This window comes from Streptomyces incarnatus (assembly GCF_001027185.1).
Classification (GTDB): Bacteria; Actinomycetota; Actinomycetes; order Streptomycetales; family Streptomycetaceae; genus Streptomyces; species Streptomyces puniciscabiei.
In genome coordinates this window covers 4906247-4963624 of sequence record NZ_CP011497.1, presented here as the reverse complement: position 1 = coordinate 4963624, position 57378 = coordinate 4906247, and the positions used below count along the sequence as shown (strand labels likewise).

The window sequence follows — 57378 nt, the reverse complement described above, 5'->3', positions numbered from 1 at the left end:
GATCCACACGGCCGCCACCCGCTTCCTCACCGCGTGGCAGCAGGGCAGGGCCGCCGAGGCGGCCGCCGCCACCGACGACGCCTCCGCCGCCGCCCAGTTGCTGACCGGATACACCAAGGACGCCCGCCTGAAGGACGTCACGCTCACCGCCGGCCCGCCCACGGGCGCCAAGGTGCCGTTCTCCGTCAAGGCGACGGTCGCCTACCAGAACCTCAGCAAGCCGCTGACGTACGCCAGTTCGCTGACCGTGGTGCGGCGGGCGAGCGACGGCAAGCCGCTGGTCGACTGGCACGCCTCGGTCGTCCACCCGGACCTGAAGGACGGCGACACCCTCGTCACCGGCGAGTCCGGCACCCCGCCGATCAAGGCGCTGGACCGCCACGGCGGCGAGCTGACGACCGCCAAGTACCCGTCGCTCGGCCCGGTGCTGGACGGGCTGCGGGAGAAGTACGGCAAGACGGCGGGCGGCAAGGCGGGCGTGGAGCTGCGCGTGGCGCGCGGCAAGGCCTCGCTGAAGGCCGGGCTGTCCGACAAGACGCTGGTGGAGCTGAGCAAGGGCACCCCCGGCACGGTGCGGACGACCCTGAGCCCCACCTTCCAGGCGGCGGCCGAGCAGCAGGTCGGCAAGCGGGCGAAGGCCTCCGTGGTCGTCGTACGGCCCTCGACCGGCGAGATCCTCGCGGTGGCCAACAGCGAGCACGGCTTCAACGTCGGCTTCCAGGGCTCCCTCGCGCCCGGCTCCACGATGAAGATCGTGACGTCGACCATGCTGTTCGAGAAGAAGCTCATCACCCCGGACGCCTCGCACCCCTGCCCCAAGACGTACAAGCTGGCCGGGTGGACGTTCCACAACGACGGCGACTCCGAGATCAAGAAGGGCACGTTCAAGCAGAGCTTCGGCGCCTCCTGCAACAACGCCTTCATCGACTTCGCGCCGAAGCTGTCCGACAGCGACCTGACGAAGGAGGCCCAGGAGGTCTACGGCCTCGCCATGGACAACTGGGCCATCGGCGTCCCGTCCTTCGACGGCTCCGTCCCGGTGCAGAGCGGCGCGCAGATGGGCGCCTCGCTGATCGGGCAGGGCGGGGTGCGCATGAACCCGCTGAACATGGCGTCGGTGGCGGCCACGGTGGAGTCGGGCGTCTTCCACCAGCCGTACCTGGTGTCCCCCGACGTGGACCACCGGACGCTGGCGAAGGCCGCGCGCACCATGTCCGCGACGACGCGGTCCCAGCTGAAGGACGTCATGCGGTTCACGGCGGACTACGGCACGGCGGCCAAGGCGATGGCGGGGATGAGCGGCGACTACGGTGCCAAGACGGGCTCCGCGGAGGTCGACGGGCAGAAGAAGCCGAACGGCTGGTTCACCGCCTTCAAGGGCGATCTCGCCGCCGCGGGCGTGGTCCAGGCGGGCGGTCACGGCGGCGACACGGCCGGGCCGATCGTGGCGGCGCTGCTGAAGATGGGCGGCTGATCAGGCTCCTACCGGCTCCGCCGTGTAGGTCCGGCGCAGAAATCTCAGCAGCGTCTTCGACTCGAACTGGACCACCTCGACACCGTTGTCGGAGTGGAACTCGACAACGGCCTGGACGCGCCCGCACGGCCACACCCGGACCGCGCCGCTCTCGGCCGGAGCCCGCAGGCCCCGTTCGAGCAGCGTGCGCGAGAACGTCCACTCGTGCGGTCCGGGCAGGCCCACCCGGACCGACCGTGGATCGGAGTCGGGGTCGTAGCTCAGCACTACGGGTACGGCCCCCGGATCCTCCTCGTCCGTGACGATATGGGCGCGTGCGTACTGTTCGACTACAGACATCGGACCGCCCTTTCACGCCGGGTGACCTAGGAGAAAGCTGTGCGTCCGCCTCATCCCTAATGTCCCATATTTTCCGATTCACGCATTCTCGCGGACGTCGGTGAGCGGGGAGACCGGGCACCGCGCAGCGATCTTCGCCGTACAGATGCTCCACTTCCCCGTCACGGCCGGAACCAACATGGCGATCACCACGACGGTCGTGTCGTACGCCGTGTACGGCGCGCGCGGCCTGCGGCAGCGGCTCACGTTGCGGGTGAACGGCGCACTGGTGGACACTCCGGCGCCCACGGGAGCGCCCACGGCGCCCGTGGCGGCGCACACCTCCCGGCCCGCGCTGTGCGTGACGGGTCTGGTCAGTCGCTGGGCGTGTGGTGGGTGGGCCCGGCGCGTGGTGCGGCGCGTCCGTGACAATGGGCGCGTGACGAACGAGGACCGAGCCGCCGAAGGGTCGCTGCTGCTGGACGACCAGCTGTGCTTCGCGCTGTACGCGGCACAGCGGGCCGTGACGGCCGCATACCGTCCACTTCTGGACGACCTCGGGCTCACCTACCCGCAGTACCTGGTGCTGCTGGTGCTGTGGGAGCGGGGCGAGACCAGCGTGAAGGAACTGGCAGGCGCCCTGCGTCTGGACTACGGCACCGTCTCGCCGTTGCTGAAGCGGCTGGAGGGGGCGGGTCTGGTGCGCAGGGAGCGCGCGGCCGGCGACGAGCGCTCGGTACTCGTCGCGTGCACGGGGCGCGGAGAGGAACTCAGGGAGCGCGCGGCGCGCGTACCAGGCGCGCTGCTCACCACGACGGGTCTCGGCACGCAGGAGGTCGCGGCGTTGCGCGAGGCGCTGTGGCATCTCACCGAGCGCGCCGACACGGCGGCCGACCGGCACTGATCCGGTTCGGCTCCCGCAGGATCGCGCCCTGATCCTCGCGCCGATCTCGCGCCGATCTCGCGCTGAAGTCGCACTGATCTCGCGCTGATCCCGGGTTACCCACGGTTGTCACCCCCTGGTGCCGTCTGCTGACGTACCGGCCAGTACCTTGTGCACGATGTACTTGTGCGCCACTTTTTCCGGGGGAGGCCGGCCATGACCGAGGACACCGCTGTCGACACCCGTCCGACGAAGATCATGTACGTCGCCGAGGCCACCGCCCACGGCGGCCGCGACGGCTTTGTCACCAGCCAGGACGGCCAGATCCAGCTGCGGGTCGCGATGCCTCCGGAGCTGGGCGGTGACGGCAACGGCACCAACCCGGAACAGCTCTTCGCGGCCGGCTACAGCTCCTGCTTCCACAACGCGCTGATCCTCGTCGGCAACCGCGCGGGCTACGACCTGACCGGTTCCACGGTGGCCGCCAAGGTCGGCATCGGCCCGAACCGGCACCGCGGCTACGGCCTCGCGGTCGCCCTCAGCGTCTCCCTGCCGGTGCTGGACCCGGAGGTGGCGGCCCGGCTGGTGGACGCGGCGCACGAGGTCTGCCCGTACTCCAACGCCACGCGCGGCAACATCGATGTAACGATTCTCCTCGGGTAGCGCCACCAAGGAATCCCAGGCGGACAGTGGCGGTTGGACCCACTGTCGAAGGCGAGCCGAAGGGAACGAGCGGGCGTGGACGTGAACGGCACAGTGGCCGAGGGCTTCGAGCCGGTCAGGGAGGCGTTCGCAACGAACTTCGCGCTGCTCGGCGAGCGCGGCGCGGCCGTGGCCGTGTACCGCGACGGGCACAGGGTCGTCGACCTGTGGGCCGGCACCAGGGACGTGGACGGTACGGCCCCGTGGGAGCCCGGCACCGCGCAGATCGTGCGTTCCGCCACCAAGGGCGTCGCCGCCGCCGCGCTCCTGCTGCTGCACCAGCGCGGCGAGCTGGACCTGGACGCCCCGGTCGGCGCGTACTGGCCCGAGTACAAGGCGGCCGGCAAGGAGCACACCCTGGTCCGGCACGTGCTGGCGCACCGCGCGGGCGTGCCCGTGCTGGACCGCCCGCTGACCCCCGCCGAGGCCGCCGACCCCGACCTGGGCGCCGCGGCCGTCGCCGCGCAGGCACCGGTGTGGGAGCCCGGCACGGACCACGGCTACCACGCCCAGACCTACAGCTGGCTCACCGGCGAACTGATCCGGCGGATCACCGGCCGCCCGGCCGGCGCGTGGATCGCGCAGGAGATCGCGCGTCCCGTCGGCGCGGACCTGTGGCTCGGCCTGCCGGAGTCGGAGCACGCGCGCGTGGGCCGCGTCGGCCCGCTCGAGGCGCCCGAGGCCGTGGGCGGCCTGAAGGCCCGCCCCAAGCGCGCGGTGGCCGAGGCCTACGCCGACCCGGACTCGCTGACCCGGCGCGCCTTCGCCGCGATCACCCCGCTGCCCGACGAGAACGCCCCCGCCTACCGCGCGGCCGCCCTGCCCGCCTCCAACGGCATCGCCACCGCCGACGGACTGGCCCGCTTCTACGCCTCGCTCATCGGCGCGGTGGACGGCGGCAGCCGGCTGTTCAGCCCTGAGACGAGGGAGCTGGCCCGCGCCGAGCAGTCCGCCGGACCGGACCGGGTCCTGGTGGTGGGCACCCGGTTCGGCCTCGGCTACATGCTGCACGGCGCGGCGTCCCCGCTGCTCTCCCCCGCTTCCTTCGGCCACCCGGGCCGGGGCGGCGCCCTCGCCTTCGCCGACCCGGAGACCGGTATCGCCTTCGGCTATGTCACCAACGGCTTCAGGAAGAGCGTGACGGCGGACCCGAGGGCGCAGGCGCTGGTACGGGCGGTACGCACGGCGCTCGCGTAGGCGCTCCCGTCGCCGCGCGCCGTCACACGTTGATCGTGTGCGAGGTCCGTCCGGACGCCGCGTCGATCTCGTCGTGTGCCTTGCTCAGCAGTTCCATGGCCAGTTCGTTGAGGGCACGTGCGCCGGCTATCTCCTCGCCGACCCTGGGCTGGTTGGCGTCGACGCGGTGCCTGGTCGCGTGGCCGTGCGCCCGTACCTCGGTTCCGTCGGGCAAGCGCACCAGGGCCGCCGCCTTCGTGTGCTGATCATCCTCCTTGAACTCGAGCTCCACGTGCCATCCCACAGCGGTGTGCATCATGATGATCACCTCCGAAAACCCTTGCTTCCAGGGTGCGCCCCGGCACCCCGGCCCGTCATGTCGACGCCTGGTCCCCGAAGCTGGCGAAGTACGCGGCGGCCATGTCCTCGTCGGCGTGCCCCTGCGCGGCGGCGCGGGCGAACCGCTCGGCGGCCGCGGCGGCGACGTCCAGCCGTACGCCGCCCCGCTGCCCCGCCTGGACGATGAGCCGGGCGTCCTTCTCTGCGGTGGCCACCGCGAACGACGGCGGGGTCAGCCTGCCGTCGAGCACCAGCGCGGACTTCGCCCGCAGGTAACCCATGTCGAGCGGGCCGCCCTCGATGAGGTCGAAGAACCCCTGCGGATCCACGCCGAGGGCGCGGGAGAGGGCGAGGACCTCACCGGCCGCCGCGGTGGCCGCGAGCACCCAGCTGTTGGCGACCAGCTTCAGCCGGCTGGCGCTGCCCGCGCCGCCGTCGGACCCGGTCCACAGGGTCTTCGCGCCGACCGCGTCGAAGACGGGCGCGACCGTCTCCCGGCCCTCCTCCGGCCCGGCCGCCAGCACGGTCAGCTGACCGGCCTCGGCGGGCTGTTTGGTACCGAGGACGGGTGCGTCGTAGAAGACGAGTCCGTGCTCGCCGGCGAAGGCCGCCAGGTCGGTGACCAGCTCGATCCCGGCGGTGGTGCACTGCGCCCACACCGTGCCGGGCCGCAGCGCCGGCGCGGCCTCGCGCATGACGTCCAGGACGGTGTTGCCGTCGTACAGCATCGTCAGGACGACGTCGGCGCCCTCGACGGCCTCCGCGGGTGTGCCGGCGATCCGCGCGCCGTCGGCGGCGAGCGGCTCGGCCTTCTCCCGCGTACGGTTCCACGCGCGGACCTCCAGCCCGGCGCGGCACAGGTTCCGGGCCATCGCGGCCCCCATGATGCCGGTGCCCAGAACGCTGACGGTCGGCTTGTCGGTCATTGAGGCTCCCTGTCGTTCCGATTGCTGCCCGGTGCTTCTCACCGACGGTCTCACTGACGGACTACCCGGCTACCCGGCGTGCACCATCAACCCGATGCCCACCACCAGCAGCCCGGCCGCCGCGACCCTGGGGGCACCGAAGCGCTCCTTGAAGAAGACCGCGCCGATCGCGGCGCCGACGATGATCGAGGACTCGCGCAGGGCGGCGATCGGGGCGAGTTCGGCGCGGGTCTGGGCCCACAGGACCAGGGCGTAGGCGGTGACGGACAGGGCGGCGCCGAGGAGGCCGACGGCGGCGTGGGGCCGGAGCAGCCGTACGGTGCCGGCACGCGCGCGTACGTACATGTAGCTCGGGATCACGACTCCCTGGACGGCCATGAGCCAGGCGATGTACCCGAGGGGTGAGTGCGCGGCGCGTACGCCCAGGCCGTCGATGACCGTGTACGCGGCGATCGTCAGGCCGGTCGCGAGGGCCGCGCCGATCGCCGCCCAGGCCGGCCGGCTGCCGCGCAGGCCCCACACGCTGACGCCGATGAGTCCCACGCAGGACACGGCGATCCCGGCCAGCGCCCGGCCGCCGGGCACCTCGTGCGCGAACACGGCGGCCAGCACGGTGACCACGAGCGGGGCGCTGCCGCGCGCGATGGGGTACGCCTGACCGAAGTCGCCGAGCCGGAAGGAGGTCATCAGCAGGGCGTAGTAGGCGATGTGGACGACCGCCGAGGTCAGCAGGTACGGCCAGGCGGGCCCCGCCGGGAAGGCCACGAACGGCGCGATCGCGAGCCCGATCAGCACCCCGCCGCCGGAGATCAGGCTGAAGCCGACCAGTTTGTCGGTGATCCGGTGCGCGATGGCGTTCCAGCTGGCGTGGGTCACGGCGGCGAGCAGGACGGCGGCCGCGACGAGCGGGGTCACGCGGTCTGCTCGCGCACGTCCGCCAGGTCGGCACCCGCGTGGGCCACCAGCGCCCTCGGTTCGATCGGGAAGACGGTGTGCGGCGTCCCGGCGGCCGCCCAGACCACGTCGTGGGCGAGCAGCGAGCGGTCGGCGAGGACCCGCGTGCGGGTGCGGTGCCCGAAGGGCGGCACGCCGCCGATGGCGTACCCGGTGGTCTCGCGCACGACACCGGCGTCGGCCCGGGTGACCGCGCGGGCGCCCAGTTCCTCCCGCACCCGCTCCACGTCCACGCGCGAGGCCCCGTCCATGAGGACCAGCACGGGTACCCCGTCGGCGGCGAAGATCAGCGACTTGCAGATCTGGCTGAGCTCGCACCCGATGGCCGCGGCGGCCTCGGCCGCGGTCCGGGTGGCCTCCGGGAACCTCCGGGTCCGGGCGAGCACGTCGTCGAGGCCGAGCGCGCGGAGGGCTTCGGCGAAGCGGGGGTGGGCTCCGGATGCGTCGGCGTCAGTGGCGGCTGTCGTCGTCATGGCAGGCACGCTACGCCATGATCCGAACACCGCTCAGGGCGTTTTCCCGGGCACGGCAGGAGGTCGGGCAGGCAGGAGGCCCGGACGCGGCAAAGGCCCGGACACAGCAGCAGGCCCGGCACGGCAGCGGGCCCGGCACGGCAGCAGGCCAGGCACGGCAGCAGGCCCGGCACGGCAGGAGGCCGGTGAGGGTGCGGCCCCGTCCCCACGGGCACCCTCACCGGCCGGTCCGCCGTCAGGAGCGGTACGTCAGGCCCGTACCAGCTCCTTCTCCTCGTCGGGGTCGGCGTCCCTGCCGCCCGCCGGGGACTGCGTGCGCAGGCCCTCGCCCTCGACGTCGACGTTGGGCAGCGCCCGGTCGAGCCACTTCGGCAGCCACCAGGCCCGCCTGCCGAGCAGCGCGAGGACCGCCGGGACGACGGCCATGCGGACGATGAACGCGTCGAAGAAGACGGCGACCGCGAGGCCGAAGCCGATCATCTTGACCATCGCCTCGCTGGAGCCGATGAAGCCGGAGAAGACGGCGATCATGATGACGGCCGCGGCGGTCACGACCCGCGCCCCGTGCCTGAAGCCGGTCACCACGGCCTGGCTCGGCTTCTCGCCGTGGACGAACGCCTCCCGCATCCGGGTCACGAGGAACACCTCGTAGTCCATCGCGAGGCCGAAGACGACACCCACCATGAAGATCGGCATCATCGACATCACCGGGCCAGTCTGCTCGACGTTCATCAGGCCGGACAGCCAACCCCACTGGAAGACCGCGACGACCGCGCCGAGGGCCGCGAGCACGCTGAGCAGGAAGCCGAGGGCCGCCTTCAGCGGGACGAGGACCGAGCGGAAGACCACGATCAGCAGCAGGAAGGCCAGGCCGACCACCAGCGCGAGGTAGGGCAGGAGCGCGTCGTTCAGCTTCTGCGAGACGTCGATGTTCATCGCCGTCGTACCGGTGACCAGCACCTTGGAGCCGGTCTTCGCGGTGATGTCCGCGCCCTTGTCGCGGATGGCGTGCACCAGGTCCTCGGTCGTCTTCGAGGACGGCTTGGACTTGGGGACGACGGTGATCGTCGCGGTGTCGCCGGCCTTGTTGGGCACGGCCGGGGTGACCGTGACGACGTCCTTCAGGCCCTTGATCTCGTCGCCGACCTCGGTGAACGCCTTCTTGGGGTGGGCGCTGTTTTTGGCGTCGACCACGACCATGAGGGGGCCGTTGAAGCCGGGCCCGAAGCCCTCGGAGAGCAGGTCGTAGGCGCGGCGCTGGGTGGTGGAGGTGGGCTGGGAGCCGTCGTCGGGCAGGCCCAGTTCCAGGGAGGCGGCCGGGATCGCCGCCGCGCCGAGGCCGAGGACGCCGAGGAGGAGGACGGCGACCGGGCGGCGTACGACGAAGCTCGCCCAGCGGGTGCCCATGTTGGGGCGGCCGGGCTTCCTGGGCGTACGGCCGCCGCCCAGCAGCTTGCTCTTCTCACCGGCCGGCTTGATCCTGCGGCCCGCGTAGCCGAGCAGCGCCGGGATCATCGTCAGCGCGATCAGGACGGCGACGGCGACGGTGCCCGCCGCGGCGACGCCCATCTTGGTGAGCATCGGGATGTCGACGACCGACAGGCCGACCAGGGCGATGACGACGGTGAGGCCGGCGAAGACCACCGCCGAGCCCGCCGTGCCGACGGCGCGTCCGGCCGCGTCCTCGCGCTCGCGGCCCTCGGCCAGTTCGGCGCGGTAGCGGGAGACGATGAACAGGGCGTAGTCGATGCCGACGGCCAGGCCGATCATCGAGGCCAGGGTGGAGGTGGTGGAGCCGAGGTCCAGGGCGCTGGCGAGCGCGGTGATGGTGGAGACGCCGATGCCGACGCCGATGAGGGCGGTGAGCAGCGGGAATCCGGCCGCGAGCAGCGAGCCGAAGGTGATGACGAGGACGACGGCGGCGATCCCGATGCCGATGACCTCGCTGGAGCCCGTCTCCGGGGTCGCGGTGAGCGCGTCACCGCCGACCTCGACGGTCAGCCCGGCGTCGCGTGCGTGCTGGGCGGCCTCCTTCAGGGCGTCCTTCGAGGAGTCCTTCAGCTCCATGCCGGAGACCTTGTACTTCACCGAGGCGTAGGCGACCGTGCCGTTCCGGCTGACGGCGTGCCCGGCGTAGGGGTCGGCGACGGAGACGACCTCGGAGCCGCTCTTCAGCTCCTTGACGGTCTTCTCGACGGCCGCCTTGTTGCCGGCGTCCGTCATCTTCTCGCCGCCGGGCGCCTTGAAGACCACGCGCGCGGTGGCGCCGTCGGCACTCATCCCGGGGAAGCGCTGTTCCAGCAGGTCGAAGGCCTTCTGGGCCTCGGTGCCGGGGATGGAGAAGGACGTGCTGCCGGCGGGCGGCGCGGAGGCGGCGCCCACCCCGGCCAGGGTGAGCAGCGCGATCCATATGAGGGCGACGAAGTGCCGTCGCCGGAAGGCGAGCCGGCCGAGTCTGTAGAGCAACGTGGCCACGAGGGCGTACTCCCGGTCAGTCGTTGGGTTTTCAGGGCAGGGGTGATCAGCCCGACGACGTGAGCGGTTACGTCAGGTGGTGGGCTTGCTCGGGGAGAGGGTTCAGCTGATGGGGGCGCCGAGGGCGGGGAGGACCACGGCGTCGATGTACGACAGCAGGAAGGCCTGGTTCGGCGGCTGCTCGTCGATGAGCGAGCGGGCGGCGAACCCGCCGATCATCATGTGCATCACGTAGTCGATCGCGGGGTTGTCCGCACGGATCTCACCCCGGTCGATCGCCCGCTGCAGTACGCGGCGGAACTCCGCCAGCTCCGGCTCGATGAGATGGTCCTTGAACGCCCGCAGAAGGTCGGGATTGCCGTGCACGGCCATCGCCAGACCTCGCATCAGCGCGGAGTTCTGCTCCATCTCGCAGTCGTCCGAGCGCAGGGTGAGGGCGTGCAGATCACCTCTGAGCGACCCGGTGTCGACGTCGTCGACCGAGCCGCCCGGCCTGTTGTGCCGCACCGCCTTCGCCACCAGCTCGGCCTTGCCGCCCCACTGGCGGTAGAGCGTGGCCTTGCTGGACCTGGTGCGGGTGGCGACGGCGTCCATGGTGAGGGCGTCGTAGCCGACCTCCCGGAGCAGGTCGAGCACGGCCTCGTACAACTCGGCCTCGCGCTCGGGCGTGATCCGGCTGCGACGTGCCGCCGCGACGGCCTCGGCCATGCCACTCACCTTCCCGCTCCGTGCTTCCGTCCTCGTATCCATGAAGATACCCTGAGACGGATCGAAACGAAACAGTTTCGTACGTGTCCTGGCTCACGAAGGTGAAGGCCCCATAAGTTGCTGGGGCCCTGCACCCGGAAAAGCATGGGGAGGTGAGCTATCTGCGCTTTCCCCACCTCAGCGGCGACCTGCTGTGCTTCGTGGCCGAGGACGACCTGTGGCTGGCCCCGCTCGACGCCCCGGGCCGGGCCTGGCGGCTCACGGCGGACCGCACCAAGGACGGGCACCCGCGGTTCTCGCCCGACGGCCGCCACATCGCGTACACGAGCTGGCGCAGCCTGGAGCCCGAGATCCACCTCGTGAGCGTCGACGGCGGTCCCACGCGGCAGCTGACGTACTGGGGCAGCACCGACACCCAGGTCTGCGGCTGGACGCCCCCCGACGCGGAGGGCAACGCCGACATCCTGGCCGTCGCCTCCCACGGCGAGCCCTTCTCCCACTTCACCTGGGCCTACAAGGTGTCCACCGACGGCCACCCCGGCCGCAAACTGCCCTGGGGCCCGGTCGCCGACATCCAGGTCGCCGACGTCGAGGGCGAGCACCGGACGCTGCTGCTCACGGGCACCCCGCCGCACGAACCGGCCTCCTGGAAGCGCTACCGCGGTGGTGCCATGGGCCGCCTGTGGCTGCACGGGCGGCGGCTCGTGCCCGACATCGGCGGCCATCTGGCCTCCCCCGTGTTCGTCGCCGGCCGGATCGCCTTCCTCTCCGACCACGAGGGCGTGGGCAACCTCTACTCCTGCGCCTACGACGGCACCGACCTGCGCCGCCACACCGACCACGACGCCTTCTACGCCCGGCACGCCGCGAGCGACGGCACCCGCGTGGTCTACCAGTGCGCGGGCGACCTGTGGCTGGTGGACGACTTTTCCCCGCGGGCCGTACCGCGCAAGCTGGACATCCGCCTCGCCGGGCCCGCCACCGGGCGCCGCCGCTACCCGGTGCCGGCCGCGCAGAACGTCGACGGCATCTCCGTGGACGAGACCGGCCGGGCCAGCGCCGTCGTCGTACGCGGCAGCCTGTACTGGCTCACCCACCGCGACGGCCCCGCCCGTACCATCACCGACCCGCCCGGGGTGCGGGTACGGCTGCCGGAGATGCTCGGCACGACCGGCCAGGTGGCGTACCTGACGGACGCCGAGGGCGAGGACGCCGTGGAGATCGCCCAGCTGCCCCGCGCGAGCGGCGACCGCGCTCCGCGCCGGCTCGCCTCCGGCAGGCTGGGCCGCGTCCTGGAGCTGGCCTCCGATCCCCTGGGCGAACGACTGGCGGTCGCCTCGCACGACGGGCGGCTGCTGCTGATCGACGTGACGGAGGAGGGAGAGGGGCAGGGAGAGGGGCAGGGGCAGGGGGAGTCGGAGGACGAATCGGGGGCTGAGTCGGGGCCTGGGTCGGGGCCTGGGTCGGGGGCTGCGTCGGGGAGTGCGGACGATCAGGTCACGGAGGAAGCGGCAGACGCCGGGGACGGTTCCGGTGGATCCGGTGATGCCGATGGATCCGGTGATGCCGGCGTCGCCGATGTCGGGGAGCGCGTCACCGAGCTGATCCGGTCCGTCAACGGTCCCGTGCGCGACCTCGCCTTCTCCCCGGACGGCGCCTGGCTCACCTGGTCCCACCCGGGCATCGGCCGCTCCCTGCGCCAGATCAAGCTGGCCCGCATCAAGGACCGGCTGATCGTGGACGTGACCAACGGCCGCTTCGAGGACGAGAACCCCGTCTTCACCCGCGACGGCCGCTATCTCGCCTTCCTCTCCTGGCGCGGCTTCGACCCGGTGTACGACGTCCACACCGGCGACCTGTCCTTCCCGCTCGGCTGCCGCCCCTACCTCGTGCCGCTGAACTCGGCGACCCCCTCCCCCTTCGCGCTGAACCCCGAGGGCCGTCCGGCGGCCGGCGGGCTCGACCCGGTCGAGGAGGAGGAGACGGGCGAGGCCGGCACGGTGACCGTGGAGATGGAGGGCCTGGCGATGCGGGTCACGCCGTTCCCGGTGATCGCCTCCAAGTACTCCGCGCTGGCCCCGGTCGCCGGCGGCGGCCTGGTCTGGCTGCGCTGGCCGATCTCCGGCGCGCTCGGCGAGACCTTCGCCAACCCGGCCGACATCAGCGGCCGTCCGACCCTGGAGTACTTCAACCTCGCCAAGGCGAAGAAGTCCGAACTGGTCGACCACCTGGACTGGTTCGCGGTCAGCGGCGACGGGACGCGGCTGGTGGTCGTGGACGAGGGCGACCTGCGCGCGGTGCCCGCCACGGAGCTGGGCGACAGCGACACGACCGTGTGGATCGACCTGCGCCGCATCCTGCACGTGGTCGACCCGCCCGCCGAATGGCGCCAGGCCTTCGAGGAGGCCGGCCGGCTCATCCGCGCCTACTTCTGGGACCCGGGCATGTGCGGCATCGACTGGGGCGCGGTGCTCGACCAGTACCGTCCCCTCGTCGAACGGGTCGCCTCCCCCGACGAGTTCGCGGACCTCCTGCGCGAGGTCCTGGGCGAACTGGGCACCTCGCACGCCTACGTCACCGCCGCCCGCCGCAACGAGGGCCCGCCCCACTACCAGCGCTGGCAGGGCCTCCTCGGCGCCAACTTCGCGCACCGCGAGGAGGGCTGGGTCGTCAAACGCATCCTGTCCGGTGACTCCTCCGACTCCAAGGCCCGTTCACCGCTGGCCGGCACGGGCATCCGCGAGGGCGCGGTCCTCACCCACGTCGACGGCCGCCCGGTCGATCCGGTGACCGGCCCGTATCCGCTCCTCGCCGGCTCCGGCGGTACGACCGTGGAGCTGACGTTCGCCCAGGCCGACGGCGAGGGGCACGCCCGCCGGGTCGCCGTCGTCCCGCTCATCGACGAGCGGCCGCTGCGCTACCAGGACTGGGTCGCCAAACGCCGTTCGGTCGTACGGGAGTTGAGCGGCGGCAAGTGCGGCTATCTGCACATCCCCGACATGGGCGGCTCCGGCTGGGCCCAGTTCAACCGCGACCTGCGCATGGAGGTGTCCCGGCCCGCCCTGATCGTGGACGTGCGCGGCAACGCGGGCGGGCACATCAGCGAACTCGTCATCGAGAAGCTGACCCGGACCATCCTGGGCTGGGACCTGACCCGGGACGCGCAACCGGTGTCGTACACCTCGAACGCCCCCAGGGGTCCGGTGGTCGCCCTCGCCGACGAGGCGACCTCCTCGGACGGCGACATGATCACAGCCGCCTTCAAGCTCCTGAAGCTCGGCCCGGTGATCGGCACCCGCACCTGGGGCGGCGTGGTCGGCATGACCGGCCGCCACCGGCTGGGCGACGGCACGGTCATCACCGTCCCGATGAACGCGGCCTGGTTCGACGCCTACGGCTGGTCCGTGGAGAACCACGGCGTCACCCCCGACCTCGAGATCCTCCGCACCCCCCTGGACTGGGCCGAGGGCCGCCACGCCCAACTCGCCGACGCCGTCCAACTGGCCCTGGAACTCCTGGAGTCCAACCCGCCGGCCATCCCTCCCGGCTACACCGACCTCCCCGACCGCTCCCGCCCGAAGCTGCCGCCACGCCAGTAGTGTTTGACGAGGGGCGCGTATCGAAGGGGCGCGGGGAACTGCGCGAACAACCCACCACGCACCCGCACCAAAACAACGCACCGAAACCACCCCAGACACAACGCAGGGCACCCTCCAAGAAGAAGGGCGCCCCACGCCAGACGGCCAAAGCCGAGCGCAGCGACTACGCGTCGTAGTCCCGGTCGAAGCGGTCTTCCATCTCCGCCTCCGTGTCCTCGATGTCGCGCAGGTTCTCGCGACCGCGCTGCGGCTGCTGCTGCTGGCCACGCTGGGGCTGCTGGCCGCGCTGGGGCTGCTGGCCGCGCTGGGACTGCTGCTGACCGGCGCGCTCACGGGCGTCACCGATCTTCTGCTTGCCCTGTTCCTGCCACTCGTTGGCCTTGTCCTTCATACCCATGTGGGTTCACTCCCGTGGTGGGTGAGGTGGGGGAAACGGCCCCTCGGTGGGGCCTCACCCAGATTCACACGGCCGACCACGGAACGCATGTGGATCACTTACGGTGCGTAGCGCGCGCCGCGTCATCGGCCGCCCCACCTGCGCCGACGAGCCCGGAGCGCATGCCCTGGAGACGGGGCGCGAACCGCTTCATCTCGCGCTGCCCGACCCGCCCGATGAGCGCCGGCAGATAGCCGCGCACGCCCTGCATGCCGCGCAGCCACCACTGCCCGTACACATGCGCCGAGCGCCGCTCGATCCCGGCGACCAGCCGGTCCACCGTCGGTCCCAGCGGATAGGTCTTGTTGGACGGCCACACCAGCCGCTGTCGCAACTCCCGCATGACGTCGTCCTGGTCGGCGCCGCGCACCATGTCGGTGTCGGTCCAGGACAGGTAGGCGACACCGACGCGCACGCCCTGGTAGCCGACCTCGGCGCGCAGGCTGTGCGCGTACGCCTCCACGCCCGACTTGGACGCGCAGTACGCCGTCATCATCGGCGCCGGGGTGATCGCGGCGAGCGAGGCGATCTGCAGCAGATAGCCGCGGCTCTCCACCAGGACCGGCAGGAAGGCCCGCGCGGTCACCGCCGAACCGATCAGGTTCACCTCGATCACCCGCCGCCAGGCCTGCGGATCGGAGTCGATGAACGGACCGCCGGTCGCCACACCGGCGTTGGCGACCACGATGTCGACCTTCCCGAACCGCGCCTTCACCTCCTGCGCGACCCGGCTCATCGCCTCGTGGTCGGTGACGTCGGCGTACCAGTGGGCGCTGTCGCTGTGCAGCCGCTCGGAGACCTCCTTGAGCGCCTCCTCCTCCAGACCGACCAGCGCCACCTTCGCGCCGCGCGCGGAGAGCTTGCGCGCCAGCTGCTCACCGACGCCGCGCGCCGCTCCGGTGACGACCGCGACCTGGCCTTCGAGGCTGACCCTGCTCATGCGCCCTCCTTGATCTGCTCCGGGGTGGAACCGTGCGCGTCCTCGGGACCGGTGCCCGTGACGGTGTCGGTGTCGGTGCCCGTGACGGTGTCGGTGCCCGTGACGGTGTCGGTGCCCGTGACGGTGTCGGTGTCGGTGCCCGTGACGGTGTCGGTGCCCGTGACGGTGTCGGTGTCGGTGCCCGTGACGGTGTCGGTGCCCGTGACGGTGACATACGTGGTGACGAGTTCCCGGATCCTGCCGGTCACCAGGCCGGGGGCCTCGATCGGGGTCATGTGGCCGATGCCGGGCAGCTCGGTGAGGCCGACACAGTGCGGCAGCGCGGCGACCAGCGCGCGGGCGTGCACCGGGGGCGTGAGCCGGTCGGACGCGCCGTGCACGATCGCGGTGGGCGCGTGCAACTCCCGTACGCCGTGGTCGAGATCGAGCGCCTCGAGCACCCGCGCCCAGGCATGGCGCACGGCGCGCGGACAGGCGTGCACGATCCGTGCGCACGCCTCCACCATGTGCGGGGCGGAACCGTCGCCCATGGTGGCGTACTTGAGGATGCTCTTCGCCACCGGCGTGACCGGGCCGAGCGGGGCGCGCGAGCCGAGAACGCGCCCGGTGATCCAGGTGCGCACGCGCCCGGCGCCGAACGGCACCACGCGCGCCTGCGCGACCAGTCGCGAACTGCCCGTGCTGCACAGCAGGACAGCGGCGGCGTGGTCACGGAAGCGGGGGCGCATCGCCGCGGCCATGACGGTCATCCCGCCCATGGAGTGGCCGACGATCAGCGCCTTCTCGCCGGGTGCGAGCGTCTGCGCGAGCACCGCTTCGAGGTCGTCCGCCAGCGCGTGGGTGGTGCACGCGGGGCTCGCGGGGCTGCGCCCATGCCCCCTCTGGTCGTACGCGATCACACGGTGGTCGGCCGCCAGCTCCCGGATCTGCGCCGCCCAGAAGGCGGTCGAGCAGGTCCAGCCGTGGGAGAGGACGACGGGGGGCGCGTTCTCGGGACCGTGCACCTCGACATGCAGCCGCGCGCCGTCGGCGGAGACGACGGTGAGCTCCCGGGAGGGGGTGGGCGGGGCGTACGGTCCGGAGGTCACGGAGGCGATCCTGCTCATGCGGCACCGTCACTCTGCTGGGCGGCGGCCACCGTCTTCTGCACGGCGTTACCGCCCTTCTGTACTGCCGTATCGGCCTTCTGTACTGCCGTACCGGCCGGCTTGCTGTCGGGCTTGCGGATGACCTCGTACTCCCCCAGATCCACCCGCCGGGTCGCGCGCCGGAACTCCGCCGTCGTACCGGGCCAGATGGTGGTGTTGCGGCCGCTCGCGTCCAGGTACCAGCTGGTGCAGCCGCCGGTGTTCCACACGGTGCGCTTCATGCGCTCCTGGACCTCGCGGTTCCAGCCCTCGACGGCCGCGGGCCGGGCATCGAGGGCCGTACGGCCGCCGAGGACGTCCCGTTGCCGCAGATAGTCGGCCATGTAGTTCAGCTGGGACTCGATCATGAGGATCATCGAGGAGTTCCCGAGGCCGGTGTTGGGCCCGATGATCGTCATCCAGTTGGGGAACCCGGCGGCCGCGGCGCCGCGCAGCGCCTGCATGCCGTTCTTCCAGGACTCGGCGAGGGTGATGCCCTCCGCGCCGACCACCCGCTCGGCGATCGGCATGTCCGTGACGTGGAAGCCCGTACCGAAGACGATCGCGTCGACCTCGGCCTCGGTGCCGTCGGCGGCGACTACGGTCGACCCGCGGATCTCGCTGAGCCCGCTGGCGACGACGTCCACGTTCGGCCTGGCCAGCGCCGGGTAGTACGTGCTGGAGAGCAGGATGCGCTTGCAGCCGATGCGGTAACCGGGGGTGAGCTTGGCGCGCAGGGCCGGGTCCTTGATCGCGCGGGCCATGTTGCGCTTGGCGAGCCGCTCGACGAGCCCGAGTTCGTCGGGGTGCTTGGTGAACGCCTGGACCTGCAGCTCCCGGATGCCCCACAGCAGGCCGCGCCTGAGCTGGGTGGTGAAGGGCAGGGCCCGGTGCAGCCGGCGCTCGGCGCCGCTGATGGCGCGGTCGACGCGGGGCATCACCCAGGGCGGGGTGCGCTGGAAGAGGATGAGCCGGCCGACCTGCGGCTGGATCGCGGGCACGATCTGAATGGCGGAGGCGCCGGTACCGACCATCGCGACGCGCTTGCCGCGCAGGTCGTAGTCGTGGTCCCAGCGGGCGGAGTGGAACACCTTGCCGGGGAAGGACGCGAGGCCCGGGATCTCTGGGACCTTCGGGTCGGACAGCGGCCCGGTGGCGGAGACGACGACGTCGGCGGTGAGCGTGCCCCGCGCGGTCTCGATCTCCCACCGCAGGTTCCCGGCGTCCCAGGTCATCAGCTTGACCTCGGAGTCGAAGCGGAGGTGCGGGCGCAGCCCGAAGACGTCGGTGACGTGCTCCAGGTAGGCGCGGATGTGCTCCTGCCCGGAGAAGGTGCGCGGCCAGTCGGGGTTGGGCGCGAAGGAGAAGGAGTAGAGGTGGGAGGGCACGTCACAGGCGCACCCGGGGTAACTGTTGTCCCGCCAGGTGCCGCCGACGCTGTCCGCCCGCTCCAGGACGACGAAGTCGGTGATCCCTTCGCGGCGCAGCCGCACGGCGGCCCCCAGTCCGCCGAACCCGGACCCGATCACCGCCACCCGTACATGCTCGTGCTCGGCCATCGACGAAGCCTCCACGCATCACCTAGGAACCCAGGAACTCTGCCAGTGAACACTGGCGCAATGGGACTGTAGAGCAGCTCCGTACCGAGCGGTAGGGGTGCGGTCGAGGAAAGTTACCGGCGGTACAACATAGGCTGCGGACGTGGCAGAGCACGCAGAACACCCGGAGGTACGACCCCAGGCACCGCGCGAGTACCGCATGGAGGAGCTGGCGCGGCTGGCCGGCATCACCGTGCGCACCCTGCGCTTCTACCGCGAGCGCAAGCTGATCCCCCCGCCCCGCCGCGAGGGCCGTATCGCCTGGTACGACGACCACCACCTGGCCCGTCTGCGCACCATCGCCGCCCTGCTGGAGCGCGGCCACACGCTGAACGGCATCGCCGAACTCGCCGAAGCCCTCGACCAGGGCCGGAACGTCGCCGACCTCCTCGGCGTCGGCACCCCCACCGAGGAGGAGCCGGTCCGCCTCACCCCGGAGGAACTCGCCGCCCGCTTCGAGGGCGAGGTCACTCCCGAGAACCTCGCCGCCGCCATGGAGCTGGGCTACCTCGGCACCGACGGCGACGAGATCGTCCACATCAGCCGCCGCCTGCTGGACGTCTCCTCCGCCCTGGTCCGCGAGGGCATCCCGCTCGCCGAGGTGCTCACCGCCGGCGCCCGCGTCCGCGAACACGCTGACGCCCTGGCCGAACTCTTCACCGACCTGATCCTCCGCCACGCCCCCGAGGAGGACCTCCACCGCCTGCGCCCCCTGGCCCGCAGCGTGGTGGAGGCGGAACTGTCCCTGGCGCTGGACCGGAGGCTCAGCAAGGAGACGGGCGCGCAGGACATCTGAACGCGCCCCGGCGCATGACCGGCGGCCGCTTGCCTAGAGGTCGTAGACGACGGTCACCGGGGCGTGGTCGGACCAGCGCTCGGCGTGGGTGGCCGCGCGCTCGACGAAGCCCTTCACCGCCTTGCCGGCGAGACCGGGTGTGGTGACGTGGTAGTCGATGCGCCATCCGGAGTCGTTGTCGAACGCCCGCCCCCGGTACGACCACCAGGTGTAGGGGCCCTCGGTGTCCGGGTGCAGGGCGCGTACGACGTCGACGTAGCCGCCGTCCTCTGCGGCGAACACCCGGCCGAGCCATTCCCGCTCCTCGGGCAGGAAGCCGGAGTTCTTGGTGTTGCCGCGCCAGTTCTTGAGGTCGGCCTGCTGGTGGGCGATGTTCCAGTCGCCGCAGACGACCACCTCGCGCCCGTCGGCGGCGGCCCGTTCGCGCAGTGCCTTGAGGTGGGCGAGGAACTCGCCCATGAAGCGGATCTTCTCGTCCTGCCGCTCGGTGCCGACCTCGCCGGAGGGCAGATAGAGGGAGGCGACCGTGACGCCGGGCAGATCCGCCTCGACATAGCGCCCGCTGCCGTCGAACTCGGCCGAGCCGAAGCCGACCCGGACGCGGTCGGGCTCGCGCCGCGTGTAGAGGGAGACGCCCGCGCGGCCCTTGGCGGCGGCGGGGGCGTGCGCGACGTGCCAGCCGTCGGGCTGCCGTACCTCCTCGGGCAGCTGGTGCGGCTCGGCGCGCACCTCCTGCAGGCAGACGACGTCCGCGTCCGTCCGGGCGAGCCACTCCACGAAGCCCTTCTTGGCGGCGGCTCGCAGCCCGTTCACGTTCACCGAGGTCACAGTCAGCACCAAGGCACGATACCGGCACACTGGTCCGTGCCCGGAAGAGCCCCAAGACCACCTACTGCATAGAAGTACGATACCCAGCATGTATATACGTCGTGTTCGCTTCGACCACCCCGACGCCGTCAAGCTCAACGACGAGGTCCAGGCCGAGTACCACCTTCGCTACGGCGACGGCGGCGACGCCACGCTCCTCGATCCCGCCGACTTCGACCCGCCCCGGGGCGTGTACCTGATCGCCTACGACGAGCACGACCGCCCCGTCGCGACCGGCGGCTGGCGCAGCCAGGACCGCAACGACGAGGGCAACGAGGACGGCGACGCCGAGCTGAAGCGCATGTTCGTGATCGCGGAGATGCGCGGCCGGGGCCTGGCCCGCCGCATGCTCGCGGCGCTGGAGGAGGACGCCCGCATGGCCGGCCGCGTCCGCATGGTCCTGGAGACGGGCACCAAGCAGCCGGAGGCGATCACCCTGTACACCTCCAGCGGCTACGAGCCGTGCGCCAAGTTCGGCTACTACCGCCACCACGAGGACAGCCGCTGCTTCGCGAAGCGACTGTGAACACGATGGAGCCCCGGTCGGCTTCCACCGACCGGGGCTCCATGCTGCGTGGACCTGAGGGGATTTGAACCCCTGGCCCCCTCGATGCGAACGAGGTGCGCTACCGGACTGCGCCACAGGCCCTTGCAACGAGTGAAACTTTAGCATCCCGATCGGGGTGCTTGGAAATCCGTTCCCTGACTGGTCAGCGCGCCTTCCGGAAGTGTGGCGGGCGTCACTCGTTGGCCGCGCGGGGCCGGTCGCCGTCCTCGTACTGGTCGAAGAGAGGGGTGCGCCCGCCGCGCTCGCGCGACCGGCGCGCGGAGGCCACGCGGCGAGCGTCGCCGCGGCCGTCCGCCGGCTTCTCCCCGGACGCGGGCGCCTGCCCGTCCGCCTCGGCCTCCGCCGGGCGGCCGGCCTCCTGCTCCGGCGCGACCGAGCTGGAGCGCGCCGAACTCCAGGTGCCGGGCGCCCCCAGATCCACGTCGGAGGTGGCACGCGGCGCGACCGGCGCGGTCACGTACGTCGGCAGGGGCACCGGTACCGGCTCCCAGCTGTCCCCGCCGGGCCGCCGCTGCCGTTCGCGCTGCTGGTCGACCCACTCGGCGTGGTCCGTCTGCTCCACCAGGGCGCGCCGGTCGGCGGCGAGCGCGGCGAGCCCGGGGTCCGTCCCGGCGCCGGGGGCCTCCTCCGGTTCGTCCGCGCCGGGCCCCGCGTCGAGGGGCGCGCGGCGGCGCGGCTGGCGCTCCCGCTCGCGCAGCCGCTGGGCCGCCACCTCGGCGCGCCGGCGGTCCATCTGGTACGCGAAGCGACGGCGCTCCTGGGAGCGCAGGTACGCGATGTACCCGCTGAGCAGCACGGCCGGTACGGCCGGCACCCACAGGAAGGCGAGCCCGCCGACGGCGGCGACGATCGCGCCCAGCGTGAAGGCGATGAAGAGAACCACGGTGGTGCGCCTGCGGCGCGCGAGGACCTTCGAGCGCCGGGCCCGCGCTGCGGCCGCCTGCGCCGAGGACGAGGGCCGTGCGGACGGCACACGCTTCTGGGCGGGCACGGAACCGGACTTGGGCGCCGGTGCGACGGCCTGTTCGCGCGCCGGTTCCGCCCTGCCGGACGGCTCGGGCTCGGCGTCCGCGTGCACCTGACGGCGGGTCGGAGGCATGGCGAAGGCCCGGACGTCCACCGAATCGGTGACGGCGTCCGGGGCGCCGGCGTCCGGCTCCCCCTCCTCGGCGGAGCGTGCCCGCAGGTCCTTGGCGTACCGGCGCTCCATTCCCGCCCGTCCGGACAGCAGCCGGATGGCGGTGCTGAAGCGTTCCGTCGGACGGGCCTCGTTCAGCTCGTCCTGCCTACGGAGCCACATCGGCACCAAGTAGGCGGCCCAGGCCCCGACAATGACTGCGTAGATGAGGCCGCTGCTGCTCACGTCTCACACCGTAGAGGGGTTTGCGTGAGGCCATCCGCCAATTGGGCCGGTGTGTCGCACGATCTGGCTGATATTTCTAGCTTTTTTTGCGACCGATGTGATCAGCAGACCGCCTCAGGCGTGAATTCAATACCCCCCGAGACGGTCAACAAACGATCAATTTCGAACACATATTCAATTTCCCGTGCTCTGGGGTTTCTCCGGCACCTGCTGGGAGCGTGCCCGCCGCCACCGCGCCAGCAAACCGTCGGGCACCTCTTCCGCGGTGAGCGCGAACACCAGATGGTCGCGCCAGGCCCCGTCGATGTGCAGATAGCGCGGCCGGAGCCCCTCCTCGCGGAATCCGAGTTTCTCCACGACCCGGCGGCTGGGCCGGTTCTCCGGCCGAATGCACACCTCGATGCGGTGCAGTCCGACGGTGCGGAAACAGTGGTCCACCACCAGCGCGACGGCCGTCGGCATCACCCCGCGCCCGGCCACCGCCTCGTCCACCCAGTAACCGACGTGCCCCGAGCACATCGATCCCCAGGTGATCCCGGCGACCGTCAGCTGGCCGACGAGCCGCCCCTGGTACTCGATGACGAACGGCAGCATCCGGCCCGCGCCCGCCTCGGACCGCAGGTGCCGGACCATCTGGCGGTAGGTCGGCCGGTGCGCGATCGGCCCGCTCGGCGTGGGCGGCGGAATGGTCGCCTCCCAGGGGCGCAGCCAGTCCCGGTTGCGCCGGTTCACCTCGCGCCAGGCCCGCTGGTCGCGCAGCCTTATCGGCCGGAGGACGACATCGCCGTCCGCCAGCACGACGGGCCAGGAAGGGCTGTTCAGCTCGCACCCCCGCTGCTGGGTCCGGGGTGGTCGCCGCCGCGGATCTGGTCGACGGCATGGATCAGCAGGGGCTCCAGCACGGCGAGGCCGTCGCGCACCCCGCCCGTGGAGCCCGGCAGGTTGACGATCAGGGTCCGCCCCGCCACCCCGGCCAGGCCCCGGGAGAGGGCGGCCGTGGGAACCTTCTGCCGCCCGTACGCCCGGATGGCCTCCGCGATGCCCGGCACCTCGTGGTCGATCACCGCGCGGGTCGCCTCGGGCGTGCGGTCGGTGGGCGAGATCCCGGTGCCGCCGGTGGTGACGATCGCGTCGTAGCCGGCGTCGACTCCCGAGCGCAGGGCCGCCTCCACGGGGTCGCCGTCCGGGACCACCCGGGGGCCGTCGACGTCGAAGCCGAAGCTCTTCAGGCCGTCGGCGACCAACGGGCCGCCCTTGTCCTCGTAGACACCCGCGGCAGCCCTGTTGGAGGCGGTGACCACCAGAGCGCGATAGGTCATGCCCGGCTCCAGTCGCCCGACTTGCCGCCCGTCTTCTCCTCCACCCGCACGTCCGTGATGACCGCTCCCTTGTCGACCGCCTTGACCATGTCGATCACGGTGAGCGCGGCGACCGTCACGGCGGTGAGGGCCTCCATCTCGACGCCCGTACGGTCCGTGGTCTTCACGGTGGCCTGGATCTCCACGGCGTCGTCCGCGACCGACAGATCCAGTTTCACACCCGACACCGACAACGGGTGACACAGCGGGATCAGATCCGGTGTGCGCTTGGCGCCCATGATCCCGGCGATCCGCGCCGTGGCGAGGGCGTCCCCCTTGGGCACCCCCTCGCCGCGCAGCAGCTCGACCACGCGGGCCGAGACGAGGACGCGACCGCTGGCGCGGGCGGTGCGCGCGGTCACGTCCTTCCCGGACACGTCGACCATACGGGCGGCGCCCGCCTCGTCGATGTGCGTCAGTCGGTCCTGCGCGGGGGATCCGGGGGTCTCCCCCCGGAAAGACTCAGCCATGGTGTGTGCCGCTCCCGGTCCGGGCCCGGCGCGGTGCGGTGCGCGGGCCTGTTGTGCGCGACACGGTACCCCCAACCAGCGGGTCTCAGCCGAGCAGGACCACCTCCACCTCGGCGCCCGGCTCGACGGACTCGACGTCCTCGGGGACGACGATCAGCGCGTCGGCCTGGGCCAGCGCCGCGATCAGGTGCGAGCCGGCGCCGCCCACGGGGGTCACCTCGCCGTCTTTGTGGGCACCGCGCAGGAACTGCCGGCGCCCCTTGGGCGAGCGCAGCGCCTCGTCGGCCCTCAGGGTGGCCCGGACCCGGGGCCGGTGCAGGTCCGTGAGCCCCATCAGGGCGCGGATGGCCGGACGGACGAACAGCTCGAAGGAGACGTACGACGACACCGGGTTGCCCGGCAGGGCCAGCAGCGGCGTGTGGTCGGGGCCGATGGAACCGAAGCCCTGGGGCTTGCCGGGCTGCATGGCGAGCTTGCGGAACTCCACGCCGCTGCCCGCCTCGTCCGCGTCGCCGGCGTACGACAGCGCCTCCTTGACGACGTCGTACGCCCCGACGCTCACCCCGCCCGTGGTCACCAGCAGGTCGGCGCGCACGAGCTGGTCCTCGATGGTGGAGCGCAGGGTCTCGGCGTCGTCGGCGACGGCCCCGACCCGGTAGGCGATGGCGCCGGCGTCCCGCGCGGCGGCGGTGAGGGCGAAGCTGTTGGAGTCGTAGATCTGCCCGCGGGCCAGTTCCTCGCCGGGCTGGACGAGTTCGCTGCCGGTGGACAGGACGACCACGCGCGGGCGCGGGCGCACGCGTACCGTGCCGCGGCCGATCGCGGCGAGCAGCGCGATCTGCGGCGGGCCGAGGATCGTCCCGGCCTCCAGGGCGCGGTCGCCGGCCTTCACGTCGCTGCCCTGGGCGCGCACGTGCGCGCGTGCCTCGACGGGGCGGTGCACCCGCACCTGCCCCTGGGCGCCCTCGGGGGCCAGGCTGCGCGCCCGCATCCCGGTCACGGGGCCCTCGCCGAGTCCGCCGTCGGTCCACTCCACCGGGACGACGGCCTCGGCGCCGGGCGGCAGCGGGGCGCCGGTCATGATGCGGGCGGCCTGACCGGGGCCGACCCGGACCGGGTCGGCCGCGCCCGCCGCGACGTCGCCGATGACCTCCAGGGCGGCCGGGAACTGCGCACTGGCGCCCGCCACGTCCGCGACCCGCACCGCGTACCCGTCCATGGAGCTGTTGTCGAACGGCGGCAGGGACACCGGCACCGTGACGTCGTCGACCAGGACACAGCCCTGGGCGTCGAGCAGGTGCAGCTCGATGGGTTCGAGGGGGCGGACGGTCGAGAGGATGTCCTCCAGGTGCTCGTCCACCGACCACAGGTCGTCCGGGCCGGCGGGGCGGGTCGCGGCGCTGCTCAAGATTGCTGCATCTCCTCGGCTACGTAACTGCGAAGCCAGGCCCGGAAGTCCGGGCCCAGGTCTTCACGTTCGCACGCGAGTCTGACAATGGCACGCAGATAGTCGCCACGGTCGCCGGTGTCATAGCGGCGGCCCTGGAAGACGACGCCGTGCACCGGTCCGCCGACCTTCTCGTCCGCCGCGAGCTGCTGGAGGGCGTCGGTGAGCTGGATCTCGCCGCCGCGGCCCGGCTCGGTCTTGCGCAGTATGTCGAAGATGTGCGGGTCGAGGACGTAACGGCCGATGATCGCGTAGCTGGAGGGGGCGTCCGCCGGGTCCGGCTTCTCCACCAGCCCGGTCACCCGGACGACGTCGCCGTCGGCGGTCGCCTCCACGGCCGCGCAGCCGTAGAGGTGGATCTGCTCGGGCGCGACCTCCATGAGGGCGACCACGCTGCCGCCGTGCTGCTCCTGGATCTCGATCATGCGCCGCAGGAGCGGGTCGCGCGGGTCGATCAGGTCGTCGCCGAGGAGCACCGCGAAGGGCTCGTGGCCGACGTGCGGGGCGGCGCACAGCACGGCGTGGCCGAGGCCCCTGGGGTCGCCCTGGCGCACGTAGTGCATGGTCGCCAGGTCGCTGGACTCCTGCACCTTCGCGAGCCGTTCGGCGTCGCCCTTCTTGTCGAGCGCCGATTCCAGCTCGTAGTTGCGGTCGAAGTGATCCTCGAGGGGACGCTTGTTGCGCCCGGTGACCATGAGGACGTCGTCCAGCCCTGCCGCGACGGCCTCCTCGACCACGTACTGGATCGCGGGCTTGTCGACGACCGGCAGCATCTCCTTGGGAGTGGCTTTGGTGGCCGGCAGGAACCGGGTGCCGAGGCCTGCCGCGGGGATGACAGCCTTGCTGATCCTGGGGTGCGACTGAGTCATGCCCGCAACCATATCCGGTGCCTTTGTGCGGAAACTGTGGCTCCGGTTGGTTGACCCTTTATGACTGCATTCAAGAAAGGGCACGAGAACGACCAGTGGAACACGAAGGACGCACGGGCGAGCCTGACAAGCGAATGTTGCGGCGGGAGTTCCTCTCGGTGAGGAACAGGTTGACGGACGATGACGTCGCCGAGACGGGGCGCGCGCTGGCGCGGCGCGCCCTGGAGCTGCCCGAGCTGGCGCACGCGCGCACGGTGGCGGCGTACGTCTCCGTGGGGAGCGAGCCCGGCACGGCTGCGCTGCTGGACGCGCTGCGCGCGCGGGGCGTGCGGGTGCTGCTCCCCGCGCTCCTGCCCGACAACGACCTGGACTGGGGCGAATACGCCGGTCTGGGCTCCCTCGCACGGGTCCAACACGGCGGGAAAATGGCCCTTTTCGAGCCTTCGGGCGCGCGTCTCGGTCCGGACGCCGTGACGGCCGCGGACGTCGTGCTGCTGCCCGGTCTCGCGGTCGACGCGCGCGGGATGCGCCTCGGGCGCGGCGGAGGGTCGTACGACCGCGTGCTGGCCCGCCTGGAGCGCGCGGGCGCGTGCCCCCGGCTCGTGGTGCTGCTGTACGACACGGAGGTCGTCGCACACGTCCCGGCGGAGGCGCACGACAAGCCCGTGCACGCCGTGGTGACGCCCTCCGGCGTGCGCCGCTTCCCGGGCACCTGACCGGGCATCCCGGCCGTACGCGTCCGTACGCGTCCGCACCCGTCTTACGACGAAACGGCCCTCCACGCGCGCGTGGAGGGCCGTTTTCCGGGCGCCGGCGGGACGGTCAGGGCTTGAGGACGAGCGTGTCGCTCGTGCTCTTGTCGACCGCCTGGCCCGAGAACGACCAGGGCAGCAGCTCGCCCTTCGCCCACAGGCTCGTCTGGTCCGTGTAGTGCGCGCTGAAGGCGTGCCCGGAGGCGCCGGTCAGGTTGATCCACCTCGACTTGTCGAAGTCGGCGAGGTTGACGACCATCCGCATGGACGGCACCCAGACGACGCCGTAGCCGCCGGCGGCGTTCCAGCCGGTCGCGTTCACCGTGGCCTCGCCGCCGCTGAGCTTCCAGGGGCCGCGGTTGAGGATGTACTGCAGCGCCTTGGGGCCGTCGGTGCCGAGCGTCTGGTTCTTCAGGAACAGGCGGTGCAGCCGGCCCCAGCTCCAGGTGTCGATGTCCTTGCCGAGCTTGGCGGTCAGCTCCCAGCGGGCGTCGATCATGGCCCGGGCGAAGAGCTGGTCCATGGTGGTGGCCGCCGGCCGGGTGCCCGACCTGGGCGTCTTCCACCAGTCGCTGTCCGGCTTGTCCATCAGCTCGCGCACGACCTCGAACCAGCGGTCGCCGCCGTCCGGCTGCGCCTGGTCGGCGTCGCGCTGGCCGCACTCGCGCACCTTGGTGTCGTCGTCGACCGGGCCGGTGCTGTCGATCTTGTCGACCGACAGGCACTGTCCCTGGACGCGCAGCTCCTTGGGCAGCTTGTTGCCGAAGGCGAGCTTGAGGATGTTGCGCCAGACCGCGTTGAAGTAGGCGGCCGCCGCGGAGTCGGACTCCTGGGTGTAGTCCCAGCCCTCCAGCAGTTTCTGCGCGTCGCGCACGTTCTTGTCGTCGAGGTTGATCTTCAGCAGCCTGGGCACCAGGAGCTTGGCGATCTCGCTGCTGTTGTCCAGCTGCATCTGCCGCATGTCCTCGGTCGAGATCTTGCCGCCGTCCTTGATCTTGGACTCGATCAGGTCGGTGATGCGCTGGCTGCGGGTGCCGTAGCCCCAGTCGGTGGTGAGGGTGTACGGGTACTTGTCCTTGTCGACCACGGCCTGGTTGGCGGTGACGATGTAGCCGCGCTTGGGGTTGTACTCGTAGGGCAGCTCGTCCTGCTTGATGAAGCCGGTCCAGCGGTACTTCGAGTCCCATCCCGGTGCCGGGATCGAGCCGTCGTCGACGGAGGAGCGCGTGGGGATCCTGCCGGGCAGCGTGTAGCCGATGTGGTTGTCGGTGTCCGCGTAGACGAGGTTCTGCGAGGGCACGTCGAACAGGGCGGCCGCCGCGCGGAAGTCGGTCCAGTTCGCCGCCTTGTCGAGGGCGAACACGGCGTCCATGGAGGTGCCCGGGTCGAGCGCGGTCCACCTCAGGGCGATGCCGTAGCCGTCGCCGCGGTCGGGGGCGGCGGTGTTGACGGTGGCCCGCTTGCCGACCTGGACGAGTTCGTCGTCACGGTCGGACAGCAGCGGCATGCCGTCCTGGGTCTGGCGCACGACGATCGACTTGGACGCGCCGCCGGCGACCTTGATGGTCTCCTCGCGGGTCCTAAAGGGCCGGACCTTGCCGTTGTACAGGTAGCCGTTCGCGGTCACCTTCTCCAGGTACAGGTCGGTGACGTCGACCCCGGAGTTGGTCATGCCCCAGGCGATGTCCGCGTTGTGGCCGATGATCACACCGGGCATGCCGGCGAAGGTGTAGCCGGTCACGTCGTACTGGCACTTGCTGGAGACGGTGCGGCAGTGCAGGCCCATCTGGTACCAGACGCCCGGCAGGGACGCCGACAGGTGCGGGTCGTTGGCGAGCAGCGGCTTTCCGGTGATGGTGTACTTCCCGGAAACCACCCACGAGTTGGAGCCGATGCCCTGGCCGTTCACTCCGACGGCGGTCGGGACGTCGTCCAGAACGTGGTTGAGGCCCGCCAGCTGGCTTGTGAGCGACGAACCGGTCGCGCCCGAGGTGGAGGAGCCGGTCGCGCCCGTGGAGCCCGCAGAGGCGCCTGTGGCGCCGCCGGCCGTGCTGCCCGTCGTGCCGGTGCCCTGCGAGGTTGCGGTGCCGCCGCTCTGCTGGAAGGACCTGGTCAGCGTGTTGTACTGGCCCTCCTGCACGATCGGCTTGTTACGGCTGTACGGGTACTCCGGGTACAGGTCCTGGATCTGCTGCGGGCCGAGCCGGCTGGTCATCAGGGCGCGGTCGATCTCGTCCTGCATGTTGCCGCGCAGGTCCCAGGCCATCGCCTTGAGCCAGGAGACCGAGTCGACCGGGGTCCACTGCTGCGGCTTGTAGTCGTTGGTGAAGCCCAGGGCGGCGTACTCCAGGGAGATGTCCTTGCCGTCCTTGCCCTGGAGGTAGGCGTTGACGCCCTTGGCGTACGCCTGGAGGTAGGTCTTCGTGGCGGCCGACAGCTTGGTGTCGTACTCCTGCCTGGCGATCCGGTCCCAGCCGAGGGTGCGCAGGAACTCGTCGTTCTTGACCTGGCTCTTGCCGAACATCTCGGACAGGCGGCCGGAGGTCATGTGCCGGCGCACGTCCATCTCCCAGAACCGGTCCTGCGCCTGGACGTAGCCCTGCGCCATGAACAGGTCCTGGTCGGAGGACGCGTAGATCTGCGGGATGCCGTTGCCGTCCCGCTTGACGTCGACCGGCCCCGACAGGCCCTGGAGCGTGATCGTGCCCTTGGTCTGCGGGAAGGAGGCGCGGACGGTGCTGATCGCCCAGTACGAGCCGAAGGCGATGCCGCCGATGACGGCCAGGACCAGCACCAGCACGATCAGCCGGGCTTTGCGCCCCTTCTTCCTGCCGGACTTGGCGGGCGCGGCACCGGTGGTGGCGGTGGCACCCGTTGTGGCGGTGGTGTTGGGGGGCATCGCTGTCCTTGCTGTCCTAACGCGAGCGGCAGGTCGGGCTGTGACTTTGAATGAGCGCTGGAGCAACCATAGGCGCAGGGCCCTGTCCCGCTTGACGCGGAGTCGGGAACGAGCGCGTACGCGCGTTCGATCTTGCCCCGGCGAGCGTCAAGAAAGCGTCAAGAGTTAGGTAAGGTAACGAAGTAACCGGAGATCTCAGGGGAGGAAACGCCGCTGACTGTCCACCATCTCAACCAGCTCCTGCTCGTCTGCTCGCTGGTCCTGCTCGTCGCCGTCGCGGCCGTGCGGATCTCCTCACGCAGCGGGCTCCCCAGCCTGCTCGTGTACCTGGGGATCGGCATCCTCATGGGCCAGGACGGCATCGGGCACATCCACTTCAACAGCGCCGCGCTGACCCAGGTCATGGGGTACGCCGCGCTGGTCGTGATCCTCGCCGAGGGCGGTCTCGGCACGAAGTGGAAGGAGATCAGGCCCGTCCTGTCGTCCGCGTCGGTCCTGGCGACCCTCGGCGTCGCCGTGAGCGTGGGCGTCACGGCGGCGGGCGCGCACTACCTGGTCGGGCTGGAGTGGCGGCAGGCGCTCATCATCGGCGCGGTGGTGTCGTCGACGGACGCGGCGGCGGTCTTCTCGGTGCTGCGCAGGGTTCCCCTCCCCGCGCGCGTGACGGGCACGCTGGAGGCGGAGTCCGGCTTCAACGACGCCCCGGTGGTCATCCTGGTCGTGGCCTTCTGCACGGCCGGACCGGTCGAGCACTGGTACGTCCTGCTGGGCGAGATAGCCCTGGAGCTGGCCATCGGCGCGGCCATAGGGCTCGCGGTGGGCTGGTTCGGCTCATGGGGGCTCAGGCACGTGGCGCTGCCCGCCTCCGGCCTCTACCCGATCGCGGTGATGGCGATCGCCGTGACCGCGTACGCCGCCGGCGCGCTGGGGCACGGCAGCGGCTTCCTGGCCGTCTATCTGGCCTCGATGATGCTCGGCAACGCCAAGCTCCCGCACTGGCCGGCCACGCGCGGCTTCGCCGAGGGGCTCGGCTGGATCGCCCAGATCGGCATGTTCGTCCTGCTCGGCCTGCTGGTCACCCCGCACGAGCTGGGCGACGACGTCTGGCCCGCCCTGGTCATCGGGCTGGTCCTGACCATGGTGGCCCGGCCGCTGAGCGTGGTGCTGAGCCTGGCGCCGTTCCGGGTGCCGTGGCAGGAGCAGACCCTGATGTCGTGGGCGGGACTGCGCGGCGCCGTGCCCATCATCCTGGCGACCATCCCGATGGTGAACGGCGTCAGCGGCAGCCGCCGCATCTTCAACATCGTCTTCGTGCTGGTCGTCGTCTACACCCTGGTGCAGGGGCCGACGCTGCCCTGGCTGGCCCGCAAGCTGCGCCTCGGCGAGACCGGCGAGGCCGCCGACCTCGGCATCGAGTCCGCGCCCCTGGAGCGGCTGCGCGGACACCTGCTGTCCGTGACGATCCCCGAGGGCTCCCGGATGCACGGCGTGGAGGTCAACGAGCTGCGCCTGCCTCCCGGGGCCGCCGTGACCCTGGTCGTCCGCGATGAAAAATCGTTCGTTCCGCTGCCCACGACCGTGCTGCGCCGGGGCGACGAACTGCTCGTCGTGGCCACCGACCCGGTCCGCGACGCGGCGGAACGGCGGCTGCGCGCGGTCGCCCACGGCGGCAAGCTGGCGGGCTGGCTCGGCGTGAACGGCGCGACCGGCTCGCATTGAGACCTGCCCCGTGCGGTGCGCGCCCCTTCCCGTGAAATCCCAGGTGCCCGGATCCAGGGTGCTCGTTTTCACAGCTGCGGCAGGCAGTGATCCCTGTACCATGAAGGCGCACCCTGATCGAACCAACTCTGCCTGACGCAGAGCTGGCGCGACCGTATGGCGGCCGCGTCGCCCCCCACCCACCGTGGGCGCCGGCATCTACCGCAGTCCGCGCAAGAGGACAGCTCTCGGCGCCCGGGCCCCACGTGGCCCGCGCTACCAGGCGGCAGAAAGGCACGGGCCGTGGGATCCACGGTCAGCACCATCGAACCGGAGAAGGTCTCCGAACCGGAGAACACCTCGCCGGCCTCCTCCCGCCCGGGATACGGACAGCTGCTGCGCACCCGCGGCGCCTGGACCTTCCTGCTCCCCGGCTTCGCGGCGCGCCAGCCGTTCGCGATGCTCACGATCTCCATCGTGCTGCTCGTGCAGCACACCACCGGCTCGTACGGCGCCGCGGGCGCCGCCGCGGCCGCCACCGGCGTCTCCATGGCGCTGTTCGCGCCCTGGAGCGGACGCCTCGCCGACCGCTACGGCCAGCGCGCCGTGCTGATCCCCGGCGTGGTGGTGCACACGCTGTCCGGTCTGTCGCTGACGGCGCTCGCGCTGGCGCACGCGCCCCTGTGGGCGCTGTTCCTGGCGGCCGTACCGACCGGCGCCTCGGTGCCGCAGGTCGGCCCCATGGTGCGGGCACGCTGGGGCGTGAAGCTGCAGGGCTCGCCCCTGATGACCACCGCCGCGGCGTTCGAGTCGGTCACGGACGAGCTGACCTTCGTCTTCGGCCCGCTGCTGGCGACCGCGCTGTGCACCGCGGTGACGCCGGCGGCCGGCCTGGTCACGGAGGGCGCGCTGACCCTCGTCGGCGGTCTGCTGTTCGCCGCGCAGAAGAGCACCCAGCCGCCGGTGACCGGGCAGAGCGGGCACGCGCGCGTGAAGCACGCCTCCGCGCTGCGGGTGCCCGGCGTGCGGGTGCTGGTCGTGACCTTCCTGGGCATCGGGTCCGTCTTCGGCGGCATGCAGGTCGCACTGGCGGCGTTCACCGAGTCGATCGGCGAGCCCGGCCTGAACGGCGTCCTGTACGGCGTCTTCGCGGCCGGCAACATGCTGTCCGGCATCGTCTGCGGCGCGATCGCCTGGAAGACCGCCCCCCAGCACCGCCTGGTCGTCGGCTACACGGCGCTCGCGATCGTCGCGTCCGCCCTGTGGACGGCGCACTCGGTCCTGCTGCTGGCCGGGCTCGGCCTGCTGGTGGGCATGTGCATCGCGCCCGCGCTGATCACCGGGTACACGCTGGTCGAGGGCCTGGTCCCGGCCGGCGCCCGCACCGAGGCCTTCACCTGGCTGACCGGCGCGGTCGCGCTCGGGCAGGCGGCCGCCGTCACGGTCGCCGGACAGCTGGAGGACCGGCTGTGGGACGGCGCGGGATTCCTGGTGCCGATGGCCGGCACGGTGCTCGCGCTGGCGACCCTGCTGGCGCTGCGGTCCCGGCTGGTCGCGCGGCCGCAGAACCGCACCGTCGCACGTGGCGTCGGTCACCGCGTGCCGGTGGCGGTGGACTGATCCCCCGGAATACGTCACTATGGTTCGTCGTTAGCACTCATTGAGTGAGAGTGCCAGGAGGAACACAGTGCCGACCTACCAGTACCAGTGCACCGAGTGCGGCGAGGGCCTCGAGGCGGTGCAGAAGTTCACCGACGACGCCCTGACCGAGTGCCCCAGCTGCAAGGGCCGCCTGAAGAAGGTGTTCTCCGCGGTCGGTATCGTCTTCAAGGGCTCGGGCTTCTACCGCAACGATTCCCGCGGCTCCTCGTCGAGCAGCAGCCCGGCGTCGAAGTCGTCGAGCACGTCGGCGTCGAGCACCTCGTCGGCCGGCTCGTCCTCGTCCGACTCGAAGCCGGCCTCGTCGTCGTCCTCCTCGAGCTCCGCCAGCAGCTCCGCGGCCTGACCTCTGCCTGCCCGGACCCCGCCGTCGTACGACAGCGGGGTCCCCGGTGCTTCCGGGCACCGCTCCCCCACGGTTTCCCCGCCCGCTAGTGTGCTGGTCATGGCGAACGCAGAGATCGGCGTAATAGGCGGCTCGGGCTTCTACTCGTTCCTCGACGACGTGACCGAGGTCCAGGTGGACACCCCCTACGGGCCGCCCAGCGACTCCCTCTTCCTCGGCGAGATCGCCGGCCGGCGGGTCGCCTTCCTGCCCCGGCACGGCCGCGGCCACCACCTGCCGCCGCACCGCATCAACTACCGCGCCAATCTGTGGGCGCTGCGCTCGGTCGGCGTCCGGCAGGTCCTCGGCCCGTGCGCGGTCGGCGGACTGCAGCCCGAGTACGGCCCCGGCACCCTGCTCGTGCCGGACCAGTTCGTGGACCGTACGAAGTCCCGGGCGCAGTCGTACTTCGACGGGTTGCCGCTGCCCGACGGCACCGTGCCGAACGTCGTGCACGTCTCCATGGCCGACCCCTACTGCCCCACCGGACGGGCTGCCGCGCTGAAGGCCGCCCGGGGGCGGGACTGGGAGCCGGTGGACGGCGGCACGCTGGTCGTGGTCGAGGGGCCGCGCTTCTCGACGCGTGCCGAATCGCTGTGGCACCGGGCCCAGGGCTGGTCGGTCGTGGGCATGACCGGGCACCCGGAAGCCGCGCTCGCCCGGGAACTTCAGCTGTGCTACACGTCGCTGACCCTGGTCACCGACCTCGACGCCGGTGCCGAGACCGGTGAGGGCGTCTCGCACGAGGAGGTGCTGCGGGTGTTCGCGGCCAATGTGGACCGGCTGCGGGGCGTGCTGTTCGACGCGGTGGCGGCACTGCCGGAGACCGGTGCGCGGGACTGTCTGTGCGTGGACGCGCTCGGCGGCATGGATCCGGGCTTCGAGCTGCCGTGACACAGGCGCGGGACGTTCCGGAATTCCTCGTTCGAGTGAGCGGGTTTTCCACAATCCATCCGTGATCCACCGGCTCCGGCGGGATTCGGCGCGAGGCCTCATCGTGGCATCGCAAGCCGAATTCCTCGTCGCAGGCGGTGATTTCCGTGCCTCTGTCCCCATCCTCGAAGCGGTCCCCGTCCCCAAATCTGTCCCCGTCCTCGGATCTGTTCCCGTCCTCGAATCCGTCCCCCACTCCGCCCTCGTCCTCTCCTCCCTTCCCGCCTCCCGTTCTCCCGCCTCCCGTCCGGCTTCCGCGTCCGCTGGGCACCGACGCCCCGGCGACCTGTGCGGTCCCGCAGTTCCCGCCGGTGCGGGTGCGCGGCGGGCGGTATCAGATGCAGCGGCTCGTACGGCACCGCAGGCGGGCCATCGCGGCCGGTCTCGCGGTGACCGCGGCCGCGCTCGTCGCCGCGGGGCCGCGCACGGGCGCCGGACCGCGTCCCGCGGACCAGGCGCGGGCGCACCCGGTGACGGTGCCCGTACGCCGGCATACGGCCGTGGAGGTGGTGACGGCGCCCGTGCGGATCGCCGACGCGGCCACCGTCCGGCTCCTGCGGCCCGGCGACCACGTCGACGTCATCGCCGCCGGGGACCCCGCGGCCGGGGGCGTCGCACGGGTGCTCGCGCGCGGGGTGCGGGTGACCGAGGTGCCCGAGCCGCCGGCGGACGGGACCGAGAGCGGGGCGCTGGTCGTGCTGTCGGTGCCGCGTGGCACGGCGGCGCGGCTGGTCGGCGCGAGCGCGACGGCGCGCCTGGCGGTGACGCTGTGCTGACCGACGCCGTGCCGAACCGGCTCGGACGCCTTCTCAGCGGCCTGCTGTCACATCGCTCGATCGAACGGCGGGACTGGACACCATGGCCGCACCGTGTCGTAGGTTGCGGAGCGTTTGGTTCCACACCCTGTGCATGCGAGGAGAGTCCCCGAGGTGAGCGAGAAGAAGAAACCGAGCGTCTGGCAGGGCTTCAAGGCCTTCCTGATGCGCGGCAACGTCGTCGATCTGGCGGTCGCGGTGGTCATCGGCGCCGCCTTCACCAACATCGTGAACTCGGTGGTGAAGGGCGTCATCAACCCGGTGGTCGGAGCGATCGGCACGCAGAGCCTGGACAGTTACAGCTCGTGCCTGACCTCCTCCTGCAGGGGAACGCACGGCATCCAGCTCATGTGGGGCTCTGTGCTCGGTGCCACGCTGAATTTCCTGATCACCGCAGCGGTCGTGTACTTCCTGATGATCCTGCCGATGTCGAAGTACCTGGCCCGGCAGGCGGCCCGCAAGGCGGCACGGGAGGGCACGAAGGAGGTCATCGAGGTGACCGAGCTGGAGGTGCTCAAGGAGATCCGCGACGCGCTGGTCGCGCAGCGTGGATCGGGACCCGGCGAGCGCTAGCCGCGCTGCCGCGGGCGGCTCAGCTGCCGCGGGCGGCTCAGAGGTGGTGCGGCGGCTTCTCGTCGAGGAAGCGCTTCAGGTCGGCCGCGCTGTCGCCGTCCGTGCGCTCGCCCCATCCGCGATCGGTGTCGTCCGAGGTCTGCTGGTCCAGCGGGTCGTCGAAGACCAGCGCGGGCTTCGGGTCGCGGGAGCCGGATGCGGGGGCGGTGCTCATGTCTCAAGGGTACGGCCCCGCTCCCCGCGCCCCCGGGCGTCCGGCGCCCCCGTGGGGGCCGCTTGCGACCGCGTCCACTGTCCGCGGTGGCCTCCACAAGGCCTTCCGCCCGCTTTTCTGCTGTGCTGAGGGGCATGACGTCGAGTTCCGCTCCGGCGCCCACCTCCTCGGGCGCATCCCAGTCCTCCGGACCGCTGCGACGCCTCGTCGCGCGCGGGCGCGACGAGGCGCACCGGGTCTCCTCGCCTCTGGAGCTCTTCTTCGACCTGTGCTTCGTCGTGGCGATCGCCCAGGCGGGCGTGCAGCTGGTGCACGCCGTCGCCGAGGGGCACGCGGGCGACGGAATCCTCAACTACGCGATGCAGTTCTTCGCCATCTGGTGGGCCTGGATGAACTTCACCTGGTTCGCCTCGGCGTACGACAACGACGACGTGCTCTACCGGGTGGTCACCCTGGTGCAGATCGCCGGTGTCCTGGTGCTGGCCGCCGGCATCTCGCGGGCCTTCCAGCACCACGACTACCTGGTGGTCTGGCTCGGCTACCTGATCATGCGGCTGGCGATGGCCACGCAGTGGCTGAGAGCCGCGCGATCCGCCGCCGGGGCCGAGCGGACCGTGGCGTTGCGCTACGCGTGCGGCGTGCTGCTGTGCCAGGTCGGCTGGCTGGGCCTGTTGCTGCTGCCCGGACCTGCACGGCCCTGGGTGTTCCTGGTGATGGCGATCGCGGAGATGTGCGTGCCGCTGTTCGCCGAGAAGCACCACGAGACGTCCTGGCATCCGCATCACATCGCCGAGCGGTACGGCCTGTTCACCATCATCGTGCTCGGCGAGACGGTCGCCTCGGCGACGGTCGCCGTGAAGGGGGCCTTCGACGAGCACAACGCGCTGGGCGAGCTGCTGCCGATCGCGGCGGGCGGACTCCTGATCGTCTTCTCCGCGTGGTGGATCTACTTCGTGGTGCCCATCCACGGTCACCTCCGCGCCAACGGCCAGGCGTTCCTGTGGGGTTACGGCCACTACCTGATCTTCGCCTCGGCCGCGGCGATCGGCGCGGGCCTGGAGGTGACCGTGGAGCACGCGGTCGGCAGGACCCACATCTCCACGCTGTCCGCGTCGGCGGCCGTGACGCTGCCCACGGCGCTGTATCTGCTCACCGTCTGGGCGCTCCACTCGCGGCACTTCAAGGTCGGCGTCGCCCAGCAACTGGTACTGCCGGTCACGGCGCTGCTAGTGATCTGCTGCACCATCCTGGGCGACTGGGCGGTGTTCGCGGCAGGGCTGGTGTGCGCGTCCGCGGTGGCGGTCGGAGTGACGCTGACGGCGCGCATGGCCGGCCGGCAGCGTGCGGCGAGCACCTCCGCTCCGGCCGGCTGAGTGCCCCAGGGCGCCTCGGCGGGCGAGACTGGCCCCCATGACAGTTGACGCAATCACGGACGTCGCCGGGGTGCGGGTGGGGCACGCCACCCTCCGCGGGGACGGCCGGCTCACCGGCACCACGGTCGTGCTCGCACCGGAGGGCGGCGCCGTCGCCGCCGTGGACGTGCGCGGCGGCGGCCCCGGCACCAGAGAGACCGACGCGCTCGACCCGCGCAACGTGGTGCGGCGGGTCGACGCCGTCGTCCTGACCGGTGGCAGCGCGTACGGGCTCGACGCGGCGTCCGGCGTGATGGCCTGGCTGGAGGAGCAGGGGCGCGGAGTGCGGGTGGGGCCGGACCCGGCGCACGTCGTGCCGGTCGTGCCCGCCGCGTGCGTCTTCGACCTGGGGCGCGGAGGGAACTTCGGCGCACGGCCGGACGCGGCGACCGGGCGTTCGGCGGTGGAGGCCGCGGCGGTGAGCACGCCGGGCGCCCGGGTGGCGGAGGGCTGCGTGGGGGCCGGGACGGGCGCCGTGGCGGGACGGATCAAGGGCGGCGTGGGCACCGCGAGCACGGTGCTGGACTCGGGCATCACCGTGGCAGCGCTCGTGGTCGTCAACGCCGCGGGGTCGGTGATCGAGCCGGAGACGGGGGCGCTGTACGGGGAGTTGAGTCAGGGGCGGGTGGAGTATCCCGCGGAGCGCGTGCACGAGGCCGCGTGCCTGCGCCTCGACGAAACCGCCGCCAGGAACGCGCCGCCCCCGCTCAACACGACGTTGGCGGTGGTCGCGACCGACGCGCACCTGTCCAAGGCACAGGCGCAGAAGCTGGCGGGCACGGCGCACGACGGGATCGCGCGCGCCGTACGACCGGTCCACCTGATGAACGACGGCGACACGGTGTTCGCCCTGGCGACCGGCACGCGCGCTCTCGGCGAACACCCGCTGGAGCTCAACGGCGTCCTCGCGGCCGGTGCGGACGTCGTGACGCGCGCGATCATGCGGGGCGTACGCGCCGCCGAGTCGGTCGACGGGCCCGGTGGAGTGTGGCCGTCGTACGGGGAGTTGTACGGGGCGAGGTAGGGGCGGGGGGCGAGGGTGGGGGGGACGGGGGGGACGGGGGCCCCGGGGGCCCCGGGGGCCCCGGGGGCCGGGGCCAGAGGACGGGGCGCTGGGGGCGCGGCGGGATGTGGTCGGGGCGGACCGGATCGTCCGCCGGGCGTGAATTGTCGCGGTTCTGTCACGTGATGGCGGTTCACAGGAGTGGGAGGGAACCTTTCCGGGCGCCAGTGCCCTCTTTCCTCACGCACTGGAACGGATCACGCACATCACACGAACCTGGAGCAGCCCGTGACAACGCCGGACATTGCAGCGCGGCGCGTACTGGGGGCCTGTGCCGCCCTGCTGGTCGGCAGCCTCACCCTTACCGCGTGCGGTGGCAGCGCCAACGCCACCGACGACGGCAAGGGCGGCAAGAACTCCCCCAAGACGTCGACGGCGAGGATCCTCATCTCCGCCAAGGACGGCTCGACCGACGCGTCCATCAACGCGACCGGCGTGAAGGTCAGCGGCGGAAGGCTGACCGACGTGAAGATGACCGTGGCGGGGACGGGGCAGGCCGTGGCCGGGGCCATCTCGGCGGACGGCGGCAGCTGGAAGCCGAAGCAGCAGCTGGAGCGTGGGACGAAGTACCAGATAGCCGCGACGGCGAAGGACGCCGACGGGCGGACCGCGGCGGCCAACTCCATCTTCACCACCGTGACGTCGGCGAACAGCTTCATCGGCACCTACACGCCGGACAACGGCAGCACGGTCGGGGTGGGCATGCCGGTGTCGTTCACGTTCGACAAGTCGATCAGCGACAAGAAGGCCGTGCAGTCGCACATCACGGTCGACTCCAGCAGCGGTCAGCAGGTGGTCGGGCACTGGTTCGGGGACCGGCGCCTGGACTTCCGGCCGCAGGAGTACTGGAAGGCCGGCTCCAAGGTCACGATGAAGATCGACCTGGACGGGGTCCAGGGCGCGCACGGCGTCTACGGAGTGCAGAAGAAGACCGTCTCCTTCACCATCGGGCGGTCGCAGGTCTCCACGGTCGACGCCAACACCCAGACCATGACCGTGGTGCGGGACGGCAGGACGATCAAGTCGATCCCGATCTCCACCGGAAGCCCGCAGCACACCACCTACAACGGGCAGATGGTGATCTCCGAGAAGTTCACCCAGACCCGCATGGACAGCCGGACGGTCGGTCTCGGCGGCGAGTACGACATCCCGGACGTGCCGCATGCCATGCGCCTGACGGACTCCGGCACCTTCATCCATGGCAACTACTGGTACAACAGGGGCAATCCGCCCTTCGGTCGCGAGGGCACCAGCCACGGCTGCGTCGGCCTGGCCGATGTGCAGGGCGCACAGGGCGCCACGACCGCCAAGTGGTTCTACGACAACTCGCTCATCGGGGACGTCGTCGTCGTGAAGAACTCCCCGGACACGAAGGTCTCCCCGGACAACGGCCTCAACGGCTGGAACATGTCCTGGAGCGCCTGGATCGCCGGAAGTGCCGCCTGAGCGGCGGTTTTTGACGACACGTGGGGCCGCGCGGGAACTTCTCGCGCGGCCCGCGCGTTTTCCCGGCGTACGTTTTCTCGGTTCCCGGACATGATGTCCGACCGAGGGGCTACGGTATGCACCCACAAGGTGACATGCAGCAACGCCGGGAGAAGCCTTGAGCGTTCCGTACGAGACGGCAGCGTACGAACCAGCCGAGTCGCCCGAGTCTCCTGAGGAGCATCTCGAGCGGCTCCTCGGCCGTGCCCTGAACTCCTTCGAGCTGCCCGACGAGGTGGTACGGCAGCTGGAGTGCGCGCTGGCGCACGACAGTTCGCTGCACTCCGCGTACCACAGCGCGGGGCTGCACCGGGAGACGTACCGGCACACCTGGCTGCTCGCGGACGGCTCGGCGGTCACGCTGTGGGAGCTCGTGCACAACCCCACCCCGGGCGGCGCCCCGGAGAGCGAGGTGTACGTCGACCAGGAGGAGCTGCAGACGGCCACGGCGCGGCTCGGGATGCCGCCGCAGACACCGGAGTTCGAGCTGCCCGCGCTGATGCGGCTGTGGGCGATCCCGGAGCCGCGGCACGTGTTCGCCGCCGGTGACTCGGCGGACCACGCGCGCCGGCTGCTGCGCCGGGCGGAGAACCCGGACCGGCCCGGTCCGGAGACGGCGGCGCTGCTGGCGACGTCGACGGCGCACGAGATCACGCAGGCGTTCGGACGCCCGGGCCGCGCCGGGCGCGCGGGACTGAGTTACGCGCTGTACGAGCACGCGTTCCTGCTGCCGGACGGCAGCGAGCTCTCGCTGTGGGAGGTGGAGCACACGGCGACGCCGGACGGGCGGCACATGTGCGAGGTGTACATGTCGGAGGACGCCGCACGGGACGCGATGGAGCGGCGCGCGGCGCGGCAGGGGTAGGGGCGTTCCGGAGGGGCGGCGGGGGACAGTGCCTGTCCGGTCAGTGATTCCGGTCAGTGATCGCCGAGTCGCCGTATCAGTCCGGCGAAGGCGTCCTGTTCCGCTGGGGTCAGTTCCACCTTCTCCAGCGCGGGGCCGGCCTGGGGTTGGCGCGGCAGGACCGGAAGGTGAACAGCCGGGATCTCTCGCAGGGCCGCCGTGCGGAAGCGGCGCAGCAGGCGTATGACGACGATCGCCCAGGCCACGCCGGCCAGGGTGAGGACGACCGCGCCCGCCAACTGGAGAGTCGAGACATGCTCTGGCATACGCCCAGTACACACCACGGTCCGGGACTGTGACCCCGGACCGTGACGTATCTCGCATGTGCCGTGAACAACTCACAGCGAACTAAAGGGACAAGGGCAGTCGGGCCGAGTGCGGTGGTCAGGCCGCCACGGGCTGCTTGGTCTCCTTCGTCGTGGCGGCCGTGTTCGGGGCGGAGCCGCTGGCCGTGGTCTCCGGGGTCTGCTTGCGCATGCCCTTGAGGAGGACGACCAGGGCCGTGGTGGCGCAGACGCCGGCCGCGATGGCGATGAGGTAGAGGAACGGGTTGCCGATCAGCGGGACCACGAAGATGCCGCCGTGCGGGGCGCGCAGGGTGGCGCCGAAGGTCATCGACAGGGCGCCGGTGAGTGCGCCGCCGATCATCGACGAGGGGATCACGCGCAGCGGGTCGGCCGCCGCGAACGGGATCGCGCCCTCGGAGATGAAGGAGGCGCCCAGGACCCAGGCGGCCTTGCCGTTCTCGCGCTCGGTCTGCGTGAACAGCCTGCCGCGCACGGTGGTGGCGAGGGCCATCGCCAGCGGCGGGACCATGCCGGCCGCCATCACTGCGGCCATGATCTTCATCGCGGAGTCGCTGGGGGTCGAGACCGCGATGCCGGCGGTGGCGAAGGTGTAGGCGACCTTGTTGACCGGACCGCCCAGGTCGAAGCACATCATCAGGCCGAGCAGGGCGCCGAGCAGGATCGCGTTGGTGCCCGTGAGGCCGTTCAGCCAGTCGGTGAGGCCCTTCTGCGCGGTGGCGATGGGCTTGCCGATCACGACGAACATCAGGAACCCGACGATCGCCGAGGAGATCAGCGGGATCACCACCACCGGCATGATGCCGCGCAGCGCCGGGGGAATCCGCACCTTCTGGATGGCCAGCACCACACCACCGGCGATCAGACCGGCCGCGAGGCCACCGAGGAAGCCCGCGTTGATGGTCACCGAGATCGCGCCGCCGACGAAGCCGGGGACCAGGCCCGGCCGGTCGGCCATGCCGTAGGCGATGTAGCCGGCCAGGACCGGCACCAGGAAGCCGAAGGAGACGACGCCGATCTGGAACAGCAGGGCGCCCCAGCTGTCGGTCTGCGTCCACACGAAGTGGTCCATCACCGACGGCGCCTTGTTGATCTTGTAGCCGCCGATCGCGAAGCCCAGGGCGATGAGGAGGCCGCCCGCGGCGACGAACGGAACCATGTAGCTCACGCCGCTCATCAGCCACTTGCGGAGCTTGGTGCCGTACCCCTCGGTGGAGTCGCCCGCGCGCTCGACCGGCGTGCCGCCCGACGCGGTCGCCAGCGCGCTCGTCTCGCCGCGCGCCGCCTTGCCGCGCACCTCCGTGATGAGTTCGGCGGGGCGGTTGATGCCCGCCTTCACCCCGACGTCGACGGTCGGCTTGCCGGCGAAGCGGTCCTTGTCGCGTACGGGGACGTCGTGCGCGAAGATCACGGCGTCCGCCGCCGCGATCACCGCCGGGTCCAGCCGGGTGAAGCCGGCCGAGCCCTGGGTCTCGACGACGAGTTCGACGCCCGCCTCGCGGCCCGCGTTCTCCAGGGACTCGGCCGCCATGTAGGTGTGCGCGATGCCGGTCGGGCAGGAGGTCACGGCGACGATGCGGAAGGGCCGGTCACCGGAGCCGGTGGCACCCGGCGCCGGGGCGGACGCGCTCTCGGCGGCCGCGCCCGGTGCCGGGGCCGTGGTGCCCGCTGCGGCGCCGGCGGAGGCCGCCACCGGCGTCGCAGCGGAGTCTTCGGAGGCGCCCACGGCGCCCTGCGCGGCGCCCGCGCCCTCGTTCACGTCCGCGCCCTCGCTCACGCCCGCGCCCGCGCCCTCGTTCACGCCCGCGCCCTCGCTCGCGCCCGTGCCCTCCTCGGAAGTGGCCGCCGGCGCCTGTGCCGTGCCCGGCGTCTCGTCCCCGCGGATCAGCGCCGCCGCCGTCCGCGCGTCGGGCACCGCGCGCAGCGCCGAGGTGAAGTCGGCGTTCATCAACTGGCGGGCCAGTGAGGAGAGGATCGTGAGGTGGGCGTCGTCGGCGCCGGCCGGGGCCGCGATCAGGAAGATCAGGTCGGCCGGACCGTCCACGGCGCCGAAGTCGATGCCGGCGGCGCTGCGGCCGAAGGCGAGGGTCGGCTCGGTGACATGGGCGCTGCGGCAGTGCGGGATGCCGATGCCGCCGTCGAGGCCGGTCGGCATCTGCGCCTCGCGGGCGGCCACGTCGGCGAGGAAGCCCTCCAGGTCGGTCACCCGGCCCTGGGTCACCATCCGCTCGGCGAGGGCGCGCGCCGCCGCTTCCTTGGTGTCGGCGGACAGGTCGAGGTCGACCAGGTCCGCGGTGATCATGTCGCTCATCGCGGGCTCCTATGCACGCGTATCGCCCGGGGAGAGAGGTGGGCGGAAAGGGGGACGGGGGTGCGGTGGGGGGATGAGGCCGTGCGGGAGGCGGGGTCGGGGAAACCCCGCCTTCCCGAGGCGGCACGGTGGCGGCTCAGGTGGCCGGGCCGCCCCGGGGCAGCGACGAGGAACGGGGCGCCTCGCCGCTTGGGGGCCGGTGGTGTGGGGGAGTCCGGGCGTGCGGGCGTGGGGCGTGCGCCCAGGTGCCGGGTGCCGGGGCGGGTGCCACGGAGCGTGGGCCCGGTCACGGCACCGGCTCCGTGAGTTCGCGGTCGAGCGGGATCTCGGCCGTGACGGTCACCGCCGACGGGTCCAGGTCGGCGGGGGTCGGCATGACGCTGCCGGGGAGCTGGACGGCGGCGGCGCCGTGGGCGACGGCGGAGGCCAGGGCCTCGGGGCCGCTCCCGCCGGCGATCAGGAAACCGGCGAGGGAGGAGTCGCCGGCACCGACGTTGCTGCGGACGGTGTCCACGCGGGCGGTGGCGAACCAGGCGCCCGCGTCCTCCACGAGGAGCTGCCCGTCGGCGCCCAGGCTTGCGAGCACGGCGCGCGCGCCCATGCCGCGCAACTCCTCGGCCGCCTTCAGGGCGTCGCCCACGGTCGCCAGGGGGCGGCCGACGGCTTCCGCGAGCTCTTCCGCGTTGGGCTTCACCACGTCGGGCTGCGCGCGCAGCGCCTCCTGCAGCGCACGACCCGAGGCGTCCAGCGCGATGCGCGAGCCCCCGGCGTGCGCCCGCGTGACGACATCGGCGTACCACGAGGGGGCGAGCCCCCGGGGCAGGCTGCCGCAGCACGCGATCCAGTCGGCGTCGCGCGACTGCTCGCGCACGGTGTCCAGGAGGAGCTCCTGTTCGGCCGCCGACAGCTCCGGGCCGGGGGCGTTGATCTTCGTGAGGACCCCGTCGGACTCGGCGAGCGCGATGTTGGAGCGGGTGTCCCCGGCGACCGGGACCGGCGCGACCTCGATGCCCTGCGCGTCGAGAAGGTCGGCGACGAGCGCCCCCGGCGCACCACCAAGGGGCAGGACAGCGACCGTACGCCGGCCGGCGGCCGCGACGGCGCGCGAGACGTTCACGCCCTTGCCACCGGGGTCCATGCGCTCGGTCTCGGCACGGATGACCTCGCCGCGCTTCAGGGGCTGGACCTCGTAGGTGCGGTCGAGGGAGGGGTTGGGGGTGACGGTGAGGATCATGCGCGCACTACTTCCGTGCCGCCGCGCTCGATGGCGGCGGCGTCTTCGGGGCTCAGCCCGTTGTCGGTGATCAGCAGGTCCACGTCGCTCAGGTCGCCGAAGCGGGCGAAGTGCTCCTGGCCGTGCTTGGAGGAGTCGGCCAGCAGCACCACGCGGCGGGCGGCGGCGACCGCGGCCCGCTTGACCGCGGCCTCGGCGAGGTCCGGAGTGGTCAGGCCGTGCTCGGCGGAGAAGCCGTTCGCCGCCACGAACAGCACGTCGGCGCGGATCTCGCCGTACGCGCGGAGCGCCCAGGCGTCCACGGCGGCGCGCGTACGGTGCCGTACGCGCCCCCCGACCAGGTGGAGCTGGATGCCCGGGTGGTCGGCGAGGCGGGCGGCGATGGGCAGGCTGTGCGTGACGACGGTGAGGGAGGCCTCCAGCGGGAGCGCGGCGGCGACCCGGGCGACCGTCGTACCGGCGTCGAGGATCATCGTGCCCTCGGTCGGCAGTTCGGCCAGGGCGGCCTTGGCGATGCGGTCCTTCTCGTCGGCGGCGGTGGACTCGCGCTCGGTGAGGTCCGGTTCGAAGTCCAGGCGGCCGACCGGGATGGCACCGCCGTGCACGCGGCGGACGAGTCCGGCGCGGTCGAGGGCCTTCAGATCGCGACGGATCGTCTCCGCGGTGACCTGGAACTCCTCGGCGAGCGACAGCACGTCCACCCGGCCGCCGTCACGTGCGAGCCGGAGGATCTCCTGCTGCCGTTCCGGTGCGTACATGTCGTTGGCCTCCGCCTCGATGCCCGTTTCCCTGATGTCCGTTCGCTTCCGGGCGATGCCCGAACGTGTGGTTTCGATGACGACGCTACGCCCGGATTTCCGGAAAGTAAACAGGTTCAGGCTCGAATCGGGCATGATCGGACTTTCACTGGGCGCCCGGAGCAGCAGAGAGGCCCGGCACCTGATGGGTGCCGGGCCCCTCGTCGTGCCTGGTCAGGGCACCAGTTCCGGTTCCCGCTCGGCCACGGCCGGCTCCGGTCCGGCCCCCTCCATGTGCTGGGCCGGCCGCTTCGGCAGGGCGGACATCAGCAGGAAGATCGCGCCCATGATCCCGGCGACCCACCACAGCGCGTGCTGGAAGGCGTGCACGAAGGCCGGGCCGACCTGGGCCGGGGTGAGCCGGTCGCCGATCTCGCCGAAGAACACCACCGACACCAGGCCGAGGCCGAGCGCGTTGCCCATCTGCTGCACCGTGTTGATCAGCCCGGACGCGGACCCGGCGTGCTCGCGCGGCACCTCCGACAGCACCGCGTCGGTCAGCGGGGCGACGATCAGCCCCATCCCGGCGCCCATCACGACCAGCGGCAGGGCCATCTGCCAGGAGGCGATGGCGAGGCCGTACCGGTGCGCCTCCCACAGGTAGAGCAGGACGCCCGCGGCCATGACCAGCGCGCCGGCCTGGAGCACCTTCCGCCCGAACCTGGGGACGAGCTTCTGCACCGACATCCCGGCCGCCGTCGACACCGCGAGGGAGAACGGCACGCCGGTCAGCCCGGCCCGCAGCGGGCTCCAGCCCAGGCCGATCTGCATGTACAGCGTCCAGACCAGGAAGAAGATGCCGAGCGCGACACCGAAAACGGTCTGCACGGCGATGCCCGCGGCGAAGCTCTTCACCCGGAAGAGTGACAGCTCGATGAGCGGGGAACCGTCCTTGGCCGCCTTCCGTTTTTCGTACGACACCAGCGCCGCGAAGACGACGAGCCCACCGGCCATGCAGAGGTACCCCCACAGCGGCCAGCCCAGCTCGCGGCCGCGGGTGAGCGGGTAGAGCAGCATCAGCAGGCCGAGCGAGACCAGGGCGACACCGACGAGGTCCAGCTTCAGTGCTTTGGGGGCCTTCGACTCGGTGATGAAGCGGCGGCCGAGCAGCCAGGCGAGGACGCCGACGGGGAGGTTGATGAGGAAGATGGGCCGCCATTCGAGCCCGAGCAGGTTCCACTCCGTCAGGAGTGCGCCCAGCAGCGGTCCGGAGACCGCGCCCAGACCGACGACCGCGCCGAACAGGCCGAACACCTTGCCGCGTTCGTGGGCCGGGAAGGTGGCGTGCACGATCGACAGCACCTGCGGCACCATCATCGCCGCCATACCGCCCTGCAGGATGCGGGAGGCGACGAGCATCTCCGGGTTCGCGGCGAAGCCGCACAGGGCGGAGGCGAGGGTGAAGCCGCCGACACCGGTCAGGAACAGCCGTTTGCGGCCATGGATGTCGCCGAGACGTCCGCCGGTGATGAGAGCCGCGGCGAAGGCCAGGGCATAGCCCGCGGTTATCCACTGGATCTGGCTGACACTGGCGCCGGCGTCCCGCTTGATGGAGGGGATGGCGATGTTGACGATCGTCACGTCCACCAGGTCCATGAAGGCCGCGGTCATGACGATCGCCAGCGCGAACCAGCGGCGGCGGTCACCGGAGGCCCGGTGAGCGGGGAGGGTCTGTTCCGTGGAGGTCATGCCCTCAAGCTAGGACCCCATTAGGTCAGATCATGTCCTAGTGGTCGGGCATGCTCGAAGACATGACGACGGACACACCGGCACGGCTGCTGCAGCTCCTCTCGCTCCTCCAGACGCCGCGCGAGTGGCCCGGCGGTGAGCTGGCCGAGCGGCTCGGGGTCTCCCGCCGCACCGTGCGGCGGGACATCGACCGGTTGCGGGAGCTGGGCTATCCGGTGCAGGCCGCCAGGGGCGCGGACGGCGGGTACCGGCTGGTCGCGGGCAAGGCGCTGCCGCCCCTGGTGCTGGACGACGAGGAGGCGGTGGCGATCGCGGTGGGGCTGCGGGCCGGTGCCGGGCACGCGGTGGCGGGCGTCGACGAGGCGTCCGTACGGGCCCTGGCCAAGCTGGAGCAGGTGCTGCCGGCCAGGCTGCGCCACCGGGTGTCCACGCTCCAGGCCGCCACGACACCGCTGACCAGCGGGGACGGGCCGACCATCGCGCCGGAGACGCTGACCGTGATGGCCTCCACGGTGGCGGGGCACGAGCGGCTGCGGTTCGCCTACCGCGACAAGGACGGCAGCGAGTCACGGCGGCTGACCGAGCCGCACCGGCTGGTGTCGACCGGGCGCCGGTGGTACCTCGTCGCGTACGACCTCGACCGCGCCGACTGGCGGACCTTCCGGGTGGACCGGGTGAGCTCGCCGTTCGCGACCGGAGTCCGCTTCGCGCCACGGGAGTTGCCGACCGGGAGCGCGGCGGAGTACCTGCGGCGGTCCATCCACCGGCGCCAGGAGACCTACGAGTTCGCGGTCCGCTTCGCCGCGCCGGCGGAGCAGGTGTCCACCCGCCTGTCGGCGTGGCTCGGGGTGCCGGAGGACGACGGCGAGGGAGGTTGTGTACTGCGGGGCACCGTCGGTGATCCCCCGGAATGGCTGGCGGTGCGGCTGGCGATGGCGGGGTACGAGTTCACGGTGTGGTCGCCGGATGAACTGGTGGCGAGCGTACGGGAGTTGGGCGGTCGGCTGAGCCGGGCCGGGGCGGACACCCCCGGGCGGGATGCCCACGGTGACGGCCTGGCCCAGAGCTAACCCTCGCCGTCGCCCCACTGGAAGTCCCGCAGGGATCGGAGGTTGCGCAGCGCCAGGGCCGCGGGGCCCTCCGGGCCGCTGGGCGGGGAGGAGGAGGTGGCCCAGGACTCCACGGCCACGCGGACGGCGGTGCCGGCGACGGCCGCGGCGAAGCGGAGACCGGGGGTGACCGGTGCGGGGGCCGTGAGCCCCGGGGCATCGTTGTCGCGCCGCGCTTCCACCCCACCGGCCTGACCGCTTCCGGCGTCGTCACCCGGTCCGGCTTCGGCCCCACCGCAGCCGGCGTCGTCACCCGGTCCGGCTTCGGCCTCACCGCATCCGGCGTCGTCACCGGGTCCGGCTTCGGCCTCGCCGCTTCCGGCGGACCCGACTCCCGCATTCCGCGAGCCGGTTGACGCGATCCGGTGTGCCAGGATCTCGGCCAGGGTGTGCTCCGACGCCTGGCAGACCTCTGCCCAGACCTTGCGCAGGGCGGGGCTGGCGTCGGCGAGGCGGATCAGGGTGCGGACCCACTCCCAGGACGCCACCGAGACACCGGCGCCGGGCGTGAAGGTGTGCCGTACGGCGTGCTCCAGGGCTTCCGGAACACTGAGCCGGGCCGGAGCCGAGCGGACCGCTTCCGCCCAGCGCTGCGCGCCTGCCGCGTAGAGGGGGGCGACCGCCTCCTCCTTGGTGGCGAAGTAACGGTAGAAGGTGCGCGGTGCGATGCCGGCGGCGTGTGCGATGTCCTCGGCGCGGGTCGCCCGCAGGCCCTGGCGGACGAACAGGGCGGCCGCCGCCCGGGCGATCTCCATCCGGGTCTCGGCCTTCCGGCGTTCGGTGAGCGAGACCGGCGCGGAGACGGAAGGCGGCCGGCGGCCGGTGCTGGGGAAGGTGCCCCTGGTGGCGCTGGGGGTGGTGCTCATCCCGGCAGGCTATGCCCATGTGGCAGAATCTGCCATCCGACGGTCCACCCCGGGGTTCAGGTACGGGGTGGGCCGTCGTTCCAGGATGCCCCACCGCCCCACCACCCGCGCGGACTTGGGTCTCCCGCAGGGGGAGACCGGAAGGTGGGCTCATGCACTCCGGCAGGCGGTCGCCCGGCTGACGCTCGTACGGACGCTCCGCGACCTCGGCCTCGGCCTGGAGGTGATCCGGCGGATCGTGGACCGGCCGCTCCCCCCTCGGCGAGGTCGCCGCCGAACAGGCCCGAAGCGCCGGATGCGGATCCCGTCGTCGCGGTCCTCGTCGCCCGGTGCGCCCCCGCCTCCGGGCAGGACGGCCCTGTCACGCCGTACGCGTGGCTGCTCCAGCGCCTCGGAGCCGCGCGCGAACCCCGCAGCGGCACCTGCCTCCGCCTGCTGGCCGTCGTCAACGGCCGACGGCTCCCGAGCCCGTGACCCCGGTGATCGACTGGGCGGCCGCGACGTTGCGGGCGCGGGCGGTGGCTTGATGCCAACGTTCGGACGCAAGTGACGAGTTGACGGATCTCGCCCCTCAACCGCCGTCGGCGCGGACGGAGTTGTCCATGGAGACAGATGGAGACAGATGAAGCCGGGCCCCGGCACCCGGGGGGGGGATAGGTGCCGAGGCCCGGCTGGGAAGGTCCCGGCGCCGGGGGGGATGTGCGTCGGGACCTGGCTGTGTGGCTCGGGTCGTGCGGGTGGACGCGTGGGGTCGGCCGGTCTGTGTGGTGCGTGGGGAGTGCGGTTGCGGGGCCTGGCTGCTGTGGGGCCCGGAAGGGTTGTTCCCGTGGGCCCGGGAGTTGAAGCGACGGGACCGCGCCATGTTTGCGCCGTCTTCCGTCACCGGCGTGCGCTCCCCCAGGCACCGTACGCCCACAGGCACCAGGCGTTGCGCACCGCCGCGCCCCGGAGTCGCACCGATCCACGACCCCACCGGCACCGCTCACCGCACCGGCACCGGCATCGGTACCGGCACTGGCATGGCACCGGCACCGGCACCGACCGGCAGGGACCCCCTACGCCGCCGCGTCGAAGCCGGTCTGGCGGGCCAGCTTCTTCAGCTCGAGCAGAGCGTGCTTCTCGATCTGGCGGATGCGTTCGCGGGTCAGGCCGTGCTCCTTGCCGACCTCGGTCAGGGTGCGCTCGCGGCCGTCCTCGATGCCGTACCGCATCTTGATGATGGAGGCCGTGCGCTGGTCCAGGCGGCCGATCAGGTCGTCCAGTTCCTCGCTGCGCAGGAGGGTGAGGACGGACTGTTCGGGGCTGACCGCGGAGGTGTCCTCCAGCAGGTCGCCGAACTGGGTCTCGCCCTCGTCGTCCACCGACATGTTCAGCGAGACCGGGTCGCGGGCCCAGTCGAGGACGTCGATGACGCGCTCCGGCGTGGCGCCCAGCTCCGCGGCGATCTCCGCGGGCTCCGGGTCGCGGCCGTTCTCACGGTTGAACTCGCGCTGGACGCGGCGGATGCGGCCCAGCTCCTCCACCAGGTGGACGGGGAGCCGGATGGTGCGGGACTGGTCGGCGATGGAGCGGGTGATGGCCTGACGGATCCACCAGGTGGCGTACGTCGAGAACTTGAAGCCCTTGCGGTAGTCGAACTTCTCGACCGCGCGCACCAGGCCGGCGTTGCCCTCCTGGATCAGGTCGAGGAGCGGCAGACCGCTACGGGGGTAGCGGCGCGCCACCGCCACGACCAGGCGGAGGTTGGACCGGATGAAGATGTCCTTGGCCCGCTCGCCGGCGGCGACCAGGGCCTGGAGCTCCTCGCGGGTGGCGTCCGACGCGGACTCCTCCTCGCCGTCGAGGACCTGCCGCGCGAACACACCCGCCTCGATGGTCTGGGACAGCTCGACCTCCTTTGCGGCGTCGAGCAGCGGCGTACGCGCGATCTCGTCGAGGTACATGCCGACCAGGTCGCGGTCCGCGATCTCGCCGCCATGAGCGCGAACACTGCTTGCCGAGTCGGCCGTCTCGCCGGTGGCGGACTGACGACGGGCGACGGCACGGGTTGCCATGCGTGCTCCCTTGCGATGGTGGGCTGGCGGGTGGTCCTGATGAACGCTCGGCATCGGGGGAGTGTCTCTGGCGACTCTCTCCGAGTGCCCTGCATCCGTGGGAAACAACGACTGGAATCCGGACAGAATTCCCAACCCGCCCCCCAATTTTTCTGATCATGCAGTACCCTGTCCGCCACACGGGAGGCGCGATGCCGACGCGACGTACAGAGGTGCAGGTCAGAGCGGGAGTCGAGGGTGATCTCGACGCCCTCACGGCGATCTACAACCACTACGTACGCGAGACAGCCATCACGTTCGATACCGCGATCTTCACTCCGGAAGAGCGCCGCCCTTGGTTGCTCTCCCACCCGGAAGACGGCCCGCACCGCCTGATGGTTGCCACGGACGCGGAGTCACAGCAGATTCTGGGGTACGCCACATCCAGCCCTTACCGCCCGAAGCCCGCGTACGTCACGTCCGTGGAGGTCTCGGTCTACGTCGCCCCGGACGCCGGCCGCCGCGGGATCGGGTCGCTCCTCTACGACGCCCTCTTCAAGGCGCTGGCCGGCGAGGACGTGCACCGGGCCTACGCCGGGATCGCCCAGCCCAACGAGGCCTCCGAGCGGCTGCACGCCCGCTTCGGCTTCCGGCACGTCGGCACGTACCGCGAGGTCGGCCGCAAGTTCGGCCGCTACTGGGACGTGGCCTGGTACGAGAAGGACCTCGGCTAGAGCACGGCCTCGGCTGGACGTAGCCCCGGCCAGGACGCGGCCTCGGCCAAGACGCGGACTTCGGCCAAGACGCGGACTCGGCCAGGACACGCGGCTCAGCCGAACTGCACCGACCGCTTCGCCATTCCCATCCAGAACCCGTCGATCACGGACTTCTGGGCGTCCAGCTCGCCGCCCGCCTCCGCCGCGCCCATGGTGACGAAGAGCGGGGCGAAGTGTTCGGTGCGCGGGTGGGCGTAGCGGCCGGCCGGGGCCTTGTCCAGGAAGTCCAGCAGGGCGTCCCAGTCGCGGGCCTCCAGAGCACGCCGGCCCCAGTCGTCGAACTCGGAGGACCAGCTGGGCACGCCGTGCCCCGCGTACCGCAGGGCGGCCAGGTTGTGGGTGAAGAAGCCGGAGCCGACGATCAGTACGCCCTCGTCGCGCAGCGGCGCGAGCCTGCGGCCGATGTCCATCAGCCGCACCGGGTCGAGGGTGGGCATGGAGATCTGCAGGACGGGGATGTCGGCGGCCGGGAACATCTCGACGAGGGGGACGTAGGCGCCGTGGTCGAGGCCGCGGTCGGGGATGTCCTGGACGGGGGTGCCGGGGGCGCGCAGCAGCTTGCGGACGGACTCGGCGAGCTCCGGGGCGCCGGGGGCGGCGTACCGCACCTGGTAGTAGTGCTCGGGGAAGCCCCAGAAGTCGTAGACGAGCGGGACCGTCTCCACCGCGCCCAGGGCGAGCGGGGCCTCCTCCCAGTGGGCGGAGACCATGAGGATCGCCCTGGGCCGGGGCAGGTCCGCGGACCAGGCGGCGAGCTGGCCGGGCCAGACGGGGTCGTCGGCGAGCGGCGGGGCGCCGTGGCTGAGGTACAGCGCGGGCATGCGCTCCCGCGCGACGGTGTGTGTCTCCTGTGCGGCGGCGGACATGGCGGCGGCTCCAGCGGTCGATCCAGATGCTTTAACTCTCAAGCTCTATGCTGCCAACCGTACGCCCGACTTGTTCAAGTTTCAAGGAGCTGCCTCGTACAGTGGGACCCATGAACACGGCACCCGGCTCCGCCGCACAGCACCGCTGGCTCACCGACGAGGAACAGCGCGTCTGGCGCGCCTATCTGCACGCCACCACCCTGCTGGAGGACCACCTCGACCGGCAGCTGCAGCGCGACGCGGGCATGCCGCACATCTACTACGGCCTGCTCGTCGGTCTCGCCGAGGCCCCGCGCCGCCGGCTGCGGATGACCGAGCTGGCGATGCAGGCGAAGATCACCCGGTCCCGGCTGTCGCACGCGATCGCGCGGCTGGAGAAGAACGGCTGGGTGCGCCGCGAGGACTGCCCCTCCGACAAGCGCGGCCAGTTCGCGGTGCTCACCGACGAGGGCGCCGAGGTGCTCGCGCGCACCGCGCCGGGCCATGTGGACGCCGTACGGCAGGCGATGTTCGACCGGCTGAGCCCGCAGCAGCAGAAGGCCCTCGGCGAGATCATGGAGATCATCGCCGAGGGCCTCCAGCCCGATGAAGCGGGTGCGGACCTGCCCTGGCTCCGCTAGTTCACTCGTGGATCACCGTACGGGGCTCAGTGGGCCACCACCGGCACCGGCACCTCGTCCTCGATGCCCTCGTCCCGGCCCTCGCCGGAGATCACCTCGGTGCCGCCCGGGCGGCCGGCGTTGACGAAGGTGAAGGCGATCAGGGCGGCGAGACCGAGGATGCCCACGGCGAACCAGATCGCCATGCTGTAGCCGTGCACCATGCCCTGGAGCTTCACCAGCTCCTGCTGCGGCCTGGCGGCGGCACCGGCGATGTGGCCCTTGACGTACGACGTGGTCGCCGAGGCGGCGATGGTGTTCAGCAGGGCGGTGCCGATCGCACCGCCCACCTGCTGCGAGGTGTTGACCATCGCGGAGGCGACACCGGCGTCCCGCGGCTGGACACCCTGGGTGGCCAGCGACATCGCCGGCATGAACGCCGTACCCATGCCGAGGCCGAGCAGCACCATGGCGGGCAGCAGCTGGGTGAGGTAGGCGGAGTCGATCTTCAGCTGGGTCAGGATCAGCATGCCGAGACCGGCGACCAGGAAGCCGGGGCCCATCAGGAAGCGGGCCGGGACCCGGGTCATCAGCCGGGTGCCGATCTGCGTGGAGCCGGTGATCATGCCGGCCACCATCGGCAGGAACGCGAAGCCGGTCTTGACCGGCGAGTAGCCCTTCACGACCTGGAGGTAGTAGGTCAGGAAGAGGAACAGGCCGAACATGCCGATGATCGCGAGGCCGAGCGAGAGGTAGATGCCGCCGCGGTTGCGGTCGGTCACCACGCGCAGCGGCAGCAGCGGGGCCTTGACCCGGGACTCGACCCACGCGAACGCGGTGAGCAGCACCCCGGACGCGATGAACATGGCGATGGTGACCGCGTCGCTCCATCCGTCGGACTCGGCGCGGGTGAAGCCGTAGACGAGGGCGACCAGGCCGAGCGTGGACAGGAACACGCCGGGGATGTCGAGCGGGGAGCGGTTGCGGCCGCCCTCGGGCTCACGGATGACGAAGTAGGCGCCGAGCGCGGCGACGACGGCGAACGGGATGTTCACGAAGAAGGTCCAGCGCCAGTTCAGGTACTGGGTGAGGAAACCGCCGAGGATCAGGCCCACGGCACCGCCACCGCCGGCGATGGCGCCGTAGATGCCGAACGCCTTGGCGCGCTCACGGGCGTCGGTGAACATCACCGCGAGCAGCGAGAGCGCGGCCGGGGCGAGCAGGGCGCCGAAGACGCCCTGGAGGGCGCGGGCGCCGAACATCATCGGGCCGCTGGTGGCGGCACCGCCCAGCGCGGAGGCGAGGGCGAAGCCGGCCAGGCCGGTGACGAAGGCGCGCTTGCGGCCCCACTTGTCGGCGATACGGCCGCCGAAGAGCAGCAGCCCGCCGAAGGCGAGGGCGTAGGCGGTGACGACCCACTGCCGGTTGCCGTCGGATATGCCGAGGTCGGTCTGGGCGTGGGGCAGGGCGATGTTCACGATGGTGGCGTCGAGGACGACCATCAGCTGGGCGAGCGCGATGAAGACGAGCGCTTTCCAGCGGTTGGCGTCGCCGGCACGTGCGGCGAAGCCGGCCGGCGCGGTGGCGCCGGGAGCCTTGCGGGCGGTTTCGGACATGGAGATACCCACTTCGGGACTTCGTGACGGAAAAGACGAGGTAGGAGAACTACGGAGAACTGTGGAGAACCAGGACGCCAAAGCGGCAGGCATGAGGAACGGCTCGTCGACGCTGACGGCCGGAAGGTCGGGCGTACGGGTGGACTGGGATCGGGAGCCGAACTAATCGGTCAGCACTCGCGCAGCTCCTTGATGGTCACGGCCGTGCCCGGCAGGGCGGAGCGGGCGGGCGCCCGCAGGCCGTCGAGGAAGATCTGAAGGTGGCGGTGGACGAAACGGTCGCCGCGCAGGCAGTCCGTGCCGGCCGGGGGCCGGCTCAGCTGGGCCACGGCGATCATCAGGTCGCCGACGCCGACGTCGGACCGGAGCTGTCCGGCCGCCACGGCCCGGCCCATGACCTCCTCGACGAGCTGCTCGACGCGCTCGCGGGAGGCCTCCAGGTCGAGGTGGTGCTTGTCGAAGCTGCTGGAGATCATCGGGCAGAGCGCGCTGATCCGCTCGTCGGCGGAGACGTGCACGAACCGCTCCAGCGCGGCGAAGGCGTCCCCGGTCTCGGCGAGGGCGACCTCGGCCGCCTCGGCCGTACGGTCCATGACGGAGCAGACGACCTCGCGGACGAGGGCCTCGCGGTCGGGGAAGTTGCGGTACACCGTGGCGTTGCCGACGCCGGCCCGGCGGGCGATCTCGTCGAGCGGCACGTCCGGGCCGTGCTCGACGAACATCTCCCGGGCGGCGGTGACGATCCGCTCCCGGTTGCGCACGGCGTCGGCGCGGGGCCGGGTCACCTTGCGCGGTACGGGGATGGTCGCGGTCGGCACGGCGTACTCCTCGAAGAAGCGGGGGGCGATCCGGGGAGACAGTCCCCGTTTCGCTCGGACACACGGTTAAACGGGGAGAGGGTCCCCGGTTATTTCCCGCCCACAAAAAGAGCAGCTGTGACCTGAGACACACTCACCTCTCGCCGGAATTCACCCCCGTGCGGACCGGCATTCCCACGATCGGTCTCCTCCAGCGAGCGGCCCGCACCCCGCCGACACAGGGTGAGCGCAAGGGTGCAGCCGACAGACCGCGGCTGCCGTGGAGCGAGAGGCCCATGCATGCAGCCGCAGCCACCCCGCCGCCGCATACGCCCCGCTGTACGCACCGCCGCACGCCCCCCTCGCAACCGCCGCCGCATACGCCCGCGCCGGACGGCCGCTCTCGCCGCGGTGACCGTGCTGACCCTGGCGGTCGGCACCTCGGCCGGGACCGGACGCCTGCCGGCGCCCGCCACCGCCGGGCCCATCGGCACGGCCCGCTCCGCCCTCGCGCCCTGCGCGGTCCAGGGCGCCGTCGACGTACAGATGACCGAGGGAATACCCACCCCGCACGGCTACGCCCGCTCCACGGGCACGCTCCACGCCCTGACCCTGATGGTCGACTTCTCCGACGCGCCCGGGCAGGGCAGCGCCATGGACCGCTTCCACGAGTTCTTCCCGCAGACCCAGGAGTGGTTCCGCACCGCGTCGTACGGCCGCCTGGACTACCGGCCGGAGACCCCGATCACCACCTGGCTGCGGATGCCCAAGCCCTTCAAGGGGTACGGCATAGAGCGCGGCGCGCCCTTCGACCCCGGCTACCGGCAGCTGGTGCAGGACATCGTGGCCGCGGCCGACCCGAAGGTGGACTTCCGCGCGTACGACATCGTCAACGTCCTGGTCACCCCCAACGCCGGCCCCTCCGCCCTGGACACGGTCCTGTCCGTGACCTTCGCCGGCAACGGCGACGCCCCGGTCGCCGACGGCGTCACCATCGCCAACGCCTCCTTCGTCTACTCCCGCCAGGACGACGGCTCCGGCTCCTACTCCCGCACCGGCTACCGGGTGCTGCCGCACGAGAACGGCCACACCTTCGGCCTGCCCGACCTGTACACCCAGGAGGGCGGGGGCGCGGTCGGGCACTGGGACATCATGAGCGAGGACTGGGGGGCCGACAACGACCTGCTCGGCTGGCACAAGTGGAAGCTGGGCTGGCTGGACGGCTCCCAGGTGGGCTGCGCGGCGGCGCGGGGCAGCATCGAGTACGTACTGACACCGCTGTACCGGCCGGGCGGCGGAAAGCTGGTGCTGGTGCCCGTCGACGCGCGCAGTTCGTACGCCCTGGAGGTGCGGGAACAGGGCGGCAACGACGAGGTGGTGTGCCGGCCGGGTGTGCTGATCTACAAGGTGGACGGCACGATCGACACCGGACGCGGACCGGTCACGGTGTACGACAGCCACCGGGACAGCGGCGGCTGCACCCGCAGCCCCAACGTCCAGGCAGAACTCTCCGACGCCCCCTTCTCCCCCGGCGAGTCCTTCAAGGACCCGCGCCACGGCATCACCGTGCAGGTGATCAGCAGGGACGGGGACGGGGACTACCGGGTGCGGGTGACGCGGACGTAGGGGAGCGGAGGTAGCGGGAGCAGGGGTGCCCGCGAGGCATCGGGGGCGCGCGCTCGCCGGGCCGGGCCGGGCCATGCCAGGCCGGGGGCCGGGCCG

General features: G+C 71.8%; 51 protein-coding genes, 1 tRNA gene and 1 pseudogene (1 of these 53 running past the window's edge). 22 read left to right on the top strand and 31 right to left on the bottom strand.

What is annotated here, in order from left to right; all coding sequences use genetic code 11:
* A protein-coding gene (locus ABB07_RS22385) for a penicillin-binding transpeptidase domain-containing protein (RefSeq protein WP_208900378.1) crosses the window boundary here: on the top strand, window positions 1-1474 show its 3' portion. The gene continues 197 nt to the left of window position 1, outside the view; only the last 1474 of its 1671 coding nucleotides appear in the window; its start codon lies off the left edge, out of view; the stop codon is at window positions 1472-1474.
* Here ABB07_RS22385 and ABB07_RS22380 read toward each other — a convergent pair whose 3' ends face one another.
* Window positions 1475-1813, bottom strand: a complete 339-nt coding sequence (locus ABB07_RS22380) for an SsgA family sporulation/cell division regulator (RefSeq protein ID WP_208900377.1) — start codon at window positions 1811-1813, stop codon at window positions 1475-1477. It lies immediately after the preceding gene.
* Window positions 1814-2231: 418 nt separating this feature from the next.
* On the opposite strand from ABB07_RS22380, the gene ABB07_RS22375 reads away from it, so the two are divergent.
* From ABB07_RS22375 to ABB07_RS22365, 3 genes are all read left to right on the top strand, one after another.
* Window positions 2232-2696, top strand: coding sequence for a MarR family winged helix-turn-helix transcriptional regulator (locus tag ABB07_RS22375; RefSeq protein ID WP_208903571.1), 465 nt, complete (start codon window positions 2232-2234; stop codon window positions 2694-2696).
* A 195-nt stretch (window positions 2697-2891) separates the two neighbouring features.
* Window positions 2892-3338, top strand: coding sequence for an organic hydroperoxide resistance protein (locus tag ABB07_RS22370; protein ID WP_208900376.1), 447 nt, complete (start codon window positions 2892-2894; stop codon window positions 3336-3338).
* A gap of 75 nt (window positions 3339-3413) precedes the next feature.
* Window positions 3414-4574, top strand: a complete 1161-nt coding sequence (locus ABB07_RS22365; RefSeq protein WP_208900375.1) for a serine hydrolase domain-containing protein — start codon at window positions 3414-3416, stop codon at window positions 4572-4574.
* A gap of 22 nt (window positions 4575-4596) precedes the next feature.
* Here ABB07_RS22365 and ABB07_RS22360 read toward each other — a convergent pair whose 3' ends face one another.
* From ABB07_RS22360 to ABB07_RS22335, 6 genes are all read right to left on the bottom strand, one after another.
* Window positions 4597-4872, bottom strand: coding sequence for a DUF1876 domain-containing protein (locus ABB07_RS22360; protein WP_208900374.1), 276 nt, complete (start codon window positions 4870-4872; stop codon window positions 4597-4599).
* 55 nt (window positions 4873-4927) lie between these two features.
* Window positions 4928-5860, bottom strand: a complete 933-nt coding sequence (locus ABB07_RS22355; RefSeq protein ID WP_279617397.1) for an NAD(P)-dependent oxidoreductase — start codon at window positions 5858-5860, stop codon at window positions 4928-4930.
* 27 nt (window positions 5861-5887) lie between these two features.
* Window positions 5888-6733, bottom strand: coding sequence for a DMT family transporter (locus ABB07_RS22350; RefSeq protein WP_208900372.1), 846 nt, complete (start codon window positions 6731-6733; stop codon window positions 5888-5890).
* Window positions 6730-7245 carry a YbaK/EbsC family protein gene (locus ABB07_RS22345; RefSeq protein WP_208900371.1) on the bottom strand — a complete coding sequence of 172 codons (516 nt, stop codon included), beginning with the start codon at window positions 7243-7245 and terminating at the stop codon, window positions 6730-6732. Before ABB07_RS22345 ends, ABB07_RS22350 begins: the two co-directional genes overlap by 4 nt.
* 249 nt (window positions 7246-7494) lie before the next feature.
* Entirely contained in the window at window positions 7495-9720 is a 2226-nt protein-coding gene (locus ABB07_RS22340) for an MMPL family transporter (protein WP_208900370.1), read from the bottom strand.
* A 102-nt stretch (window positions 9721-9822) separates the two neighbouring features.
* Window positions 9823-10428: a TetR/AcrR family transcriptional regulator gene (locus ABB07_RS22335; RefSeq protein WP_208900369.1), complete on the bottom strand. Its 606-nt coding sequence runs from the start codon at window positions 10426-10428 to the stop codon at window positions 9823-9825.
* A gap of 152 nt (window positions 10429-10580) precedes the next feature.
* Between ABB07_RS22335 and ABB07_RS22330 the strand changes: the two genes are divergently transcribed.
* Window positions 10581-14027 (top strand): S41 family peptidase, encoded by a 3447-nt coding sequence (locus ABB07_RS22330; protein ID WP_208900368.1) that lies wholly within the window; start codon window positions 10581-10583, stop codon window positions 14025-14027.
* A gap of 163 nt (window positions 14028-14190) precedes the next feature.
* On the opposite strand, the gene ABB07_RS22325 is transcribed toward ABB07_RS22330, so the two are convergent.
* From ABB07_RS22325 to ABB07_RS22310, 4 genes are all read right to left on the bottom strand, one after another.
* Window positions 14191-14424 (bottom strand): hypothetical protein, encoded by a 234-nt coding sequence (locus ABB07_RS22325; protein ID WP_208900367.1) that lies wholly within the window; start codon window positions 14422-14424, stop codon window positions 14191-14193.
* A gap of 94 nt (window positions 14425-14518) precedes the next feature.
* Window positions 14519-15403: an SDR family oxidoreductase gene (locus ABB07_RS22320; protein ID WP_208900366.1), complete on the bottom strand. Its 885-nt coding sequence runs from the start codon at window positions 15401-15403 to the stop codon at window positions 14519-14521.
* Window positions 15400-16509 (bottom strand): alpha/beta fold hydrolase, encoded by a 1110-nt coding sequence (locus ABB07_RS22315; protein ID WP_208900365.1) that lies wholly within the window; start codon window positions 16507-16509, stop codon window positions 15400-15402. The genes ABB07_RS22320 and ABB07_RS22315 overlap by 4 nt, the downstream gene beginning before the upstream one ends.
* Window positions 16506-18089 (bottom strand): flavin-containing monooxygenase, encoded by a 1584-nt coding sequence (locus tag ABB07_RS22310; protein ID WP_208900364.1) that lies wholly within the window; start codon window positions 18087-18089, stop codon window positions 16506-16508. The genes ABB07_RS22315 and ABB07_RS22310 overlap by 4 nt, the downstream gene beginning before the upstream one ends.
* Before the next feature lie 199 nt (window positions 18090-18288).
* Between ABB07_RS22310 and ABB07_RS22305 the strand changes: the two genes are divergently transcribed.
* On the top strand, window positions 18289-18924 hold the full coding sequence (locus tag ABB07_RS22305) for a MerR family transcriptional regulator (RefSeq protein WP_208903570.1): 636 nt from the start codon (window positions 18289-18291) through the stop codon (window positions 18922-18924).
* 33 nt (window positions 18925-18957) lie between these two features.
* Here the strand turns inward: ABB07_RS22305 and ABB07_RS22300 are convergent, their stop codons facing one another.
* Window positions 18958-19761, bottom strand: a complete 804-nt coding sequence (locus ABB07_RS22300) for an exodeoxyribonuclease III (protein ID WP_244189468.1) — start codon at window positions 19759-19761, stop codon at window positions 18958-18960.
* A 79-nt stretch (window positions 19762-19840) separates the two neighbouring features.
* Here ABB07_RS22300 and ABB07_RS22295 point away from each other — a divergent pair, with 79 nt between their 5' ends.
* On the top strand, window positions 19841-20317 hold the full coding sequence (locus ABB07_RS22295) for a GNAT family N-acetyltransferase (protein WP_208900362.1): 477 nt from the start codon (window positions 19841-19843) through the stop codon (window positions 20315-20317).
* Between the two features lie 49 nt (window positions 20318-20366).
* Here ABB07_RS22295 and ABB07_RS22290 read toward each other — a convergent pair.
* From ABB07_RS22290 to galU, 7 genes are all read right to left on the bottom strand, one after another.
* Window positions 20367-20440, bottom strand: a tRNA-Ala gene (locus tag ABB07_RS22290).
* A 91-nt stretch (window positions 20441-20531) separates the two neighbouring features.
* Entirely contained in the window at window positions 20532-21722 is a 1191-nt protein-coding gene (sepX, locus tag ABB07_RS22285; RefSeq protein WP_208900361.1) for a divisome protein SepX/GlpR, read from the bottom strand.
* Between the two features lie 174 nt (window positions 21723-21896).
* The gene (locus tag ABB07_RS22280) at window positions 21897-22520 is read right to left on the bottom strand and encodes a GNAT family N-acetyltransferase (protein ID WP_208900360.1); all 624 of its coding nucleotides are present in this window, start codon (window positions 22518-22520) and stop codon (window positions 21897-21899) included.
* 20 nt (window positions 22521-22540) lie between these two features.
* Entirely contained in the window at window positions 22541-23041 is a 501-nt protein-coding gene (locus ABB07_RS22275; protein ID WP_208900359.1) for a MogA/MoaB family molybdenum cofactor biosynthesis protein, read from the bottom strand.
* Window positions 23038-23550 (bottom strand): cyclic pyranopterin monophosphate synthase MoaC, encoded by a 513-nt coding sequence (moaC, locus tag ABB07_RS22270; protein ID WP_208900358.1) that lies wholly within the window; start codon window positions 23548-23550, stop codon window positions 23038-23040. The genes ABB07_RS22275 and moaC overlap by 4 nt, the downstream gene beginning before the upstream one ends.
* Before the next feature lie 85 nt (window positions 23551-23635).
* A complete protein-coding gene (glp, locus tag ABB07_RS22265; protein WP_208900357.1) occupies window positions 23636-24958 on the bottom strand; it encodes a molybdotransferase-like divisome protein Glp in 1323 nt (440 codons plus the stop codon).
* Window positions 24955-25866 (bottom strand): UTP--glucose-1-phosphate uridylyltransferase GalU, encoded by a 912-nt coding sequence (gene galU, locus ABB07_RS22260; protein WP_208900356.1) that lies wholly within the window; start codon window positions 25864-25866, stop codon window positions 24955-24957. Before galU ends, glp begins: the two co-directional genes overlap by 4 nt.
* Window positions 25867-26000: 134 nt before the next feature.
* On the opposite strand from galU, the gene ABB07_RS22255 reads away from it, so the two are divergent.
* Window positions 26001-26582 carry a 5-formyltetrahydrofolate cyclo-ligase gene (locus ABB07_RS22255; RefSeq protein WP_208900355.1) on the top strand — a complete coding sequence of 194 codons (582 nt, stop codon included), beginning with the start codon at window positions 26001-26003 and terminating at the stop codon, window positions 26580-26582.
* 106 nt (window positions 26583-26688) lie between these two features.
* Here ABB07_RS22255 and ABB07_RS22250 read toward each other — a convergent pair whose 3' ends face one another.
* Window positions 26689-29517, bottom strand: coding sequence for a penicillin acylase family protein (locus tag ABB07_RS22250; RefSeq protein ID WP_208900354.1), 2829 nt, complete (start codon window positions 29515-29517; stop codon window positions 26689-26691).
* A gap of 192 nt (window positions 29518-29709) precedes the next feature.
* On the opposite strand from ABB07_RS22250, the gene ABB07_RS22245 reads away from it, so the two are divergent.
* The 6 genes and pseudogenes from ABB07_RS22245 to mscL all read left to right on the top strand — a co-directional run bounded on the left by ABB07_RS22245 (window position 29710) and on the right by mscL (window position 35580).
* The gene (locus ABB07_RS22245) at window positions 29710-31236 is read left to right on the top strand and encodes a potassium/proton antiporter (RefSeq protein ID WP_208903569.1); all 1527 of its coding nucleotides are present in this window, start codon (window positions 29710-29712) and stop codon (window positions 31234-31236) included.
* Between the two features lie 282 nt (window positions 31237-31518).
* Window positions 31519-32835, top strand: coding sequence for an MFS transporter (locus ABB07_RS22240; protein WP_425264752.1), 1317 nt, complete (start codon window positions 31519-31521; stop codon window positions 32833-32835).
* 67 nt (window positions 32836-32902) lie between these two features.
* Complete coding sequence (locus ABB07_RS22235; RefSeq protein WP_208900353.1) at window positions 32903-33220, top strand: FmdB family zinc ribbon protein; 318 nt, start codon at window positions 32903-32905, stop codon at window positions 33218-33220.
* Window positions 33221-33266: 46 nt separating this feature from the next.
* Window positions 33267-34153 (top strand): annotated as a pseudogene (locus ABB07_RS22230) (S-methyl-5'-thioadenosine phosphorylase).
* A gap of 206 nt (window positions 34154-34359) precedes the next feature.
* Window positions 34360-34968: a CpaB family protein gene (locus ABB07_RS22225; protein ID WP_425264819.1), complete on the top strand. Its 609-nt coding sequence runs from the start codon at window positions 34360-34362 to the stop codon at window positions 34966-34968.
* A gap of 153 nt (window positions 34969-35121) precedes the next feature.
* Complete coding sequence (gene mscL / locus ABB07_RS22220; protein ID WP_208900351.1) at window positions 35122-35580, top strand: large conductance mechanosensitive channel protein MscL; 459 nt, start codon at window positions 35122-35124, stop codon at window positions 35578-35580.
* 37 nt (window positions 35581-35617) lie between these two features.
* Here the strand turns inward: mscL and ABB07_RS22215 are convergent, their stop codons facing one another.
* On the bottom strand, window positions 35618-35794 hold the full coding sequence (locus ABB07_RS22215) for a hypothetical protein (RefSeq protein ID WP_208900350.1): 177 nt from the start codon (window positions 35792-35794) through the stop codon (window positions 35618-35620).
* A 134-nt stretch (window positions 35795-35928) separates the two neighbouring features.
* Here ABB07_RS22215 and ABB07_RS22210 point away from each other — a divergent pair, with 134 nt between their 5' ends.
* The 4 genes from ABB07_RS22210 (at window position 35929) to ABB07_RS22195 (ending at window position 40619) form a co-directional block, all read left to right on the top strand.
* Window positions 35929-37167 (top strand): low temperature requirement protein A, encoded by a 1239-nt coding sequence (locus ABB07_RS22210; protein WP_208900349.1) that lies wholly within the window; start codon window positions 35929-35931, stop codon window positions 37165-37167.
* A gap of 37 nt (window positions 37168-37204) precedes the next feature.
* A complete protein-coding gene (locus ABB07_RS22205; protein WP_208900348.1) occupies window positions 37205-38230 on the top strand; it encodes a P1 family peptidase in 1026 nt (341 codons plus the stop codon).
* A gap of 267 nt (window positions 38231-38497) precedes the next feature.
* Window positions 38498-39715, top strand: a complete 1218-nt coding sequence (locus ABB07_RS22200; RefSeq protein ID WP_208900347.1) for a L,D-transpeptidase — start codon at window positions 38498-38500, stop codon at window positions 39713-39715.
* A gap of 157 nt (window positions 39716-39872) precedes the next feature.
* Window positions 39873-40619 carry a DUF6227 family protein gene (locus tag ABB07_RS22195; protein ID WP_208900346.1) on the top strand — a complete coding sequence of 249 codons (747 nt, stop codon included), beginning with the start codon at window positions 39873-39875 and terminating at the stop codon, window positions 40617-40619.
* A gap of 53 nt (window positions 40620-40672) precedes the next feature.
* On the opposite strand, the gene ABB07_RS22190 is transcribed toward ABB07_RS22195, so the two are convergent.
* From ABB07_RS22190 to ABB07_RS22170, 5 genes are all read right to left on the bottom strand, one after another.
* On the bottom strand, window positions 40673-40924 hold the full coding sequence (locus ABB07_RS22190) for a hypothetical protein (protein ID WP_208900345.1): 252 nt from the start codon (window positions 40922-40924) through the stop codon (window positions 40673-40675).
* A 118-nt stretch (window positions 40925-41042) separates the two neighbouring features.
* Window positions 41043-43274, bottom strand: a complete 2232-nt coding sequence (locus ABB07_RS22185; protein ID WP_208900344.1) for a PTS fructose transporter subunit IIABC — start codon at window positions 43272-43274, stop codon at window positions 41043-41045.
* A gap of 286 nt (window positions 43275-43560) precedes the next feature.
* Window positions 43561-44508, bottom strand: coding sequence for a 1-phosphofructokinase (gene pfkB, locus ABB07_RS22180; RefSeq protein WP_208900343.1), 948 nt, complete (start codon window positions 44506-44508; stop codon window positions 43561-43563).
* Window positions 44505-45266, bottom strand: a complete 762-nt coding sequence (locus ABB07_RS22175) for a DeoR/GlpR family DNA-binding transcription regulator (RefSeq protein WP_208900342.1) — start codon at window positions 45264-45266, stop codon at window positions 44505-44507. The genes pfkB and ABB07_RS22175 overlap by 4 nt, the downstream gene beginning before the upstream one ends.
* Before the next feature lie 213 nt (window positions 45267-45479).
* Window positions 45480-46994 (bottom strand): MFS transporter, encoded by a 1515-nt coding sequence (locus ABB07_RS22170; RefSeq protein ID WP_208900341.1) that lies wholly within the window; start codon window positions 46992-46994, stop codon window positions 45480-45482.
* A 62-nt stretch (window positions 46995-47056) separates the two neighbouring features.
* Between ABB07_RS22170 and ABB07_RS22165 the strand changes: the two genes are divergently transcribed.
* On the top strand, window positions 47057-48064 hold the full coding sequence (locus ABB07_RS22165) for a helix-turn-helix transcriptional regulator (RefSeq protein ID WP_208900340.1): 1008 nt from the start codon (window positions 47057-47059) through the stop codon (window positions 48062-48064).
* Here the strand turns inward: ABB07_RS22165 and ABB07_RS22160 are convergent.
* Window positions 48061-48858 (bottom strand): TetR/AcrR family transcriptional regulator, encoded by a 798-nt coding sequence (locus ABB07_RS22160; RefSeq protein ID WP_208903566.1) that lies wholly within the window; start codon window positions 48856-48858, stop codon window positions 48061-48063. The genes ABB07_RS22165 and ABB07_RS22160 overlap by 4 nt on opposite strands.
* Before the next feature lie 1166 nt (window positions 48859-50024).
* Complete coding sequence (locus ABB07_RS22155) at window positions 50025-51023, bottom strand: sigma-70 family RNA polymerase sigma factor (RefSeq protein WP_208900339.1); 999 nt, start codon at window positions 51021-51023, stop codon at window positions 50025-50027.
* A 191-nt stretch (window positions 51024-51214) separates the two neighbouring features.
* Between ABB07_RS22155 and ABB07_RS22150 the strand changes: the two genes are divergently transcribed.
* A complete protein-coding gene (locus tag ABB07_RS22150) occupies window positions 51215-51736 on the top strand; it encodes a GNAT family N-acetyltransferase (protein ID WP_208900338.1) in 522 nt (173 codons plus the stop codon).
* A 95-nt stretch (window positions 51737-51831) separates the two neighbouring features.
* On the opposite strand, the gene ABB07_RS22145 is transcribed toward ABB07_RS22150, so the two are convergent.
* Window positions 51832-52644: a dioxygenase family protein gene (locus tag ABB07_RS22145; protein ID WP_208900337.1), complete on the bottom strand. Its 813-nt coding sequence runs from the start codon at window positions 52642-52644 to the stop codon at window positions 51832-51834.
* A gap of 110 nt (window positions 52645-52754) precedes the next feature.
* On the opposite strand from ABB07_RS22145, the gene ABB07_RS22140 reads away from it, so the two are divergent.
* Window positions 52755-53264 (top strand): MarR family winged helix-turn-helix transcriptional regulator, encoded by a 510-nt coding sequence (locus ABB07_RS22140; RefSeq protein ID WP_208900336.1) that lies wholly within the window; start codon window positions 52755-52757, stop codon window positions 53262-53264.
* 26 nt (window positions 53265-53290) lie between these two features.
* Here the strand turns inward: ABB07_RS22140 and ABB07_RS22135 are convergent, their stop codons facing one another.
* The gene (locus tag ABB07_RS22135; RefSeq protein ID WP_208900335.1) at window positions 53291-54859 is read right to left on the bottom strand and encodes an MFS transporter; all 1569 of its coding nucleotides are present in this window, start codon (window positions 54857-54859) and stop codon (window positions 53291-53293) included.
* A 170-nt stretch (window positions 54860-55029) separates the two neighbouring features.
* Window positions 55030-55677, bottom strand: coding sequence for a TetR/AcrR family transcriptional regulator (locus ABB07_RS22130; RefSeq protein WP_208900334.1), 648 nt, complete (start codon window positions 55675-55677; stop codon window positions 55030-55032).
* 279 nt (window positions 55678-55956) lie between these two features.
* Here ABB07_RS22130 and ABB07_RS22125 point away from each other — a divergent pair, with 279 nt between their 5' ends.
* Window positions 55957-57282: a M6 family metalloprotease domain-containing protein gene (locus ABB07_RS22125; protein ID WP_208900333.1), complete on the top strand. Its 1326-nt coding sequence runs from the start codon at window positions 55957-55959 to the stop codon at window positions 57280-57282.
* The last annotated feature ends 96 nt before the right edge of the window (window positions 57283-57378 follow it).

Bases quoted from the DNA above. Each gene is read 5' to 3' on its own strand.
- ABB07_RS22380 (WP_208900377.1), bottom strand. From the start codon at position 1,813: ATGTCTGTAGTCGAACAGTACGCACGCGCCCATATCGTCACGGACGAG.
- ABB07_RS22370 (WP_208900376.1), top strand. From the start codon at position 2,892: ATGACCGAGGACACCGCTGTCGACACCCGTCCGACGAAGATCATGTAC.
- ABB07_RS22360 (WP_208900374.1), bottom strand. From the start codon at position 4,872: ATGATGCACACCGCTGTGGGATGGCACGTGGAGCTCGAGTTCAAGGAG.
- ABB07_RS22345 (WP_208900371.1), bottom strand. From the start codon at position 7,245: ATGACGACGACAGCCGCCACTGACGCCGACGCATCCGGAGCCCACCCC.
- ABB07_RS22335 (WP_208900369.1), bottom strand. From the start codon at position 10,428: ATGGCCGAGGCCGTCGCGGCGGCACGTCGCAGCCGGATCACGCCCGAG.
- ABB07_RS22325 (WP_208900367.1), bottom strand. From the start codon at position 14,424: ATGGGTATGAAGGACAAGGCCAACGAGTGGCAGGAACAGGGCAAGCAG.
- ABB07_RS22320 (WP_208900366.1), bottom strand. From the start codon at position 15,403: ATGAGCAGGGTCAGCCTCGAAGGCCAGGTCGCGGTCGTCACCGGAGCG.
- ABB07_RS22315 (WP_208900365.1), bottom strand. From the start codon at position 16,509: ATGAGCAGGATCGCCTCCGTGACCTCCGGACCGTACGCCCCGCCCACC.
- ABB07_RS22310 (WP_208900364.1), bottom strand. From the start codon at position 18,089: ATGGCCGAGCACGAGCATGTACGGGTGGCGGTGATCGGGTCCGGGTTC.
- ABB07_RS22305 (WP_208903570.1), top strand. From the start codon at position 18,289: ATGGAGGAGCTGGCGCGGCTGGCCGGCATCACCGTGCGCACCCTGCGC.
- ABB07_RS22295 (WP_208900362.1), top strand. From the start codon at position 19,841: ATGTATATACGTCGTGTTCGCTTCGACCACCCCGACGCCGTCAAGCTC.
- ABB07_RS22275 (WP_208900359.1), bottom strand. From the start codon at position 23,041: ATGACCTATCGCGCTCTGGTGGTCACCGCCTCCAACAGGGCTGCCGCG.
- moaC (WP_208900358.1), bottom strand. From the start codon at position 23,550: ATGGCTGAGTCTTTCCGGGGGGAGACCCCCGGATCCCCCGCGCAGGAC.
- galU (WP_208900356.1), bottom strand. From the start codon at position 25,866: ATGACTCAGTCGCACCCCAGGATCAGCAAGGCTGTCATCCCCGCGGCA.
- ABB07_RS22255 (WP_208900355.1), top strand. From the start codon at position 26,001: ATGTTGCGGCGGGAGTTCCTCTCGGTGAGGAACAGGTTGACGGACGAT.
- ABB07_RS22250 (WP_208900354.1), bottom strand. From the start codon at position 29,517: ATGCCCCCCAACACCACCGCCACAACGGGTGCCACCGCCACCACCGGT.
- ABB07_RS22215 (WP_208900350.1), bottom strand. From the start codon at position 35,794: ATGAGCACCGCCCCCGCATCCGGCTCCCGCGACCCGAAGCCCGCGCTG.
- ABB07_RS22210 (WP_208900349.1), top strand. From the start codon at position 35,929: ATGACGTCGAGTTCCGCTCCGGCGCCCACCTCCTCGGGCGCATCCCAG.
- ABB07_RS22205 (WP_208900348.1), top strand. From the start codon at position 37,205: ATGACAGTTGACGCAATCACGGACGTCGCCGGGGTGCGGGTGGGGCAC.
- ABB07_RS22190 (WP_208900345.1), bottom strand. From the start codon at position 40,924: ATGCCAGAGCATGTCTCGACTCTCCAGTTGGCGGGCGCGGTCGTCCTC.
- ABB07_RS22185 (WP_208900344.1), bottom strand. From the start codon at position 43,274: ATGAGCGACATGATCACCGCGGACCTGGTCGACCTCGACCTGTCCGCC.
- pfkB (WP_208900343.1), bottom strand. From the start codon at position 44,508: ATGATCCTCACCGTCACCCCCAACCCCTCCCTCGACCGCACCTACGAG.
- ABB07_RS22175 (WP_208900342.1), bottom strand. From the start codon at position 45,266: ATGTACGCACCGGAACGGCAGCAGGAGATCCTCCGGCTCGCACGTGAC.
- ABB07_RS22170 (WP_208900341.1), bottom strand. From the start codon at position 46,994: ATGACCTCCACGGAACAGACCCTCCCCGCTCACCGGGCCTCCGGTGAC.
- ABB07_RS22165 (WP_208900340.1), top strand. From the start codon at position 47,057: ATGACGACGGACACACCGGCACGGCTGCTGCAGCTCCTCTCGCTCCTC.
- ABB07_RS22160 (WP_208903566.1), bottom strand. From the start codon at position 48,858: ATGGAGATCGCCCGGGCGGCGGCCGCCCTGTTCGTCCGCCAGGGCCTG.
- ABB07_RS22155 (WP_208900339.1), bottom strand. From the start codon at position 51,023: ATGGCAACCCGTGCCGTCGCCCGTCGTCAGTCCGCCACCGGCGAGACG.
- ABB07_RS22150 (WP_208900338.1), top strand. From the start codon at position 51,215: ATGCCGACGCGACGTACAGAGGTGCAGGTCAGAGCGGGAGTCGAGGGT.
- ABB07_RS22145 (WP_208900337.1), bottom strand. From the start codon at position 52,644: ATGTCCGCCGCCGCACAGGAGACACACACCGTCGCGCGGGAGCGCATG.
- ABB07_RS22140 (WP_208900336.1), top strand. From the start codon at position 52,755: ATGAACACGGCACCCGGCTCCGCCGCACAGCACCGCTGGCTCACCGAC.
- ABB07_RS22135 (WP_208900335.1), bottom strand. From the start codon at position 54,859: ATGTCCGAAACCGCCCGCAAGGCTCCCGGCGCCACCGCGCCGGCCGGC.
- ABB07_RS22125 (WP_208900333.1), top strand. From the start codon at position 55,957: ATGCAGCCGCAGCCACCCCGCCGCCGCATACGCCCCGCTGTACGCACC.